This is a genomic window from Kriegella aquimaris, from assembly GCF_900103215.1.
GTDB classification, from domain to species: Bacteria; Bacteroidota; Bacteroidia; order Flavobacteriales; family Flavobacteriaceae; genus Kriegella; species Kriegella aquimaris.
The window spans coordinates 230,687-272,264 of record NZ_FNGV01000008.1 but is presented as its reverse complement, the minus strand read 5'-3'; the positions used below and the strand labels follow the sequence as shown (position 1 = coordinate 272,264).

Annotated in this window: 30 protein-coding genes and 1 tRNA gene (1 of these 31 only partly in view); 16 read left to right on the top strand and 15 right to left on the bottom strand. The window is 41.7% G+C overall.

Annotated elements, in window-relative coordinates; translation table 11 throughout:
- The 6 genes from BLS33_RS16355 to dnaE all read right to left on the bottom strand — a co-directional run.
- Positions 1 to 1,155: primase-helicase family protein (locus BLS33_RS16355; protein ID WP_089891848.1), on the bottom strand; the 1,155-nt coding region annotated here is incomplete at its 3' end.
- A 33-nt stretch (positions 1,156 to 1,188) separates the two neighbouring features.
- The gene (locus BLS33_RS16350) at positions 1,189 to 1,482 is read right to left on the bottom strand and encodes a helix-turn-helix transcriptional regulator (RefSeq protein ID WP_089891845.1); all 294 of its coding nucleotides are present in this window, start codon (positions 1,480 to 1,482) and stop codon (positions 1,189 to 1,191) included.
- Positions 1,483 to 1,830: 348 nt separating this feature from the next.
- Positions 1,831 to 1,907, bottom strand: a tRNA-Asp gene (locus tag BLS33_RS16345).
- A gap of 76 nt (positions 1,908 to 1,983) precedes the next feature.
- Entirely contained in the window at positions 1,984 to 2,913 is a 930-nt protein-coding gene (locus tag BLS33_RS16340; protein ID WP_089891841.1) for a DUF58 domain-containing protein, read from the bottom strand.
- Positions 2,914 to 3,086: 173 nt separating this feature from the next.
- On the bottom strand, positions 3,087 to 3,404 hold the full coding sequence (gene trxA / locus BLS33_RS16335; protein WP_089891839.1) for a thioredoxin: 318 nt from the start codon (positions 3,402 to 3,404) through the stop codon (positions 3,087 to 3,089).
- A gap of 182 nt (positions 3,405 to 3,586) precedes the next feature.
- On the bottom strand, positions 3,587 to 8,023 hold the full coding sequence (gene dnaE, locus BLS33_RS16330; RefSeq protein ID WP_089891836.1) for a DNA polymerase III subunit alpha: 4,437 nt from the start codon (positions 8,021 to 8,023) through the stop codon (positions 3,587 to 3,589).
- 149 nt (positions 8,024 to 8,172) lie between these two features.
- Here dnaE and BLS33_RS16325 point away from each other — a divergent pair, with 149 nt between their 5' ends.
- From BLS33_RS16325 to rimM, 3 genes are all read left to right on the top strand, one after another.
- Positions 8,173 to 9,594, top strand: a complete 1,422-nt coding sequence (locus BLS33_RS16325) for a sulfatase family protein (RefSeq protein ID WP_089891833.1) — start codon at positions 8,173 to 8,175, stop codon at positions 9,592 to 9,594.
- A gap of 186 nt (positions 9,595 to 9,780) precedes the next feature.
- The gene (locus BLS33_RS16320; protein WP_089891830.1) at positions 9,781 to 10,365 is read left to right on the top strand and encodes a 30S ribosomal protein S16; all 585 of its coding nucleotides are present in this window, start codon (positions 9,781 to 9,783) and stop codon (positions 10,363 to 10,365) included.
- Between the two features lie 15 nt (positions 10,366 to 10,380).
- On the top strand, positions 10,381 to 10,908 hold the full coding sequence (gene rimM / locus BLS33_RS16315; protein ID WP_089891826.1) for a ribosome maturation factor RimM: 528 nt from the start codon (positions 10,381 to 10,383) through the stop codon (positions 10,906 to 10,908).
- Between the two features lie 12 nt (positions 10,909 to 10,920).
- Here the strand turns inward: rimM and BLS33_RS16310 are convergent, their stop codons facing one another.
- Positions 10,921 to 11,961: a sugar phosphate isomerase/epimerase family protein gene (locus tag BLS33_RS16310; RefSeq protein WP_089891823.1), complete on the bottom strand. Its 1,041-nt coding sequence runs from the start codon at positions 11,959 to 11,961 to the stop codon at positions 10,921 to 10,923.
- Between the two features lie 191 nt (positions 11,962 to 12,152).
- On the opposite strand from BLS33_RS16310, the gene BLS33_RS16305 reads away from it, so the two are divergent.
- The 12 genes from BLS33_RS16305 to BLS33_RS16250 all read left to right on the top strand — a co-directional run bounded on the left by BLS33_RS16305 (position 12,153) and on the right by BLS33_RS16250 (position 23,959).
- Positions 12,153 to 13,586, top strand: a complete 1,434-nt coding sequence (locus BLS33_RS16305; RefSeq protein WP_089891819.1) for a sulfatase family protein — start codon at positions 12,153 to 12,155, stop codon at positions 13,584 to 13,586.
- 33 nt (positions 13,587 to 13,619) lie between these two features.
- Positions 13,620 to 14,333: a tRNA1(Val) (adenine(37)-N6)-methyltransferase gene (locus tag BLS33_RS16300; RefSeq protein WP_089891816.1), complete on the top strand. Its 714-nt coding sequence runs from the start codon at positions 13,620 to 13,622 to the stop codon at positions 14,331 to 14,333.
- A gap of 58 nt (positions 14,334 to 14,391) precedes the next feature.
- Positions 14,392 to 15,570 (top strand): acyl-CoA dehydrogenase family protein, encoded by a 1,179-nt coding sequence (locus BLS33_RS16295; protein WP_089891812.1) that lies wholly within the window; start codon positions 14,392 to 14,394, stop codon positions 15,568 to 15,570.
- Positions 15,571 to 15,690: 120 nt separating this feature from the next.
- Complete coding sequence (locus BLS33_RS16290; protein WP_089891809.1) at positions 15,691 to 16,068, top strand: hypothetical protein; 378 nt, start codon at positions 15,691 to 15,693, stop codon at positions 16,066 to 16,068.
- A 281-nt stretch (positions 16,069 to 16,349) separates the two neighbouring features.
- Positions 16,350 to 17,159 (top strand): MbnP family protein, encoded by an 810-nt coding sequence (locus BLS33_RS16285; protein WP_089891806.1) that lies wholly within the window; start codon positions 16,350 to 16,352, stop codon positions 17,157 to 17,159.
- 70 nt (positions 17,160 to 17,229) lie between these two features.
- Positions 17,230 to 18,276, top strand: a complete 1,047-nt coding sequence (locus BLS33_RS16280; RefSeq protein WP_089891803.1) for a cytochrome-c peroxidase — start codon at positions 17,230 to 17,232, stop codon at positions 18,274 to 18,276.
- Positions 18,254 to 19,252 (top strand): transporter family protein, encoded by a 999-nt coding sequence (locus tag BLS33_RS16275; RefSeq protein ID WP_089891800.1) that lies wholly within the window; start codon positions 18,254 to 18,256, stop codon positions 19,250 to 19,252. The genes BLS33_RS16280 and BLS33_RS16275 overlap by 23 nt, the downstream gene beginning before the upstream one ends.
- 296 nt (positions 19,253 to 19,548) lie before the next feature.
- Positions 19,549 to 20,106 carry a hypothetical protein gene (locus BLS33_RS16270; RefSeq protein ID WP_089891795.1) on the top strand — a complete coding sequence of 186 codons (558 nt, stop codon included), beginning with the start codon at positions 19,549 to 19,551 and terminating at the stop codon, positions 20,104 to 20,106.
- Between the two features lie 225 nt (positions 20,107 to 20,331).
- Positions 20,332 to 22,104: a tetratricopeptide repeat-containing sensor histidine kinase gene (locus BLS33_RS16265; protein ID WP_089891792.1), complete on the top strand. Its 1,773-nt coding sequence runs from the start codon at positions 20,332 to 20,334 to the stop codon at positions 22,102 to 22,104.
- Between the two features lie 23 nt (positions 22,105 to 22,127).
- Positions 22,128 to 22,898, top strand: a complete 771-nt coding sequence (locus BLS33_RS16260) for a LytR/AlgR family response regulator transcription factor (RefSeq protein WP_089891789.1) — start codon at positions 22,128 to 22,130, stop codon at positions 22,896 to 22,898.
- A gap of 228 nt (positions 22,899 to 23,126) precedes the next feature.
- Positions 23,127 to 23,363 (top strand): hypothetical protein, encoded by a 237-nt coding sequence (locus BLS33_RS16255; protein ID WP_089891786.1) that lies wholly within the window; start codon positions 23,127 to 23,129, stop codon positions 23,361 to 23,363.
- A 68-nt stretch (positions 23,364 to 23,431) separates the two neighbouring features.
- Entirely contained in the window at positions 23,432 to 23,959 is a 528-nt protein-coding gene (locus tag BLS33_RS16250) for a hypothetical protein (RefSeq protein WP_089891783.1), read from the top strand.
- A 327-nt stretch (positions 23,960 to 24,286) separates the two neighbouring features.
- Here the strand turns inward: BLS33_RS16250 and BLS33_RS16245 are convergent, their stop codons facing one another.
- Positions 24,287 to 26,488 (bottom strand): xanthine dehydrogenase family protein molybdopterin-binding subunit, encoded by a 2,202-nt coding sequence (locus BLS33_RS16245; protein WP_245731501.1) that lies wholly within the window; start codon positions 26,486 to 26,488, stop codon positions 24,287 to 24,289.
- Between the two features lie 7 nt (positions 26,489 to 26,495).
- Complete coding sequence (locus BLS33_RS16240; RefSeq protein ID WP_089891780.1) at positions 26,496 to 26,960, bottom strand: (2Fe-2S)-binding protein; 465 nt, start codon at positions 26,958 to 26,960, stop codon at positions 26,496 to 26,498.
- Positions 26,961 to 27,577: 617 nt separating this feature from the next.
- On the opposite strand from BLS33_RS16240, the gene BLS33_RS16235 reads away from it, so the two are divergent.
- Positions 27,578 to 29,944, top strand: a complete 2,367-nt coding sequence (locus BLS33_RS16235) for a S8 family peptidase (RefSeq protein WP_089891777.1) — start codon at positions 27,578 to 27,580, stop codon at positions 29,942 to 29,944.
- A gap of 377 nt (positions 29,945 to 30,321) precedes the next feature.
- Here the strand turns inward: BLS33_RS16235 and BLS33_RS16230 are convergent, their stop codons facing one another.
- The 6 genes from BLS33_RS16230 to BLS33_RS16205 all read right to left on the bottom strand — a co-directional run.
- Positions 30,322 to 31,419, bottom strand: coding sequence for a 6-bladed beta-propeller (locus BLS33_RS16230; protein ID WP_089891773.1), 1,098 nt, complete (start codon positions 31,417 to 31,419; stop codon positions 30,322 to 30,324).
- An 89-nt stretch (positions 31,420 to 31,508) separates the two neighbouring features.
- Positions 31,509 to 32,966 (bottom strand): DUF1501 domain-containing protein, encoded by a 1,458-nt coding sequence (locus tag BLS33_RS16225; RefSeq protein WP_089891771.1) that lies wholly within the window; start codon positions 32,964 to 32,966, stop codon positions 31,509 to 31,511.
- A 3-nt stretch (positions 32,967 to 32,969) separates the two neighbouring features.
- A complete protein-coding gene (locus BLS33_RS16220; RefSeq protein WP_089891768.1) occupies positions 32,970 to 35,735 on the bottom strand; it encodes a DUF1553 domain-containing protein in 2,766 nt (921 codons plus the stop codon).
- Positions 35,736 to 35,759: 24 nt separating this feature from the next.
- A complete protein-coding gene (locus tag BLS33_RS16215) occupies positions 35,760 to 37,238 on the bottom strand; it encodes a DUF1501 domain-containing protein (protein ID WP_089891914.1) in 1,479 nt (492 codons plus the stop codon).
- Positions 37,239 to 37,246: 8 nt separating this feature from the next.
- Positions 37,247 to 40,084, bottom strand: a complete 2,838-nt coding sequence (locus BLS33_RS16210) for a DUF1549 domain-containing protein (protein ID WP_089891765.1) — start codon at positions 40,082 to 40,084, stop codon at positions 37,247 to 37,249.
- Positions 40,085 to 40,218: 134 nt separating this feature from the next.
- Positions 40,219 to 41,578 carry the 3' portion of a RagB/SusD family nutrient uptake outer membrane protein gene (locus tag BLS33_RS16205; RefSeq protein WP_089891761.1) on the bottom strand. The gene runs 155 nt beyond the window's last position, so the window shows 1,360 of its 1,515 coding nt (coding positions 156-1,515); its start codon lies beyond the right edge, outside the window — the gene reads right to left on this strand; the stop codon is at positions 40,219 to 40,221.

Sequence of the window (41,578 nt, the reverse complement as noted above, 5' to 3'; positions counted from 1 at the left end):
CGTAAAATAGCGCCCCTTGGCATCCGTCCTGTGGATATCCCCATCGCTCCAGATCACGATTTTTTGATAGCTGTTCGAGTTGTCCCGGTTGGTCAGTTTCCACTCTTTTTTGAGCAATCTTCTCAACTGCGTCAGATCGGTCCGTACCCTGGTCTTGTTCAATATATGTAGCGCGTCGATGGGACAAAGGTTTACTTCTTCCAGATCGAACTTTTCCATGACACTTAAAAGAATGCTCGCCAGTTCTTTCTCCACCCGGTTGCGATTGTTCCGTACCAACTTTTTCAGAGCGAGGGTTTTTATCTGGCCAGGGGTGAACCACATTCGCGTACTGTGCTTTGTAGCTAGTTCGCGATTTTGTAAATAGAACAGGAAAGCGGGTATTTCCGCTATCAAGAGATTTAGAAAATTGGTCCGCTCTTTCTTTATGCCCGGGACTTTGTTTACCCAGAACCGGGTCTCGTTGCTATCGATTTTTATAAAGCTGTCCTCGTTATTGCTACAAAGGATGAATTTCCCGAAGAACTCCACCTCGCGTTTATCCTTTCCCTTGGCTTCTAATTTGTTGATATTGGTAGTGCTCAGGTATTTGATGCGTTCGGTCATTTCCTCTTTGTTGAAAAGCACCTCGTCGATACATATCAATAGTTTGTTCGCCCAGTCCGCATTGAACTGGCTACTGAAGCTGTCGTTGGTCAAATAGGTAAGGTTGTTGTCGAAGATTTCCTTGAGCCATTTCAGAAAGGTGCTCTTGCCGGTCGAACGTTCTTTGGACACCAAGCAAAGGATGGGGAGTACTTGAATGGGCCTAAGGTATAGCAATTGCAGATAGTCCAGCCCAAGCTCATAGTGTTTCCCGAAGATATGCCTGACGAAATTCAGGCTCTTCCCAAATTCTCCTTCGTGGGGTTTCTTGGCCAAAGGGGAATAGGTATTGTAAAACCCTTTGTATTCTTGCTTAAAATCGGTGTGGCTGGGGATACATGTAAAGCCGTCGTATTTGGGAACCTTGCTCAAATGGTCCTTGCCATGGTCTTGTTTAATGGTCTCCATGTTCCAATGGACCAGGACTTCGTTGAAATGTCCGGCTATCGTCGGCGCCTTCACCATTTTATAGTAGGCGGTGCCCACACGGATATAGGGAGTGTCTTTCATGATTCTATTTTTTGAATGAAGGGAGCCTCCAGTTTAGTGCTTTCTATTTTTCATCAGCTGCTCGTTGAACCGCTGTTCCAGGGTTTCGTCCGAGAGGTCGGGTTCCCCCAACAGCCAGGCATCGATGGTGTCCTTGTCGAAGAACTTTTGGCGGATATGGGGATTGTTCCCCATCGGGATGAGCTTTAAATGCGTCAGTTTGTAGATCTTGCTCTTTGAGAGTCCAGTATAGGCCACGAGGTCATCTACGTTCATTACTTTCTTGGTGTGGGACAACAGACCTTTGATGTCGGAAAGCAGCCCTACTACGTTTTCCTTTTCTTTCATGGTATTTCTTTTTAGGGTTTTGCCCAAATTAGAAGGGCGGGTACCGTCAAAAGAAATCCAAGGAAGTCTTTAACTAAAAAAAAGAATGTTTTTTGAGGGATTACCAAAGATTCTTTGAAATTGGTCCGAATTATGCAAAATGTGATTATGATTTGAATGTATTCGAACAAGAAGTCACAGAAGAATTTTTATGAATGAAGGACTGATTTTTTTAAAGGGCAGAAAATGCCTTAATGATAACGAACACAAAGGAATCGGAAAGAATTAACGGGGAAGTAATTTGTTGTACCTATGTTGTACCCACTAAAAAGAAAAAGCCTCTCAATCTCTTGAAAGGCTTGTCTTTGTTGGCGGTCCGGACGGGACTCGAACCCGCGACCCCCTGCGTGACAGGCAGGTATTCTAACCAACTGAACTACCGAACCGTGGCGTTTAGCGTGTGCAAATATACGTTGCTAATTGAATTCCACAAACATTTTTTTTTAAAATTTTAAAATAGCATCAAACAAATTTCTGACGCTCCACCATAAAGGTGTTCAATACCCTATGAAAATGGGCTTTAACATCAATATCGACATACTTAATCTTATATTGCGCACATTTTAATTTTAAAGCTTCAAGTTGATTTTCGATACTCCTTTCATATACATCTTTGACCGTATCTGAATAGAGATCGATATGTTCGCCTGTTTCTACGTCAAGAAAACGTTTAGGTGCATGGTCGAAATTAAAATGAAGCTCGGTATCCTTATCCAGTACGTGAAACAGCACAACTTCGTGCTTATTATACTTTAAATGGCGGAGTGCATCAAACAATTTTCCATCTTCGATGTTGGCCTGAAACATGTCAGTAAACAAAAAAATGAGACTACGACGCTTTATTTTCTCTGCTATTTGGTGCAAATAGGTATAGGTCTCGGTTTGTTGGGCCGGTCTAGTATCAAGGCTTATCTCACTTAATTTGGCCAGTAACATCTGTCGGTGCCTTTCACTGCCCTTTTCAGGTGAATAATAGTGATACCCATCGGAATAAACACTAAGCCCAACGGCATCGCGTTGCCTTTTGAGCACATTCATCAATGCTGCAATGGCCAAAACACTAAAGCCGACCTTATTTAGATTATCAATTGTCAAGTTCTTTATTTCGGGATAATACATCGAAGCGGAATTATCCAAAATCATATGACACCTTAAATTAGTCTCCTCCTCATATCTTTTGGTATAGAGCTTATCAGTCTTTGCGTATAGCTTCCAGTCGATATGTTTGGTACTTTCGCCAACATTATAGATTTTATGTTCGGCAAATTCAGCCGAGAATCCGTGAAATGGACTCTTATGTATACCACTTATAAAGCCTTCGACCACTTGATTGGCCAAAAGTTCCAAATTTTGAAAAAGAGGCGCTTTGTTTAATTCAGATTGGAGGTTCATATGAACAAAGATAGGAAAGTTCTCAGGGTAAAATAAGGAATTTAAATTACCCCTAAACTGTTCAATTAGAAAAATCCTTTATAAAATCCCTAAATAAAAAAATCCCGCAAATTGCGGGATTTTTTATACTACTTTTAGTTTACTCTTTTCCTTTTTATTGGAATCGGTCTTTACTACAAAGCTGCATCGATAGCGTCGGTATATACCTTTTTAGGTGATACACCAACCTGCCTGTTTACGATTTCACCATCTTTAAAGACCAAAACCGTAGGAATATTTCGAACTCCATATTTTGCGGCAAATTCTTGATTCGCATCAACATCTACTTTGCCAACTACAGCTTTACCTTCATATTCATTACTTACCTCGTCGATGATGGGACCCACCATTCTACAAGGCCCGCACCAAGCAGCCCAAAAATCAACTACAACGGGTTTATCACTTTGCAAAACTACTTTATCAAAAGTAGCATCTGTTATTTCTAATGCCATTTTAATTCCTTTTATTGATTACGCAAATTTAGTCAAATATTATGCTACTTCCTTACGAACGTAAAATTCGTTTTGTCTATTGTACTATCACCGTAATTTATACGTCACTGCAGGCCTGACTATCACGGGCCATTGAGACATTCAACGAAAACAGATTATTTTTCCATCATCATTAATACGGTTCAATTCAATTTATAATGTACATCATTCTCACTTAGTTGATGCAGCAATTCACTTGAAATCTGGACTTTTTGCTTTCTGCTCGACAAGTTCACCTTTATTTCCTCTTCCATCTCGTAAATCACAAAGTTCAAGGTATGGCTACCTTTGTGCGAAACCAATGTATCCTTTAATTCATAAATATTCTTCTCTGCCAACTCGTCGATATTAAGTTTGATCGTCAGCTTTTTAGCATAGGTTTCCATCACTTCCTGCAGTAGCATAAAGCTATTATATTGTAACCTAGGGTCGCCCTTTTTCTCAGTTTCACGGTTCATCCAGCCTTCGCGAATATATACCTTGACGTAAGCAAAAGAATTGATCATTAGAAAATGACGAAACTTCAGGTATTCCTCCCCGAAAATTCGAAATTCATAGGAATCGGTATAATCTTCCATAGTAAACAAAGCCCACCCTTTTCCATTCTTTGAGGTGCGATGCTGTACATCGGTAATCACCCCGGCGAATGAAAGCTCACGATTTACCACGCTTTCTAGATTATTCAAGATGGCAAGGGAAGCATTGCAAAATGCCTTTATTTCTGTTCTAAAATCATCAAGGGGATGTCCGGAAATATAGATACCTACAACTTCCTTTTCCCGACGTAACTTTTCCATCGTGCCCCATTCTTCACAAGGTGGAACCTCGGGTTCTGGAATTTGCACTTCACTTGCGTCACCAAAAAGGCTTACCTGCGCCGAATTCTCATTTTCTTGAAACTTTGCCCCGTATTTAATTACTTTTTCCAAGAAGGTTATGCCATCGCCTTCATCATGAAAATATTGTGCGCGATGTGCGGATCCGAAAGAATCGAAGCCACCGGCAACCGCCAAGTTTTCGAATGCTTTTTTATTGGATGCCCGTAAATCGATTCGCTTCGCCATATCGAAAACAGACTTAAACGGACCGTCTTTTTTTCTATTCTCCACAATGGTTTCTACCGCCCCGCGACCCACACCTTTGACGGCGCCCATTCCAAAACGAACGGCTCCGGCATCGTTCACCGCAAATTTGTAGTACGATTCGTTTACATCGGGCCCAAGAACATCAAGGCCCATGCGCTTGCATTCTTCCATAAAGAATGTAACCTGTTTAATGTCATTCATGTTATTCGAAAGCACGGCGGCCATATATTCTGCCGGATAATGTGCTTTACAATATGCTGTTTGGTAGGCGATCCACGCGTAGCAGGTAGAGTGCGATTTATTAAAGGCGTAAGCCGCAAATGCTTCCCAATCTTTCCATATTTTTTCGAGCTTATCTGCCGCATGTCCTTTTGCAGAAGCCTGTTCGATAAATTTGGGCTTCATTTTATCAAGAACGTACTTTTGCTTTTTACCCATGGCTTTACGTAAAACATCGGCCTCACCTTTGGTAAAGTCCGCCAGTTTTTGCGAGAGGAGCATTACCTGCTCTTGGTACACCGTAATTCCATAGGTTTCCGCTAGGTATTCTTCACAGGCGTCAAGATCATAGACAATCTCTTCGGTACCATGCTTACGGGCAACAAAACTCGGTATGTATTCCATTGGCCCAGGTCGGTACAGGGCATTCATAGCAATAAGGTCGGCAAAAACCGTTGGTTTTAACGACCGCATGTGTTTTTGCATACCGGGTGATTCATATTGAAATACCCCAACTGTTTCACCTCTTTGAAAAAGTTCGTATGTCTTTTCGTCGTCGAGCGGAAAATTCTCGGGATCTAACTCAATACCGTGTTTCGCCTTAACGATTTTAACGGTATCCTTGATCAAGGTCAAGGTTTTCAATCCCAAGAAATCCATTTTCAATAATCCGGCACTTTCCACCACAGAGTTGTCGAACTGGGTACAATACATGTCGGAATCCTTGGCAAGAGCCACCGGAACGAACTTGGTAATATCGTCTGGGGTAATAATCACTCCACAAGCATGAATACCCGTGTTGCGAACTGAACCTTCTAAAATATATGCTTGGTTGAGCGTTTCCGATTCGAGTCCTTCACCTTCCGATATATTCAGAAGTTCATTTATTTTTTCAAGCTCTTCGCTGTTGAACTTGCTTTTCAATATTTTTTCATCGACCCCAATTATCTTTTTTAGTTTGGACATATTGGGAATCAACTTCGCCATACGATCGGCATCGCCCAAAGGCAAGTCTAAAGCACGGGCCGTATCTCGAATAGATGATTTGGCGGCCATGGTACCATAGGTAATGATTTGGGCCACCTGGTTAGAGCCGTATTTGTTGATAACATAATCCATTACCCGACTTCGACCTTCATCATCAAAGTCGATATCAATATCGGGCATACTTACACGATCCGGATTCAGGAAACGCTCAAAAAGCAAGTCGTACTTAATCGGATCCAAATTGGTAATCCACAAACAATATGCCACTGCCGAACCTGCCGCCGAACCACGTCCGGGGCCGACAGACACGTCCATTTTTCGGGCAGCCCGAATAAAATCTTCAACAATTAAGAAATAGCCTGGATACCCCGTATTCTCGATTACCTTCAGCTCAAAATCTAACCGCTCATCGATTTCGGGTGTAATCTCCCCATATCTCTTTTTTGCCCCTTCATAGGTAATGTGACGTAAATATTTGTTCTCCCCGCGCTTACCACCATCTAATTTATCTTCTTCGAACTGAAACTCTTCTGGAATATCGAATGCGGGCAACAAGACATCCCGTGCCAAAGTAAAGGTATCTACCTTGTCGACGATTTCTTGAATATTGATGATGGCTTCGGGAATATCCTTAAAAAGCTCCTTCATTTCCTCCGAAGACTTAAAGTAATACTCCTGATTAGGCAATCCGTATCTATAACCGCGACCACGGCCTATCGGTGTTGCCTGTTTTTCTCCATCCTTAACACATAGAAGAATATCATGTGCATGCGCATTCTCCTTTTCGACGTAATAGGTATTATTTGTGGCGACTAGTTTTACATTGTGTTTTTTCGCAAACTGTATCAATACTTGGTTCACACGATCTTCATCTTCTTGACCGTGTCGCATAATCTCGATATATAAATCGTCACCAAACGTTTCTTTCCACCAAAGAAGGGCCTCTTCTGCTTGGTTTTCGCCAACGTTCAATACTTTACTAGGCACCTCGCCGTACAAATTACCGGTAAGTACGATAACATCTTCTTTGTACTGCTCAACGATTTTTTTATCGATACGCGGCACATAGTATTTACCATCAACAAAAGCAATGGATGACATTTTCGCCAAGTTCAAGTAGCCTTGTTTGCTCTTGGCGAGCATCACTACTTGGTAACCGTTATCCTTTTGTGATTTATTGGTATGGTCTTCACACACTTGAAACTCACAACCGATAATCGGGGTGATTTCCAATTCAGGCTCTGGCAGCTCGTTCAAAGGCTCTTCTCCTTCTTCTAGCGTTCCGTTTTGGGTAGCTTCATAACGTTTTAAGTTTTCCTCATTACGCGTCGTAACTCCTTTATTATGGTTAAGCACCCCACTTACAAAGTGGAAAGCCCCCATCATATTTGCATGGTCAGTCATGGCTACGGCCGGCATTTTTGCTTTTGCGGTGGCAGCAATCAGATCGGCCACACTTATAGTGGATTGGAGAATCGAAAATTGCGTATGATTATGCAAATGCGCAAAACTTACGGATTCTAGCGTAGCTAAGTTTTCTTTTATCTCGTCATGGGAAACGACGCCTGTATCTTTTTCCCAAAGTGCATCGGCAATTTTTTTCGATGCTTTTTTAAGATTGATATGTTTTAGACCGATTAGCTGAATCTCTTGCGGATTGACTTCCGAGAAATTTTTGAAATAATCGGGTCGAACATCCAATTGCTCCGTCGTATACTGTTGTTTACGGATCAATTCTAAAAAGCAACGGGTAGTTGCTTCCACATCGGCAGTAGCATTGTGGGCCTCCCCAAAAGGCTCTCCGAATAAATGCTGATGTAATTCGGTCAAGGTAGGAAGCTTAAACTTACCGCCCCGGCCTCCGGGAATTTGACATAACTGTGCCGTATGCTCGGTACAAGTATCTAAAACAGGAAGCTCCTGTAACGGGTTCTCAACACCCAAGCGATGAAACTCGGCCCCCATTATGTTCACATCAAAGCCAACATTCTGCCCGACGACAAACTTTGTTTTCGACATGGCAATATTGAACTTCTCTAAAACCTCTGATAGCGCAACCCCTTGCTGCTGCGCCAATTCAGTAGAGATACCGTGAATCTGTTCTGCATCATACGGTATATTAAAACCATCGGGGCGCACCAAATAATCTTGATGTTCGATACACCTGCCCATTTCGTCATGCAACTGCCAAGCAATTTGAATACAGCGCGGCCAGTTGTCGGTATCGGTAATAGGAGCATTCCAGTTTTTGGGCAGACCAGTAGTTTCGGTATCGAAGATTAGGTACATATAAGGTGTTTTTCCGGATAAAATTGTAGCCTATAAAAGTACTTAAATAGTCAACGTTTTTAAAAGGTAGTTTTTAGGAGTTATTAACGGTACATGTTTTTCTCCATTCTTAATATAATACTTAAATTGAGCATCGAAAAAAATTAAAAATGGCAAATAAAATACTTTTCCCTAGAATTTACATTCTAGCCTCCCTTCTTTTACTAGTAAGCTCCACCAACTCTTTTGGTCAAAAGAATTCACAAAACACACCGAATTTTGTAATCATTTTCGCTGACGACCTTGGCTATGGAGATCTTGGTGTCTACGGACACCCGACCATTCGAACACCCCATTTGGACCAAATGGCGCATGAAGGCCAAAAATGGACCAATTTTTACGTAGGCGCCAGTGTTTGCACTCCAAGCAGAGCTGCTTTATTAACGGGAAGACTACCTATTCGAAGCGGAATGAGCAGCGCTAAATCGCGCGTACTATTCCCCAACAGCAAAAACGGATTACCAGCAAATGAAATTACCTTGGCCGAACAATTGAAAAAAGCAGGCTATAGTACCGCCTGTATCGGAAAATGGCACTTGGGGCACAAAGAACAATATTTACCTACGAATAATGGCTTCGATTATTATTTCGGAATTCCATATTCCAATGACATGGACCACGTGGGTAAACGCAACTATAAAGAATTGGCTAAAGAAGGCCAAAAGGCCATAGTAAAGGAAGATTATAACGTTCCACTTCTCAGAAACACAAAAATTATAGAGCAGCCCGCCAATCAGAATACGATTACCAAGCGATATTCGGAAGAAGCCGTTTCTTTTATAAAAGAGAACAAAGACAAACCTTTTTTCGTCTATCTCGCCCATAACCTGCCCCATATTCCCCTTTTCGCTTCCAAAGATTTTCTAGGAAAGAGCAAACGTGGCCTGTACGGTGATGTGTTGGAAGAAATCGATAACGGCGTAGGTAAAATCATTCAGGCCCTAAAAGAAGAAGGCCTGGCCGAAAACACCATTGTCGTTTTCACTTCCGACAACGGACCCTGGCTTCCATTCAAGACACATGGCGGCAGTGCTGGGCTTCTGCGGGCTGGAAAAGGAAGTACATGGGAAGGTGGCATGCGTGAACCCGGTATCTTTTGGAGTCCTGGAAAAATAAAACCCGGAGTGATTTCCGATATAGGTTCGACCATGGATTTATTCACCACCTTCAGTAATATGGCAGGAGTACCCATACCTGATGATCGCGTAATAGATGGAATCGATCTTACCACAACCCTCCTCGAGCACGGACAAAGTCCACGAGAAAGTATGCTCTATTATCGAGAAAACGAATTGTACGCAGTACGATTAGGCGATTACAAAGCACATTTTATAACCAAGGGCGTATACGGGCAGTTCGGAGGTAAAGAAATACATAACCCTCCCATTTTATACAACCTAAGCGAAGACCCTTCCGAACAGTTCGATATTGCAGAAGACCATCCGGAAGTTTTAACAAAAATCAATGAACTGGTAGCGGCACATAAATCCAAATTAATAAAAGGGAAAGACATGTTGGCAGAACGGGAGTAATGGAAGAACACCCATAAAACAACCTTTTCGTTCTTGACTCAACACCCAAGAAAATACTTAATTACCTTTTATTCAACATTTCCAGCAAACCTATTGTTCATTTCAAGAAATACAGTATCTTTGCCGTCCTTAAAAAGGACAAAAGAATTAATAACAGGGGTCGGGCACCCCACAAATTAATGTGATATGCCAGTTAAAATTAGATTACAGAGACACGGGAAAAAAGGAAAACCATTCTATTGGGTAGTTGCAGCAGATTCGCGCTCGAAAAGAGATGGTAAGTTTTTAGAAAAATTGGGCATCTACAACCCAAACACCAACCCGGCAACTATAGAACTTAATATTGACCATTCTGTACAATGGTTACAGAACGGTGCACAGCCTACCGATACCGCTAGGGCTATTTTATCATATAAAGGCGTTTTGTTGAAGCACCACTTATTGGGAGGTGTTCGTAAAGGAGCTTTGACCGAAGAACAAGTGGAAGAGAAATTCAATGCTTGGTTAGAGGAAAAAGGGCAATCCATAGCCAATAAAATTGGCGGATTGGACAAAGAAAAATCCGATGCAAGAGCCGAGGCATTGAAAGCTGAAAAAGCTGTAAACGATAAACGTGCACAAGCTGCCGCTGAGGCCGAAGCTCCAGAAGAAGCGGAAGCTGAGCCTGTTGAAGAAACCGCAGAGGTCGAAGCAGCAGCTGCCCCAGAAGCAGAAGCTAAGGAAGAAGCTGTTGCCGAATCAGAAGATAAAGATTCTGCCAAAGAAGCATAAAATAAGTTTGAAACGATGCAGAAGTCAGATTGTTTCTACCTCGGAAAAGTCGTTTCAAAATACAGTTTTAAGGGCGAAGTACTAGTAAAGCTAGATGCTGACGAACCTGAAATATACGAAAACATGGAATCAGTTTTTGTTTCAATACGAAACAATCTGGTTCCATTTTTTATTGATAAATGTCGGTTACATAAATCGGCCTTATTACGCATTGATTTCGAAGAAGTCAAAGATGAAGCAGCGGCAGACCGAATTATGGGTGCCGAACTTTATTTGCCCCTGACTGCCCTTCCAAAACTGAAAGGCAATAAATTCTACTTTCATGAAATTATAGGCTTTACCGTAAATGATGATGTTCACGGTGATATTGGTTTGATTACCGGGGTTAACGATACAACCTCCCAAGCCCTTTTTGAGATAGAAAAAAACGGCAAGCAACTATTGATTCCCATCACCGATGAGATTCTGACCAAAGTAGATCGGGCGGCGAAAACAATTTTTGTAACTACACCCGACGGACTGGTCGACCTTTACTTGGGATAATACCGAAAAGCGCTATGACAACGCTTTACGACAATATTCCAAACATTTTTGTACTTCCGCTACAGCATTTGAACCTTCGGGAATGTCATATTCCAATTCAACGGTTCCAGGAAATTTATATTTGTTGGTACTTATCATTTGAAGCGCTTCCTTTATAGGCGTATCGCCCGTTCCCCATAACACGTTTCCTTTTCCATGTGCGGGTGTTTGACGATCTTTTAGGTGCATACTTTTAATGCGATCATGTTTTGCTTTGATGATGGCCAGAGGCTCCGAATTTCCGGCAGCCACAAAATGCCCTAGGTCCAAGTTCAACATATTGTATTTTGATTGCTCCAAGGCCGTGTCCCACAAAGTAGGCGTCTGCTGCTCGTGACCGTGATATCCGATACACATTTTATGCTTTGTGGCCATGGCGCCTAATCTTTTGGTCAAGGCATCATCACTTGGGTGCTCTACCGTAACATGGCTTGCACCCAATGCCTTCCCTGCCCTCATGCCCCAATCAATATCGGCATCTGAATTCTTTTTCCCAAATGTGTTCCCTGGCTTAAAAGCGTATATACTGACTCCGGCATCACTATACATTTTTCTGAGCTTTGTAAATTTATCCATTGAGACAGTCTTCCGCCATTGGGCAACCTGCTTATTGTAAGCAGCCATTTGGGCTTCTAGATCTGCAAATTCCCTACCCTCGTCTTCACTCAATTTTGCATTTCGTTTTTTCCGAGCAAGTTTTGAAAATGCACTTCGGTCAACTGGGTTTTCGGGTCTGCCCGCAAAAGTTTCGGCAGGAGTCCCCATCAATTCTATTGCACTAATGCCACTATCGAGCACATATTTTAAAGTCGCCTCGGCACTTTGATCGGGCATACTTCTGAAAGAATAGGTTATGACCCCAATTTGAACCCCATTAATCAAAGAGTTCGGTTTATTATAAGATTTCAATATAGACGGTGCTCCGAAAAGCGACGGCCCTACCAAAGCTGTACCCGCCAGCAAAGTGGCCGATGACCCCATGAACCTTCTTCTTGTAATTTTGTTGTCCTTCATATATAATGTTCTTAGTTTCTAATCAAATTCAAGATCTCAATTTAAGAATTTTAAAGGAGCCAAGTCTAAGTTTTTTAGTTTTATCATTGGAGGTTGCACCCGACTTTCGCTACTTTTGACCAAAGATGGAACTTCCCTTTTACAAGTAACATCATCATTTCTCATACTATCACCAAAAAAATAATTGATTAATGTACCGACCATTAGTTTACATATTGATATTTACCTGCTTCATTTCCTGTAAATCAAAAACGGAAAAAGAGAGCCCAAAAGCCGACCGGCCGCCCAATATTGTTCTTATTTTCACTGATGACCAAGGTTATGAAGATATTGGGGTTTTCAGATCTCCGAACATTCTGACGCCGAACGTGGATCAAATGGCGAAAGACGGTGTAAAATTGACAAGCTATTATTCCGCTCAACCCATATGCTCGGCTTCAAGGGCCGGTATTTTAACAGGATGCTACCCCAACCGAATAGGAATACATAACGCATTGGGGCCCGGGAGCCCCGTTGGCATCAATGCCACTGAGACTACCATTGCTGAAATGCTAAAAGCCAAGGGCTATAAAACTGCGATTTATGGAAAATGGCATTTAGGTGACGACCAGAAATTCTTGCCTACACGACACGGATTTGATGAATGGTTCGGCATCCCCTATTCCAATGACATGTGGCCACATCACCCATGGCAAGGCACAGTATTCAATTTTCCCCCACTACCCCTATACCAAAATGAAACGGTAATTGACACACTCGAAGACCAGTCGCAGCTCACTACCCAGCTCACCGAAAAAAGTGTAGACTTTATAAACCGTAATAAAGACAACCCTTTCTTTCTTTATGTACCACACCCGCAGCCGCACGTGCCTCTTTTTGTTTCAGACAAGTTTAAGGGAAAATCGGAACGCGGGCTCTATGGCGATGTGATTATGGAAATCGATTGGTCGGTCGGTCAAATTATCGAGGCTTTAAAGAAAAACGGATTGGAAGATAATACCATGATTATCTTCACTTCAGATAACGGACCATGGTTGGCCTATGGAAACCACGCGGGAAGCGCCCTACCCTTCCGTGAGGGCAAAGGAACCGCCTGGGAAGGTGCCCAACGCGAACCCTTTGTTATGAAATATCCGAGCAAACTCACCCCGAACCGTACTTTGGACACTCCGATAATGGCAATTGATCTATTGCCCACAATTGCAGAAGTCACAGGCGCACAACTCCCCGACCGAACTATCGATGGCGTGAGTGCATGGAACGTATTGACAGGGCAAAGCACCGAAAGCCCTCAGGAAGCCTATTTCTTTTACTATCGGGTGAATGAACTTATGGGGGTTCGCTACGGAAAATGGAAGTTATATTTCCCCCATCGGTACCGTACCATGAATGGCCAAGAGCCCGGCAAAGATGGTCTTCCGGGGGAATATCGAATGGTCGACATGGAAGATATTGAACTGTATGATGTGACCCAAGATATTTCGGAGACCAAAAATGTAGCTGCCGAAAACCCTGAAGTCGTTGAAAAAATTAAGAAACTTGCCGATGGAATGCGGGCTAGGCTAGGTGATGCCCTGACAGAAGTAGAAGGGTCTGAAAATAGGGAATCAGGAAAAGTAGATTAAATTCCTGTTTCTAGAATTATTTGATCGCAATTCATGAAAAACATTTTTCGTTTTAAACAGTTCAGTCTAAATCAAGATCGTTGTGCCATGAAAGTGGGTACCGATGGTGTTCTGTTGGGCGCATGGGCCTCTTTGGAAAAAAACCCTGAAAGTATTTTGGACATTGGGGCAGGCACGGGAGTTATTGCGCTTATGATGGCACAAAGAAGTCCCTCGCAAACCATTGACGCTATTGAACTTGATGATCACGCCTATGAGCAGTGTACCGAAAATTTTGAATCCTCGCCTTGGGGAGACCGAATGTTTTGTTATCACGCGGGTTTAGATGAGTTTGTCGATGAGTGGGAAGATACTTATGATTTGATTGTTTCCAATCCTCCCTTTTATTCCGAGGATGTTTCAAGTGGTGATAAATCGAGGGATCAGGCGCGCCAAAATCAGTCGTTACCTTTTGATGAACTATTGGAAGGCGTTTCACGCTTGCTTTCTCCAAAAGGAATTTTCTCCACCATTATTCCTTTCAAGGAAGAGGAAGCTTTTCTAAACCTTGCAGCGCAACTCAATCTCTTTCCGCGACGGATTACTCGGGTAAAGGGGAACCCAACTTCAGAAACCAAACGCAGTTTATTAGAGTTCGTTTTCAATGCAACGGAAACTAAAATCAAAGCACTTACCATTGAAATAAGGCGTCATGAATACACCCAGGAATATGTCGACCTGACCAAAGATTTTTATTTAAAAATGTAACAAGTGGGCATTGGTCTGTTATATTTCTTTAATTATCTTTGATTGAAAACATTCCAATATGAAGCCCGACCTGTTTGAAGCTCCCGACTATTACAATCTCGATGATCTTTTTTCCGAAGAGCACAAATTAGTACGTGACGCTGCCCGACAATGGGTCAAGCGCGATATTTCGCCAATTATAGAGTCGTATGCGCAAAAGGCTGAATTTCCCAAGCAAATTTTAGGAGGATTGGCAGAAATCGGAGCTTTCGGACCCTACATTCCCGAAACCTATGGGGGTGCTGGTTTGGATCAAATAAGCTACGGCCTCATCATGCAGGAAATCGAACGTGGGGATAGCGGCGTTCGCTCAACCGCTTCTGTACAGTCTTCTTTGGTCATGTACCCCATTTATACTTACGGCTCTGAGGAACAACGAAAAAAATACCTCCCCAAGCTGGCGACGGGAGAACTCATGGGTTGTTTTGGTTTGACAGAACCAAATCACGGATCTAACCCCAGCGGTATGGAAACCAAGTTTAAAGATGCAGGCGACCATTACCTTTTAAATGGCGCCAAATTGTGGATATCGAACTCGCCCTTTGCCGATATCGCAGTAGTTTGGGCCAAGAATGAAGACGGCCGTATACAAGGACTTATTGTTGAACGTGGAATGGATGGGTTTTCAACCCCGGAGACACATAATAAATGGTCTTTGCGGGCGTCGGCTACCGGAGAACTTATTTTTGACAACGTAAAAGTACCGAAGGCAAATCTATTACCTGGAAAAAGCGGATTGGGCGCGCCACTCGGCTGTCTTGATTCTGCCCGGTACGGTATCGCCTGGGGAGCTATCGGAGCCGCCATGGATTGCTACGACACTGCCCTCAGATATGCAAAAGAGCGCATGCAATTCGGAAAGCCCATTGCAGCCTTTCAATTGCAACAGAAGAAACTGGCCGAAATGATAACCGAAATCACGAAGGCCCAATTACTGGCTTTTCGATTGGGGCAGTTAAAAAATGAAGGCAAAGCAACCACCCAGCAGATTTCCATGGCCAAGCGAAACAACGTCGACATGGCACTAAAAATAGCTCGGGAAGCACGACAGGTTTTAGGAGCAATGGGTATTACTGGTGATTATTCCATCATGCGGCATATGATGAATCTTGAAAGTGTCATCACCTATGAAGGCACCCACGATATTCACCTTCTGATTACCGGAGCTGATATTACCGGCATACCCGCTTTTACATAAATAATGGTCGCATACAACGTATTGGAAGACACTAAAAATGTGATTACACTTTGACGATGATATTGTAACTTTCGCTTTTATTTTGTTTTAAAGCAAAATCATAAATCATATATTTGCCGCGTGAAACAGGTGGTTATTCTTTTCGTAGCGTTTGTAATGCTGGTCAAGCCTCTATGGCCCGTAGCGGAATACGTTATGAATTATGATTACATCAAAAATGTACTTTGTGAGAACAAAGACAAGCCGCAACTGAATTGTGATGGTAAGTGCTACCTCGCTAAACAACTTGCGGCAGCATCAGAGCAAAACGAAAAAAATCCGTTCGGCGAAAAACAGTCCAAAACCGAAATTCAACAAATAACTTTCTTTCAATCTTTACCTCAAATTGATTTGGGGTTCCACCTAGTAAAAATCAAACAGAACAATTATACTACTGCTCAAGACTTGATTTCAAACCTTTTCACTTACGATATTACACAACCTCCAGAATTGGCTTAATTCGACCTACTACGCCTATTTTCCGAAAAATCAAACGTTTTTCGATACTTCGCGTAGTCTTCTAAATACTATTCTGAAATGTAACTGTTCTCATGCGATACGTTCACGCATCGGCTATTGAATATCCATATGATATTCCCTAAAACCCTGCTTTCACGTATAGTGCTAATAGCAATCCTACATTCCGTAATAGACTGCAGTATAGATTCCTTTAAAAAATAATATCCCTATTTCAAAAATCGAATAGGGTTGCCATTGCATAAAAATTTAAAAAAACACCAATGAAATATTACAACTTGGCTATCGTAGCCGTATTCAGCTTTTTCTTAATTTCTTGTTCTAGTGACGAAGACGGCACGAATGATAGCATCGAATTAACCGGGTCAGGAGAAGTTTCTATCACCTTCGATAATGGCTTCGCCGATAACGATTTGGTTCTAGGAAGTGCAAACGCGGCCAATGCGAATGGGGAAACTCTAACAGTAACGCGATTTTCATATATCGTCAGTAATTTTCGGTTAGTGAATAAAGATGGTGAAAAATATGTATTCCCAAAAGATGAGAGTTATTTTATCATTAGCCAAGAGACCGAAGCCGATGATGTAGAACTTCCTGAAATTCCAGCCGGTGAATACACCACACTTGTTTTCGGAATAGGCGTCGACCAAGAGAAATACCTTCAAGGCGCCGAGGGGCAAGGCGACTTTGTGACCTTGGCGGAGGAAAACAATATGATGTGGTCTTGGCAAGCGGGCTACAAGTTTTTAAATTTTGAAGGGAACTTTACTTCTGAAACCGTAGCCGACCCCACAGATTTTAAAATTCACATGGGAAGTCACGGATCTAGCCTCGACAATTATAAGGAGGTAACCCTTCAATTGCCATCTAATATTCTTGTAAGCGATGGTATGGACCCAAACATCCATCTAAAAATCGATGCCGGAAAAATATTGGTCGGAGCAACTAATTCGATTGAGCTTTCTGAAAAATCGGTAATCATGGTAGACGCTGAGAAATCTCCTCAAATAGCGGTAAACGTAACAGAAATGTTCGTAGTAGACCATGTTCACAATGCGAATGGTCATGAATAACACGAACCATTAGTTAGAATTGGTGGTCGGTTATCTCAGGTAGTTGCCGACTGCCATTAACCATTATAATATGAAAAACAGTGATGTTTTATTGGGGTTTGTTCTTGCACTCTTCGCTTCGTGTTCTTCACCAGATGAAGCATACGTTCCATTAAATAGTTCGCTGGAGTTTACTATTCCTTCAAATTTTCCAGAAGTGAAATATGACCTTAGCGCCAACCCGCCGACCCAATTGGGTTTTGAACTGGGGAAAAAACTCTTTTATGACGGCCGTCTATCCGCAAATGGGTTTATCTCCTGCGGATTCTGTCATGAACAAAATTTTGCCTTTACCCACCACGGCCACCAATTTAGCCATGGTATAGATGACTTGGAAGGAATAAGAAATACACCGGCCATTCAAAATGCCGCTTTTATGCAAGAATTTACTTGGGACGGCGCCACCTCCCATTTAGACCTCTTTCCTATAATCCCAATAACCAACGAAGTAGAAATGGGGGAAACGGTGAGCAATGTTCTGGCCAAATTACAAGCAGATACCGAATATCCCGAACTCTTTGCCAATGCCTTTGATGAAGGTGAGATCAACAACGAATATTTTTTGAAAGCTCTTTCCCAGTTTATGGTAATGATGGTTTCGGCCAATTCAAAATATGATACATATATTAGGCAAGAACCCGGTGGAAACCTAAGTACTTTGGAAGCAGAAGGACTTGCTATCTTTCAGGAAAAATGTGCTACCTGCCATAGTAGTGACCTCTTTACAGATGGTACATTTAGAAATAATGGTTTGACACCGAATCCCCAAATAAATGATATCGGCCGAGCTGAAGTGAGCGGGGCGCAAACGGATAACTACAAATTCAAGGTGCCGAGCCTTCGCAACGTTGCACTTACCGCACCCTACATGCACGACGGCAGATTTGGTAGCTTAACAGCCGTGCTTGATTTTTATGATGAGGGCGTTTTCGACTCTCCTACACTTGACCCAGTTTTAAACAAAAATGGAAAATTGGGCATTGCCTTAGAAACCACTGAAAAGACCGCTTTGGTCTCTTTTTTAAACACGTTGACAGACGAAACCTATATTAACGATGAACGTTTTGCAGAATATTAAAACCTTATATTTTTTACTGATTTTTAACTCCATAGCCTTTTCCTATGCAAATAATCGTCCCTTTGATGTAGATCCACCACGCTATTGTTTGGAACATTTTCACTTTTTAGAAGACGATTTCTTTTGCGACACTTGTGGTTGCGGAAGTAGCGGAGGCAGTATGGGTTACGGTACAGCCCTTAATAAAAACTTTATGGGCCTACGGTATATCGGTCAAGAATATCGATCGAGGGATGGAATTTTCAACAATTCTCCATGGATTAACGAAAATTTCAATACCGTACAGGCGTGGGGAAATTTTCCAGTAACAAAAAGAGCAATAGTCAATATCATACTTCCCTACCAATTTCACAACAGGATATTCCCCGACAACACAGAACAAAAAATTAACGGTTTGGGCGACATCAGTGTACTAGCCTTCTACAGCCTAATCAAAGCCACGCCCGACAGCATAATATCTATTAAACCCGAGCATTACTTGCAGTTAGGCGGAGGATTAAAACTACCTACGGGTAAATACGACAAAGCCAATAACACCGGGAGTGTAAATCCGAGTTTTCAGCTAGGAAATGGCAGTTGGGATTACATTTTGGCCATGAACTATGGATTCAGCTATAGAAACTGGGGTATCAGCACCATGTTCAACTATACCATCAAAACGAAAAACCCAAAAGATTACCAATTTGGCAACCAATTCAATTACGGAATCAATGCGTTTAAAACGTACTACGTTTCCGATTTAGCCTTTACACCAATTATTGGGCTAGCGGGTGAGAATTATGCTTCCAATAGAGAATTTGACATGAAAGTAGCCAACACCAAAGGCACTATCTTTCTTGGCAAGTTAAGCCTTGAAACGGCCTACCAAAATTATTCGCTAGGCCTTGTCGGTATGGTGCCCATCGATCAAAACTTGAACAATGGCAAGGTAGCGTTGAAACATAGAGTTTCGGTATACTTAAATATCAACCTTTAAAAAATTCTAACCCTTTTTATAGAATCGTTCTTTTTTGCCCATTGAAGTAGAAGAAGCGGTCGTGTTCAGCTTTCCTAACGTATTTACATTTAAAAAAATTCACCAACAACCCCTTCTCATTTAGGTAATGAAATTTACTAAAATGAGAATATTTACTGAATAATGTAGGTAAAATTTTTAATTCTTTACTTATATTCATACGCCTTTTGAAGGATGAGAGCGCTTATTTCCAGAGATCCTAGGGCTCCTCCCTCGTATCATTTTCAATTTATAAACAATATAATAACCAAACCAAAATGCACATTGAAATTGAATTAAAAACTAATAAAGAAGATTCTTCAATTACCTGCTTTCCGATAATGCTTAAAGGTCTAGAAGAAGCCATGAACGATACGTACCTAGATTTAGGCACGCCGTACAGACCTATTGCCATTGATAATTTTGTAAATATTGAAAAAAATGAATTTCCGGAAATTACGGAGAAAACCACTATTTCCATAAGTTTGAAACCGGCTGATGACGGTCCTTCTTTTGGGTTAAGCAATCCTGAGCTTGTGTGCTGTAAAGCTAAAAATGTGGGCAAAGATTTTATAAACCAAGATGGCAAACTAGAGGACCATTGGAAAAAAATCTTTAACTATAAAAAGAAGTGGGTGCAAAATACACCGGATGGCACTTTGTATATTTCACCAAATAAAAAGCATAAATGTGTGATAAAGACTAAAGAAGCCCTCAAAAGAAATTATATTTCTTATAGCATTATGTTTTCGATGTTGTTCGAAAATAGTAAGGGGGAGAAACGCAAGTACTATTTTAATTTAGATCCCTTAGTCAAAATAAGTTCGCGTGGCTAAGAGAAACCACTGGCGCTTCACAAGTAAAGGAGATATTGCTACATGGGATCAAGTCTGAATAAAATTGAGCTATAAGTCAGTTTTAACTACACTTTTATTTTTTAGATAACCAGGAAAAACTCATCTCTTATTCTCGGGAAGCATCCTGTTTTGGGCGCTTTATACTTTAAACCAACATTTTATAATGGCTTATCTATCTTTAATATGTATTAAGCTTTGAAAAACATGAAATGGGTTCTAACACTTACATTTCTATTTCACTTTGTGAATTCTTTCTCCCAAAGTACCCAAATAGCGGATAGTCTTGGGAAAATTCTAAAGCAAGACAACCTTTCCAAGGAAGAAAGGTCCCGATTACTCGGTGAACGTGCATATCATGTTCAAGATATTGATTCAAGTCTGCTTTTGGCTAAAGAGGCTTTGCAAATCGCTACAGAAATAGATAAACCTTTATTACAGGCAATGGCTTGGGAAGAAATTAGCCATGTCGAACGAAGACGCGGAAACAACGATATTTCACTGCAAGCATCTTTAAAAGCATTGCGAATATTTGAAACCTTAGACCTACCGGAACGCCAGGCTGCTTCGTATGCCCAATTAGGGAGCAATTCAATAAGCGACAATGATTATACTTCGGCTATTGCCTATTTAAAAAAGGCCAAACATATTTATGAAAATTCCGATAATACCTTAAACCAAGTTCTAACGACGCTCAATCTAGGAGAGGCCTATCGCCTCGCTGGCCACATGGACAGTGCGGCCACCTCTTTTAAGGAAACCTTGAAGCGTAACGAACAGTTAAAGAACGATATCGTTCAGGGGTATTCTACCGGTAATCTGGGGATGGTGTATTCCGTTCAGAACGAACTTGCCGCTGCAAAAGAACTACTGACCGAAGCAATTTCTATATTACGGAATTTGGGTGATGACTATTCTACCTCAGTATACCTCGCGGCATTGGGGGAAATCTACAAGAAAGAAGGGAAGTGGAACTTGGCCGAACAAAAACTACAGGAAGCACTGGATATGGCAACAACGGCCGGATTAAAGGAACAAATCAGGGATTTCAGCGCTCAATTAGCATCATTATATGAAACCCAAGGAAGATTTGCCGATGCGCTGGGCTATCAAAAAAAATATCAGATCTATCAAGATAGCTTGGTAAACAAGGCTTCCATTCAAAAGATAGAACAATTAAAGTCGAGTTATGAGATAGACAAGCGGGAAACAGAAATAAGCGTGCTAAACACAATCAATTCTTATCAAAAAAATACGCTAATTTCCTTAGTGGCCGGCATCTGTCTATTCATTTTTTTGTCTTACCTACTATTTAAGGGCAATAAGACGATTAAAAAAGCCAATAGCGAGCTGTCTGACCAAAAACTGATTATCGCCAATAGAGAACGCGAAAAAGCCCTTTTGCTAAAAGAACTGAACCATCGCGTAAAAAACAATCTGCAAATGATAGCAAGTTTATTGAATCTTCAAAGTCGTGAACTCTCTGGCCATCCGGCCCAAGAGGCGATTATTGCAGGTAAAAATAGGGTGGAAGCCCTATCTTTGGTACACAGTAAATTATATCAGGAAGGAGTAGAGACCAGAATCTATCTGAAAGAGTATATCGAAGAATTGGTTTTAGGTCTTTTTCATGGTTATAATGTCAATTTCGAGCCCGATTTCGATATAGCCCACACCAGTGTATCGGTAGACAAAGCAGTACCAATTGCATTAATTATCAATGAGATTGTAATCAATGCATTGAAATATGCGTACGGCGGAGTTAAGAATCCAAATTTAAAAGTCAAGGTCAGTGAAGTAAATAAATATCTAAAAATAGAAATTAGTGACAATGGTATTGGCTTTTCCAATGAAGAAGGTCAAAAGAACAATTCGTTCGGTATTAAATTAATAACTTCCTTGATACAGCAATTGGATGGGAGTATCGAGCGATCCAATCTTGATGGAACCTTATGGACCATGAAATTGGAGTCGGCATAAAACTTAACTAAGAAAGGGTATCAATGACAAACCAAGCCTTAAAAGTAAAATTACTCATAGTAGAAGACGAGATTCTTTTGGCCAATGATATCGCCAATAGGCTTAGCGATAACAACTACACCATCGTTGGAATAGCCGATACGGCGACCAAGGCCTTGGATTTGTTGTCAAAAAACCAAGATATTGATATGTTATTGATCGATATCGTTTTAAAAGGCGATCGTGATGGCATTGAACTTGCTCGGATTATAAACGATACATATAATATTCCATTTCTTTTTCTTACATCCCATGCTGATAGCTACCTTATCGAAAGAGCCAAAAGTGTGAGGCCATATGCCTATTTACTCAAACCATTTAATGATCGTCAGGTTAGCATAGCCATAGAGTTGGCCCTTAAAAATTTTGCAATCAAAATTCCCGAAAGGCAAATATTGGGGAAAAAAACTTTTTCACCTACGGAAAACCAAGTATTACAAATTAAAGACAGCCTGTTCTTGAAAAAGAACCAACATTTTGAACGCGTACCCATTGAAGAAATACTTTTTTTAGAAGCCGATAGCAATTATTGCACCGTATACACTAGAACGGATCGCTTTATGTATTCCGTCGGACTTAATAAAATTGAAGCGCAATTACCCCAAGATCGCTTCTTAAGAATTCACAGAAGCTACGTTGTCAATATCAATTTGGTAGATGGTTTTGAGGGCAATATGCTTTTTATCGGTGACAACAAAATTCCTGTTAGCAAATCACACAAAGAGACCGTTTTTAGGCTTTTTCGTACGATTTAATTTTGTCGTTAGTGTTTTGTCCATATTAAAAAATGATTGCTTTCCACAAAATCTTCTTTTCACCTTCTTTGATTATACATCGACATGCTGTTGTATATACTTACACCCGTATTTTGACCATTCACTAAGATAATTCGGTCATTCACTCATCCATTTTCTGTTTCCCTTTATTCTTTCACAACTTAGAGGTATTCAAATAAAACACTACTAATCTCCAATCTGACAATTATGGAAAATCACAAGTTTAAACCGGTTATGGAAATCATTGAAGAGGATGCAGAATTGCAAAAATTATTCAATAAAATGGAAGACCACATGCTGATGCTTTTAAAAGCAACATTCAATAACACTTTTCGATCCTGTAATTCCACCACAAAAGCGCTACCTGTACTCGAACTTCAATTTCAAAGACATTTTGAAAAGACAAAATTACGATGCCAATTGGCGTATGCCGAATTTAATTGAATACGCAACTTATCACCATAAAGAATCAAAGAAGATTTGACTAAATAAAAACCATAAAAAAATTAATCATGAGAACAACAACAGTATGCCTTTTGGCAATCGGAACATTTTACTTTGGTAGTGCCCAAACTGAAGATTGTATGAGAACAATACACATCGAAGGAGTTGAGGTAATCGCCCAAAATGCAGAATATCTTAAAAATATTCAAGACCACAATACTCCACGTCCAGTCAAGGCATTGGAATATAGGGTCGCGAAATACAACATTGATAAGGACAGTAGATTTGCAGAAAATCTTGATTTATATGAAATCGTGTTTAAAGATGACACCAATGGAAACGGTTATATACGCGCTCAATTCGATAATGCTGGAAAAGTAGTTTCCGCGCATGAAAAGTTTGATGCAATAACACCTCCTTTCGAAGTAAGAAATACCATATTCAAAGAACACCCAGGCTGGGACCTTTATTCGAGCTCTTATGAGGTTTCTTATAGTTATGGAAAAGAACCAAAAAAGCACTACAAGGTAAAATTGCGAAAAGATCGGTCAAAAAAGAACCTTAAACTTGATGCACAAGGTAATTATTTGAATTAGCCACCGTATCGACGCGCAACAAAACCGTCAGGCACAACAGCCGGGCGGTTTTTTTTGAATAAAAACTTCTAAAAACATAAAAACTTTACATCCTGCCGAAACCCCATAATTCCACCCTCAAATCCAGTACATCACAAAATACTTCTTTCACAACAAAAAAAGCACTGTTCACAACATATAATTGTAGTTCAGTGCACATCACCGTAAGTTTACTCTGTATTTAAAACAAGAAGTAAAAATTTTCATTTTCATATAGTGTTCTCGTAAAAGAGCCTTTTCTTACTAGAAAAGGCTCTTTTTAGTTTTAAGCATTTCTTTTCATTTAAGTCAAGTTTTAGCTTGTTTGATCAATTCTTTATTAACCGGTAATTCTCTAATCCGTACACCTGTAGCATCAAAAATTGCATTGACGATGGCGGCCGTTGCAGGGCCTTGCGCTGCTTCTCCCGCGCCCATCGGTGGCTCATCAACCCTGTCGATTACTTCGACCTCCACTTCCGGGGTATCAGGAAATCTAAAAATGGGATATGAATTCCAATTGAGAGTAGTTATATGTTGTGCATCGAAACGAACTTCTTCTTTAAGCGCCCAACTGGCGGATTGAATCATACCCCCTTCCATTTGGTTTTTTAGCCCATCAGGGTTAATAGTTTCCCCTGCATCGACAACAGACCACATTTTCTTGACCTGTACACTTCCTGTTATTTTGTCTACACTTACATGAGCGGCCATAGCACAATAAGAGGCGTTATTTTTATAACGGGAAAATGCTAATCCCAATCCTTCGCCTCCCCGAATAGAAATCCCTACCAACTTTTCTTGAAGTTTTTTCATACAGGCAATTGACCTTTCATCGTTCGAATGTCGAATACGGAATTCAATGGGGTCGGTATTCGACATCCGCGCCAGCTCATCCATAAACGATTCAATGGCAAAAACGTTCGTATAGGTGCCGAGTCCCCGTAATGACGAAGCCCGTAATGGCCCCTGAAAAATATGTGTCTCGACCTTTAGATTGGGAATGTCATAATACGGAATCGCATTGCGCACTGCTCCCCCGCGGTAGCCAATTCCCGGATGCCCGTAACCCTCCTCCAAAAACTGGGCAGGAAGAAGCGTGTTTGGGTTACCGTTAGGTCGGTTGCTATGTCCATCGGACCAAATAGCACATTTCCAACCATCTATTTCGCCATTTTCATCAAGGCCTGCCTTCAATTCTACTATCATGGCCGTTCCGTAGGGCTCCCAACCATGTTCATCTTCACGAGTCCATTGCAAGCGAACATGTCTCCCCGGATATTCTATCGCCATAAGTGCCGCCTCGGTCGCAGCATCGTTCGCACCGTTTTGTCCGAAGCACCCCGAACCTGGAACCGCTTTTAAATGAACAGCATCTTCGGGCATTTTAACTAATTTGGCCAAGGTTCTCCGTAACGGATAAACACCCTGACTATGAGTCCATACATATAATTCCCCTTCTTTAAAAAGAGCTACGGCACATGACGGACCATTGGCCGCATGCATCAGGTAAGGTTTAAAGAAAGATGCACTAAGTTGCTTTTTCGATTGTTTCAAGGAAGTATCCGAATCGCCTTTTTCCTCATGTGTTTCGATATCAGCAGGAAGAGTTTTCAGATATTCCTTTACATTGATATTACCGGGAAGCCTTTCCGGTGCATTCCATTTTGCAAGTTGTTTGGCTTTTTCCATAAGCCGGATTGCCTGGTATTCATCTTCTGCCAATACCCCCAGAAAACTCCCCTTACGAACCAGCTTCAAAAGGTGGGGCGACCTTTCGAGTTCAGCTTCATTGATAGTAACCAATTTGGCGGTATAACTTGGTGGGCGCACCACCCGAGCATGCACCATACCTGGAAATCGAAGGTCTTGAACAAATACTTCCTGCCCCCTAACCATCGCTTCTATATCTTTTCTGGGGATAGGTCTCCCGACATACTTTCGAATTGTTTTTCCCTTGTATTCCGTTGCTTTTGCTATCGTTTTTTCAATTTGCTCGCCGTCTAAAAGCTCATACAACGACATTTCTCGTTCCGGACCGAGAACCTTGCCATTTTTAAGTTGTAGTTGTGAAATGGCCATTCCCCATTTTTTAGAAGCTATTTTCAAAATGATTTCGCGTGCCGAAGCAGCTGCATTTCGCACCGCCATAGCACTTGATACAATGGAACTACTTCCGGCCGTAAAGCCTTCATCTGGTGTCACCCCAGTTTCGGCTATATTCACTTCGATCAAATCTAAATCGGTATTTAGCTCCTCCGCAGCCATTTGAGCGACAGCAATTCGAATTCCCTGACCCAGTTCAATTTTTCCGGTCAAGACCTTGACCTTTCCATTCTCCAATATTTGCAACCAAGCATTGATCTGATCTTTATCCGGGGTTCCTAATAAAGAACCTGTTTTGTCGATAGGCATAAAACCGCCATTTGCAAGACCAACGGTTCCGACCATTGAAAACCCAATGCTCACATATCCTATTTGTTTGATGAAATTGCGTCGCGTAGCTTTCATATTCTAATTAATTAGATGCCGCTTTTTTAACCGCTTTGATTACCCTTGAATGAATACCGCAACGACAAATATTCAGGGCTAATTTTTTTCTTATTTCGTCATCACTGGGTTTATCATTTTTTTCAAGTAATGCAACTGCAGCCACTATCATTCCGTTAAGACAATACCCACATTGTGCTGCCTGTTCATCAATAAAAGCTTGCTGTACCTTATGTAAGCTTCCGTTTATATCAGCCAGCCCTTCCAAAGTGCGAATCTTTGATTTTGATACTGCACTGACGGGTAGCCTACAAGATGGCACAGACTCTCCGTCCTTTAAAACCATACAAGCACCGCATTGCTGCAACCCACATCCAAATTTAGGTCCGTTCAGTTGAAGTTGATTACGCAATACATATAGCAATGGGGTATTAAGAGCAACTTCGATTTCATGCTCGTGTCCATTGACATGCAGTTTTATGGAATTCGTCATGGGAAAGTTTTTCTAATAAATTGGTTTACTGCATGAAACTACAAAAAAAACGCTTCCATCACCTATTAAAATTGGAGTGCAAATGCCAGTAAATACAATCGACCCCTACAGAATTTCACCTAAGTTAAAAACCTACTTCTCAACAGGTCATCAAAAAAGTATTCTTTCACAACAGAATTGGAGCCACTCACATCATTTAGTTGCGGTCTAGGTCACCTCGCCGTAAGTTTGTCATGAAATTAATACGAAGTAAAATTTTTCATTTTCATATAGTGTTCTCGTAAAAGAGCCTTTTCTAGTAAGAAAAGGCTCTTTTTAGTTATAGACTATTTTCTCACTCCTCAAATTCCATGTTTTCGTTCGGACCGTACATTTTTTATGAACGGGCTCTCCGTTTCGCAAACCATACAAAAAATCCTGTCATCCATACAGATCAACCCCAGCCGGTACTAAGTTTCAATATATTTGAACCATATATTTCTTAGTAATACCCACACCCCCTTTTTTCTTCCCTCAAAAACAGTGCACCCAAACTTATGGTTTCCGATAAGCACTATTGAATCACCATTGAGAAAAGTTTGAAAAAATTGAATAACAAATACTTAAATCATTTAAAAATGAAAAATTTAGTACAAAATGAAAGTCTCTTGCATCGTTTCAAAGCAAATGATTCAACCGGAGGGAAAGAATTCAGTGGTTTTATTATCCTTAATTTATCCGATAAATATTCTTATTTCGAGGGAAAGGAACTCAAGGAGCTTGTTGAAAAATTCAAACTAACAAAACTAAGAGGTCTGTTGGATCGTTCCAAGCCTAGTTTTGTCAGAAGGCAGATTAAAAGTGCCTCCATAAAAGAGCTTAGTAAACTTGAAAAAACTGGGCGAAATAGTGGTTTTCCGATGTTGCGAAGCCTTTCTAACTACTGGCGGCTGGATTATAGAAATTATGAGGGCAACATTGATGAATTAATCAAAGAATTTAATAGCCTATACGAAATAAACTTTGCCTACAAAGAACATACGGTCACTGATCCTTTTGTCAATCCAAGCAATGATAATCTATCGGCTCAACAAGGTTACTTGGGTGCGGCACCAACGGGCATTGACGCAATTTGGGCTTGGGGCCAAGGATTTGAAGGTCAAGGAATCGGGTTTATAGATTTGGAACAAGGATGGATCCCTACTCATGAAGATTTGGCCGCAGCATCACCAACACTGATCTTTAACGATAATCGAAGTGGGGTAGGCACCTATATCGGAGACCATGGAACAGCTGTCTTAGGCGAAGTAGTCGGGGTAGATAATACCGCTGGAATAGTGGGCATAGCGCCTTCAATTGCTTACGTGCGTATGGCTTCGCACTATGAGGCTTCTTCAGATACAGCCTTACACGTGGCAGATGCCATTGTCGCAGCTATTCTTAACATGAATGTGGGTGATGTATTATTACTGGAGGTACAAAGAAACTTTCTCCCTTCTGAAATGGATATGGCCGATTTCGATGCCATACGGTTGGCGGTAGCAAATGGCATCATAGTCGTTGAGGCTGCTGGTAATGGCAATAGAAATTTGGATAGCTTTACCGATGTAGCCGGTAATTTCAGATTGAACAGGACCCACGCCGATTTTATGGATTCGGGAGCCATTATGGTCGGGGCCTCATTATCTGCCTTACCACATAACAGATGGGCTTCCTCCAATTTTGGTTCCAGAATAGATTGCTATGGCTGGGGCGAAAATATTGTCACCTCAGGTTATGCGAATAGACGTGCTGGCTCATTGGGCAACGACCTAACCGCTACCATGAACGATGATTACACAAGTACTTTTGGTGGAACTAGTGGAGCATCACCCATGATTACCGGTGCTGCCCTAATTTTGCAAGGTGCCTATAAAGATTCAACAGGCACCATTTTATCGCCTTTGCAAATGCGGTCTCTATTGTCGAATTCAGCAACAGGAACAGCCCAAGGAACAGGGGTTAGTGGCAATATTGGGGTTATGCCCAATCTTAGGGCCATTCTAGAAGACACTTTAGAGATTACCCCCGATATCTATTTGAGGGATAACGTAGGCGACACAGGCATCGTTCCCTCTTCGGGCAGCATCAGCGCTAGTCCAGATATTATCGCCCGCCCAAATCCAGTAGCTGATCCGACCACTTCTTTCGGAGAAGGCAGTGGTACTGAAAATTCGAGTACATTGGGTTACGAAGTAGAATCGGGACAAGACAATTATATTTATGTAAGAATGAAAAATAGGGGTTTTACCGCTGCAAATGGGGTAACCGCCCAAGTTTATTGGAGTGAAGTATCAACTCTGGTTACACCTAATTTATGGAACCTTATAGGCACATCTGGGGCTGTTAACGTTCCTGTAGGCGACACCATGGTTGTCACCGACCCTATTGTATGGGACAAAAACGACATACCTGCTACCGGTCATTACTGCTTTGTCGGACTAATCAACCATCCTCAAGATGGTGCGCCACCTTTACCACCGGCTACAAATTTCGATTGGGACGATTTTAGGGCGTTTGTCCGTAATAACAATAATGCGACATGGAGAAACTTTAATGTAATTAACGTTGAAGCAGACGACCCCATCTTTGAAATGCCAATCAATATTGTCGGATCGCCGGACAGAGAACGACCTTTTGATATTGAGATTGTTCGAAATCTACCCAAATCAGCAAACGTATCGCTACAGGTACCTTATCGTTTTTATAGACAAATCGGTTTAAAGGGACTAAAAGCCAAAATTGATAAAAAAAGCCAAACGGTAACTTTTCAACTTCCGAATTTAAAGACTTTTTACCTTTGCAACTTAAAGTTAGGAAAGCAAATATTTAAGTGTAAGTTTATCGTAAAAGGCAATAAGGAATTTAGAAGAGGAACCCACCATTTTTATATACGACAATTGTATAAAAAAGAAGAAGTAGGAAGGGTAACTTGGGCTTTTAAGAATAAAAAGGAAAACTCGTAAAACCCTAAAACCAAGAAACACCATAGGCAACCGAAAGTATCCTATGGTGTTTGTGTTTTAAGATTTTCGATTTACTTCACTAACTCCTAAAATATAAAATTCACTTCATTCACAACATAATTAGAGGCATTCACATCATTTAATTGTCGTTTTGGGAACCTCACCGTAAGTTTGTTATGAAATTAATACGAAGTAAATTTTTTCATTTTCATATAGTGTTCTCGTAAAAGAGCCTCGTCTAACTAGACAAGGCTCTTTTTAGTTTTATGCTTCTCTATTTCGGGGTCTCATTAATTTTTTATAATCCTGAATAGGATTGAAGAATAGACAAAAGCATTTCGACTGTAACCAATAAGGCATTAATTCAAAAACAGGCACTAAACCCTTTCCAGCTTTATGGGATAGGTTTTATCGGCATTCCATTGACAGACATAAATATTGGCATCGTCATCGATACATACATCATGACAATGATTAAAAACAGGTTCTGCCTGCAACATAGGCTGTAGTTCTCCATTTTCATACTTTGGGGCAGTACCTCCCGGATTGGAGACCACCTTATTATATTTATCTAAAATAGTAACAAACCCGGAGTTCGGATTATTTTTACTCGGATGACTCTCAGCCACGCCATTCTCAAATTTCACAGCAGAAGACCAGCAAATACCTGCATATAAATTTTCACCATGAATTACCGGACGGCAAGGAAAAGCACCTGGCAACGAAATAGTTTCAAGGTACTTGCCATCTAAAGTAAATCGTTTAAAACAATTGCCCGCCCGTGATGTCACTATTAAAGTTGGGTTTTCTTTATCTCGATCATCAATGCATACCCCATGGGCCGTCTGAAACTGGCCATCATCGGTTCCGCGTCCATCGCCGATTTTACGAACGAATTCACCATCTTTAGTAAACTGAAGTACATACTGTGAACCATATCCATCGGCAATGTAGATATCGCCATTCGGACCAATACTAGTTTCAGTAGGTTTAAAGGCCTCATCTTTTTCATAGGCACCATACTCCGATGGGTGTCCGATAAACATCAGTTCACGTCCGTCCATATTCGTTTTGATAATGGCGCCATCCGTATCACAAATGAACAGGTAATCCTCTTCTCCATCGTTCCATAATGAAAGTCCGTGCCCTCCTTTGTAACGAATGCCCCAAGAATCAAGTAATTTTCCCGATTTATCATAAATCAGAACATTGTTATGGGTGTCATCACCGACCATGACCAATCTCCCCTTGCTGTCCATTATCATTTCGTGACAATTGTTCACCGGTGTTTTTGCCGGGTCTAGATTGCCCCATTCTTTATGTACTTTATATTCAAAATCACTATGGCCTATGACCATTTCGCACATCTTAGGTTTTGAAGAATTTATATTGAAATGAGGCATAACAACAGCGCCAGCTGTCGCTTTGGTGGTCGTCTCCAAAAAGTCTATTCTATCGGTTTTACCGTCTTGCATTAAATCTATAGTTCAGTAACTGTTTATTTATCTGTATCGATTTCCCATAGGTAAATTGAGTACTCCCGAACTAGTGATACCAACCCTTTTTAAGTCAAAATATCTTTGATTACATTCCCATGTACGTCGGTCAATCGAAAGTCACGACCTTGAAAGCGATAGGTCAACCGTTCATGGTCCAATCCTAATTGATTTAAAATGGTAGCCTGTATATCATGCACATGTACTTTACCACTAATCGCGGAATAGCCAATTTCATCGGTTTCACCGTGGGTATGTCCTTTTTTGATTCCTCCTCCGGTCATCCACATGGTAAAAGCTTCGTTGTGGTGATCACGTCCGAGAAAATTTTTGCCTGTACGGGCTTCCATCATGGGCGTACGACCAAATTCACCGCCCCAAACCACTAAGGTATCTTCTAACATTCCCCTTTGCTTAAGGTCCATTAAAAGTGCCGATATAGGTTGATCTATTTGCTTACATTTTCGTCTTAAACCATCGCCAACACCTCCTCCAGGACCCGCTCCGTGCATATCCCAACCATCGTCATACAATTGCACAAATCGAACCCCATTTTCAACCAACCGACGCGCTAAAAGGCAATTATTGGCAAATGAGTTTTTGCCCGGGGTAACACCGTACATTTTCTGAATATAATCTGGCTCGCTATCAATGTTCATCACTTTAGGAACAGAAGTCTGCATCTTAAAGGCCATTTCATATTGTGAGATTCGGGTCAATATTTCCGGATCTTGCGCTTCTTGGTATTCCAGCTCATTAATTTTATTGATAATATCTACGGATTTTTTCCGCATCTTACTATCCACACCTTTCGGATTTCCAAGGTTCTGCACTGGCGTACCCGTTGATTGACATTGCACGCCTTGGTGTACGGTAGGCAAAAAACCACTTCCCCAGAGCCGTTTCCCTCCTGTCGGACCTCCGGCAGAAAGTAATACCACAAAACCTGGTAAATTTTCATTAGGCGACCCAAGCCCGTAGGTAACCCAACCCCCTAAACTGGGTCGCCCTGTTCGAGGTGATCCGGTCTGCATTAAAAACTGGGCAGGCGCATGATTGAACTCATCGGTGTGTACCGATTTGAGAAAAGTAACCTCATCGGCAACTTCAGCAAATCGCGGCAAATAATCGGATACCCAAGTACGCGATTCACCATACTGCTTAAAAGTACTTTGTGGCCCCAGCATTTGAGGTACCCCTCTAATAAATGCGAAGCGTTTACCCTCAAGCAACGAAGGCGGACAAGATTGCCCATTCATTTTTTGAAGTTCAGGTTTGTAATCAAAAAGTTCCAATTGTGAAGGTGCCCCAGCCATATGCAAATAAATCACATGTTTTGCCTTAGGCACAAAATGCGGCATTCCGGCACCTCCGCCCGGGGACAACAAATTTTTAGCAAAAAGATTTGCTCCCCCCATCATCGAACCGAGTGTAACGGCCCCCATCCCGGTCACACATTTCTTTAAAAAATGCCTTCGGGTGTTATATTCACTTTGCCTAAAATGTGCTTCGTTTACAATATCCATGAGTTACCCTTTTACAATAAATTCATCTAAATTCAACAGGGCATTGGCAACAATGACCAGTGCTGCTAGATTATTCTTTTCATCACCTATTCTTTCAATTGCGGCTTCCGGAAAATTCGAGTCCTTCTTTTCTTGCTTGAAATGTTCTTGGGCGTCGTGATAGAGTTCTTTCAGTAGCAAAAGTTTTTTGTCGCTTATCTTTCGTCCCATGACTTTAGCATACCCGAACATCAATTGTTCTTCGGGATCTGCATCGGCTTGTAACATTTGTACCGCCAAGGCATTCGACGCTTCGAAAAACGTTTCGTCGTTCAATAGGTTCAAGGCCTGCAACGGCGTATTCGTACGAATTCGGCGCGAAGTGCAAACCGATCTGTCAGGACTATCAAAGGTAAGCATTTCATTGGGGGGCGTCACCCGTTTCCATAAGGTGTAGAGCGAGCGCCGGTACTTGGCAGAATCTCCTTTAACCGCCCAATCTGGAACGCCCGTCCAACCGCCATCAACACTACTATTGGTTACACTTGGGCCGCCCACTAAAGGATTCAACAAACCACTCACAGTCAAAACCTGATCTCGTATTTGCTCGGCCGACAGGCGTGTTCGGAAACCTCGGGAAAGCCATTGGTTTCTGGAATCTTTTTCGATTTTTTCAACATCGGCATCCGATGATTGTCGATAGGTTGCCGAAAGCACCAATTCGCGAAGTAACGGTTTCACATGCCAATCATGGGTCGTCTCAAACCGAACTGCCATCCAATCCAATAGTTCCGGATGGGTCGGTTTTTCGCCTTGTGTGCCAAATTCTTCCATCGACTCGACCAATCCGAAGCCGAAAAGCTGTTCCCAAAAGCGATTTACCGCTACCCTTGCGACCAACGGGTTTTTCTCACTCATCATCCATTGGGCAAATGCCAATCGATCTTTTGGTTCTTCTGTTTCCGGATAGCCATATATGTTGGGAATACCACTTTCTACTTCGTTCCCCAAAGTCAACCAACTACCGCGTTCGAATAAATGCGTCTTGCGGGCTTCGACCGGTGGTAATTCTTGAATTATCGGTGTCGATGTGGCAGGAATCTCAGCAAGTTTCTTGAGCTTTTGATTGAAAGCAGTACTATATAATTTCATCCGAGGTTCTCTTTCATAAAACCTCATCTTATCCAAATAAAAGAGATGGCCGTCATAACGTTCTCCCTTAAAAAATCTTAAATAGACATCATGTTTGCCCTCTGTGGCATCTATGGCCGCCTTAAATTCGCGGGTATTATATCTATTATCGGCACCTTTTTTCGATTCGCCGGTCTTAGTAATTTTAACCGCTCCTATCTTTTTTCCTTTTAACGAATCAAGGTGGATTGAAATATCACCCGCATAGCCAATGGTCGCCGATGCAAAAAATCCGATTTGCTCGATATTTTCGAGATCAATTTGATCATACTTGACCCAAGAACTATCTTGTACCTGCCACAGCAAACTCAAACTTTCATCCAATTCAATGAAGGAGCTTGATTCATAAAATGACTCCGCCTCATGCATTCGGTAACCCAATCTGGTCAATACAGCTTCCTTTTCCGAATACAGGTACGGTTCCTTTGGCGCAGCGTCTTCGGGTAAAAGTTCAGCGTCGATATAGGCTAAAAGTGATTCAACTTCTTCTCTATTTTCTTCGGAATAGGTAAAAAATTTAGGCTCTTCAAAATAGGAGTCATTGTCTTTGGCATTATTAAAAAATGCCATAGACTGGTAAAACTCTTCATGGCGAAAAGGATCGTAAGGGTGACTGTGACATTGCACACACGCCATTGTGGTTCCCTGCCAAACTTCATAGGTCGTTGCAACTCTTTCGACCACAGCAGCTATTCGAAACTCCTCGTTATCGGTACCCCCTTCATCATTTGCCAACGTATTTCTATGGAAGGCCGTAGCAATCAATTGTTGTTCGGTGGGGTTCGGCAAAAGATCGCCGGCCAATTGTTCAATTGAAAACTTATCAAATGGCATATCTTCATTAAATGCATTGATTACATAGTCCCTGAATTTCCATATTTCCCGATTGGAATCTTTCTCATATCCTTTGGAATCGGCATATCGGGCCAAATCCATCCACATCGCTGCCCAACGTTCCCCAAAATGTGATGAAGCCAATAACTTGTCCACTTCCTTTTCATAGGCATCCTCAGCACTGTTTTCCATAAAGACCTTAACTTCTTCATGGGTGGGAGGTATACCAATAAGATCGAGATACAGTCTTCTTAGCAAGGTTGCTTTATCTGCCTCGGGCGAAGGGGACAATTCCTTTTCCTGCATTTTAGCATAAACAAATTGGTCTATCTTATTTTTTGCCCAAGACAGGCTATCTATAGTCGGAGGTTCGATGTCTCTTTTAGGAGGAACATACGCCCAATGTTTTTCCCATTTCGCTCCTTGATCGATCCATTGTACAAGCACGTCGATTTCCTTTTGTGTAAGCGCGGGCGCATCAAATGGCATTCGTAGTTCTGGATCTTCATGAACGATACGTTTGTATAATTCGCTCTTGGAATGATTGCCACGAACAATAGCAGTTGCACCTGATTGGGTCTGGCCAAATGCATCTTCTTCAAATAAGAGACTAAATTCACCACTGGCCTTGACACCCCCATGACATCTTAGGCATTTATCGTTTAAAATGGGCCTGACATCGCGGTTAAAACTTATTTCATCGTCCTTTGAATTTTGGCAAGACCAGAAAAAAGCAATTAGTAGTAGGCAAATATATTTACTCATTAAACATTTTAATTTCGAATAGCACTATGAGGTCAGCGCCTCTTTATCTTGATTTTTTGAGTTCTTCATGGGTTTTCCGAACAAATCCAATATGGGTTTTCCATGTCCGTCAGGCGTGGTATAAAATGGCCTCCCCTCAATCGTATAATGTGTTTCAGGGTGCATGCCCAATGCATGATAAATAGATTGGTGCACTTGATCGATTACAACTGGATTTTCTATAGAGGAACAGGGTCTTTCGTCTGCCGTTTTACCATATATCAAACCTTTTTCAACACCTCCACCCCACATAAGTATCGAGCTACCATCGGTAAAATGCCGATGCATTCCGTAAAATTTCTCATCCTCTATAACATCGGGTTGCGGCACCTGATCTTGGACCTGTTCGCCGGGTCGCCCTTCCATAATGGCATCACGGCTGAACTCACTTGCCAATATAATCAATGTTCGGTCTAAATGGCCGCTCTCGTCTAAATCTTTCACCAATTGGGCAATGGGTCGATCAATAAGTTCTTTCATCTTGACAAGTCGCGTATGTCCATTTTCGTGGGTATCCCATCCTAAAAACGGCTCATATTCGGTAGAAACACTGATAAACCTTCCACCGTTCATGGCCAATCTCTTGGCTAAAAGACATCCCAGACCAAAACGCCCCGTGTTATAGGTATCGTATACCTCTTTAGGCTCCTCTGACAAATCGAAGACTTTTGCCTCAGGTGAATTCAACAAGCGATACGACTGTTCCATCGAACGCATGAGCGATTCCCTTTGATAATCGCTGCCACTTTCCATGACCTTGCTCTTATTGGCCAATTCTTTATAAAGTTTGTATCGGGCCTCGAATCTTTTGATAGACATCCCCTGCGGTGGACGTACACTTTCAAGTCCGCCCGATGGGTCAGGAATCAAAAACGGTCCATATTCACTACCTAAAAACCCTGCCGAATGAAATGCTTTCAACTCTTCCGCCTCACCCACGGTAAATCGTTGTCCCATGGCAATAAAAGGCGGTATCACCGGATTGGCCGGTCCCAATTCTTTTGCAATCCAGGCGCCGATATGGGGTGCTTGAACCGATTGTGGAGGCTCGTAGCAAGTATGCCAATGATATTGATGTCTTGTATGCAATATGTGACCCAAATCAGCGGATTTGTACGAACGGATAATGGCACCTTTGTCCATTACACTTCCTATCGATTCCAATCCCTTCGAAAAATCGAGTCCGTCAACAGCAGTGGGCACTTTAGGAAACGTACTCAATACCCTTTTGCTTTCGACACCCTTCTCGTACGGAACATACGCTTTGGGGTCAAAGGTTTCGGTATGGGCCATGCCTCCGGCCATCCACAATAAAATAACGGTGTCGGCTGTCGAGGGAATTTTTGGAACCGTACCCGTACATGAACTTAGAAAACTGGCCAACGGAATAGTGGTCGCCGAAGCCGCCAAACTTGCCGCTGTCATTTTCTTTATAAAATCCCTACGTGTGTTTTGTTCATCCATCGCCATCTCTAGTTTATAAATTGGAATTCTGGTAAAATCAATGTGGACCAAAATATATCTTGTAATGCTTCCTGTTTTGGTTGATTGCCTAAAACGGCCAGCATTATTTCTTTCTCATCATCGGTAGGTTTTCGACCCAACGATTTTTGATAGAGTTCATCAACAATCTTTTCACTATTGTCGTCATATCTTTTCAACCACTGCCCTGCTCCTTCTTCCAAGACATTATTAAAAAATTCGCCATTGGTCAGTTCCAATGCCTGTAAAAGTGTTGCCTGATCATCCCTTGAGGTTGCTACGTTTTCCCTACTCGGACGACCCAAAGCTTTCATGAACGGGTGTTGCTGAACAAGACTGGCCCGGGCAAACTCCCCATTATGTTCTTCAAAAGAAAAATCGATAAGTTTCCCCCAATTTGAAGTTCCATAATTACGCACTTCTACCCAATTGCTGTCATCGAACGCCACACTTGTCCATCCCTGATCGGGTTCTTCAGCAGTGCTTTTCCAGCTTTTATCGGAGTTCAAAATCATTTCGCTGCCATCAGAATATATTATTTTCATAGAAAATAATATCCCGGCAGGATTAGCAATGGTTCCTTCATTGATTCCCTCTATCGCTATCGTGTTCTCTCCCTTCAACAAGAGAGGTGTAACATCGGACCTGTATACTTTTGTCCAATCAGAACCTTCCGATGCCTTTTTATCATTGATGTAAAGTGTATGTGAATGATCGACTGAGACCAACACTTTGGCACTTGTTATCGATTTATTTGGAAGTGTAATCGTTTTTCTAAAATATCTTTTCCCAGGTTCTGGCAATACATCACGATCAAACTTTATTTCGCGATGCCATATTCTTGAGGATGGTAATTCTCCACCTTTAGGATTGAAAGCAACGGCCGCATACATCGGTTTGATTACCTGACTTACTGCATCGGAGAATTGCTCGGCGCTCATTCGTCTTAGAACAGGACCTTTAAAAACATAATTAGACTTGATATCTTCAAGTTTTTCATAGTGCGCAGTGGGCAGCTGATAGGCCTTCGAGGTAATGATCTGCTTTATCAAATGCTTCAAATCATACCCCGAAGCTATAAAATCAGACGCTAACCAATCCAACAAATCAGAGTCCCATGGCTCATTGTCCATTTCATCGGCCGGTTCTACAATACCACGGCCCATCAATCGTTTCCAGAAACGGTTGGTAATGGTGCGATACAATCTGCCATTTTCGGGTTTGATTATTACTTCGGAAAGCTTTGACAACCGCTCTTTAACGCTCTCGGCCTCTACATCTCCCAATTCAGGATACAGAAAGTTCACCTTGGCCATTTTGCCCAATGGTTTGTCACAACGGTTCAGTTCCAATACCGAATCTGCAAAAATGGAAGCAAAACCATACGTTTCCGCCAACGTAAGATTACTCACAAAACTATTGTGGCAAGAGGCACATTTTACGTTGACCCCTAGCAGCGATTGGCCAATATTCTGCGCGGCCTGCATCTCGGTACGTTGACTTGCATTGACCACACCCCGCCACTGGATTCCTTTTATAAAACCTTCTGAAGCATCGGTGGGATTGACCAATTCTTTGACCATTTGATCGTAGGATTTGTTTTCCTGCAGCGATGAATACAACCAATCGGTAATCTGTTTTCTTCCGCCAGTTATGAATCCGGTGCCACTATAATCATTACGCAAAAGGTCGTTCCAAAAACTCAACCAATTCTGCGTGTAGTTATGGGTGTCACCTAAAAGCGTATCTATGAGTGCGCCTCTTTTGTCTGGAATTGAATCGTTAGCAAACTCGGCAATGGCCTCTGGTTCAGGAAGCAGACCGATTACATCCATATAGACCCTTCTAATAAAAGTTCTATCATCAACGCTTTCAGACCAATCGATACTATTTTTTTCAAAATAAGAACCAATCAATTTATCAACGGGATGGCTTTGACCCTCAACTTTTGGTAATTCGGGACTTTCAAGGGCCAGGGCCGCTTCAGGAAACACTTTAAGTGCTTGATCGGACCAATGAGCTCCGTTTTGGATCCATAATTTAATCAATGCTATTTCATTGTCCTTAAGCACCTTTCCTTTCTTTGGCATTACCTCATCATCATTTGGGGAAAGCGTAACCCTTCGATACAGCTCGCTCTCCGAAGGCTTTCCGGCGACGATAGCCGGACCGGATTCACCACCTTTGAAGACGCCCTCTTTATGTTCCAACACCAATTCTCCTTTTTGCTTGTTTTCGCTATGGCATTGATAGCAATTATGTGCAAAAATCGCCCTCACCTCCAAGTTCAGTTTGTCTTGCTGAATTTCTGATAACGAATCAGATTGTTTCAATTCAGCGAGCAAGGCCACAGATTTACTATTGTCGTAAGCATCTTTATTGCCGGGCAACACACTGGTCAAATAGTCTTCTCCATGCGTAAGGTTTGCCCCTAAATGACCCGCAACCGCCAGCAATATCACAGTAACCATAAGGCCAGAGCGATATACACGGTAATCACTCAATTTTCCATTGAGGGTATTTCGCAATAACAGCGCCGTGATCACACTGAATACAGCAGTGGCAATGCCTACATTTTGGTGGTTGGTCACTAAGTCACCGCTATAATCGTCATACGTACGAAGTAGCCAACCCAGCAATGCAGCGAGCACGCCAAATGCAGCGCCCACGTAGACCATCCAATGAATGCCTTCTCGCAATGCAGGTCGCTTTCCTCCAATGGTAAGCAGCTCAAAGAACAAAGCAACCACCAACAAGCCTATGGGAAAATGCACCAATAGGGGATGAAAACGACCCAAAAGTTGTAATATCCAATTAAATTCTTCCATATGTTTACTAATATTTTTCTATCATCATCAATCTTTCTTGCCCGAAACCCGGTAATTTGATATGACATATACCATTAAAAGGTTTAGAAACAATCATGCTCAGTAAAATACTAATTTATAAGTATAATCAAAGGCTAATAGCCGTCATTTTGCGTTAAATCCGGATTTACAACCCGCTCCCTATTTGGTATGGGAAATAATATTTCATGTGTATCAAATATATAGTCTCCCGCCGAAAATCCTACTGACCCCCTTGGAGTCGTTTGGTTGGCTTTTTCCGAGGCACCGTGAGAATTCAATAACGCAACAAGTTCCGTAGCACTCAAGGTTCTTCTCAAGTCAAACCAACGATGATTTTCAAAGGCCAATTCAATTCTTCTTTCATGAAGCAATGCCGTTCTGAACTCATCTTGGGAAAGTCCCGACAAAGGAAGTAGATCTGCCCTATCCCGAACTTGGTTAATATAGCCATAAGCTTCTGCGTTCGGCCCCGACTGCTCATTGATGGTCTCGGCAAGCATCAATAATACATCTGCATATCGGTATATTGGCCAATTATTATCAGGACGACCTTGAATAGCATGTTCGTAATGGTACTTTTCAATAAAAGGAATCGCAACAAACTCGCCCGTATTTTTATCGGTGTACCCTTCACTTATCGATATGGCCTTGCGCACATCACCATCTTCATAATCGCCAATGATATCCAAAGTAGGAATATTCCATCCGCCTCCACTTATTCCATCAAAACCAGTTACCTCTCCATTTGTGAACTTTGGATAAAAATTATAAATGAATCCATTATGTTCACCTAGGTCATTTCCGCCTTGAAATTGCACTTCAAAAATAGATTCATTATGGTTTTTATTAGTGGGGTCAAAAACATCGGCATAGTTACCCAATAAGCTGTACCCCATAGCTGCTACTTGATCAAGGGCCGTCTTGGCTTTTCCAAAATCTTTTCTTGTCAACCATAATTTACCCGAAAGGGTGAGTGCAGCTCCCTTGGTCAATCGTCCTACATCCGATGCACTAACATTACCGGGATGAGGCAGAGCAGCTATTGCAATATCGAGATCACTTTCAATTTGAGTATACACCGCTGAAATTGGAGAACGCTCTAACTCAAATGCTGCTGAAGGATCGGTTAATGGTTCGGTGATCATAACCACATCACCAAAATACTGCGTTAAAAGAAAGTAATAATACGCTCTAAAAAATCGCAATTCTCCCTCAAAACGGGCCTTTTCACCGGAATCTATGTCAGCTTCCCCTAGTTTGGACAAGGTTAGGTTAATATTGCCCATGGCATTGTAGATATCCCTATAAAGATCATACATTCGGCCTGTACCGGAATTATATTGCCAGTATTCAAAAGACTCAATATTGGGTGCATTTCCCCTATTCCCTTCATCAAAATGAACGGTGGTATTGTCGGTGAGCATTTCGCTGTAAAGCCACTGGTTACCTGTGATGCCCTGCATTTGCCCATAA

Excerpts from the sequence above, each read along its gene's own strand:
- BLS33_RS16350 (WP_089891845.1), bottom strand. The coding sequence starts at position 1,482 with ATGAAAGAAAAGGAAAACGTAGTAGGGCTGCTTTCCGACATCAAAGGT.
- BLS33_RS16340 (WP_089891841.1), bottom strand. The coding sequence starts at position 2,913 with ATGAACCTCCAATCTGAATTAAACAAAGCGCCTCTTTTTCAAAATTTG.
- trxA (WP_089891839.1), bottom strand. The coding sequence starts at position 3,404 with ATGGCATTAGAAATAACAGATGCTACTTTTGATAAAGTAGTTTTGCAA.
- dnaE (WP_089891836.1), bottom strand. The coding sequence starts at position 8,023 with ATGTACCTAATCTTCGATACCGAAACTACTGGTCTGCCCAAAAACTGG.
- BLS33_RS16325 (WP_089891833.1), top strand. The coding sequence starts at position 8,173 with ATGGCAAATAAAATACTTTTCCCTAGAATTTACATTCTAGCCTCCCTT.
- BLS33_RS16320 (WP_089891830.1), top strand. The coding sequence starts at position 9,781 with ATGCCAGTTAAAATTAGATTACAGAGACACGGGAAAAAAGGAAAACCA.
- rimM (WP_089891826.1), top strand. The coding sequence starts at position 10,381 with ATGCAGAAGTCAGATTGTTTCTACCTCGGAAAAGTCGTTTCAAAATAC.
- BLS33_RS16310 (WP_089891823.1), bottom strand. The coding sequence starts at position 11,961 with ATGAAGGACAACAAAATTACAAGAAGAAGGTTCATGGGGTCATCGGCC.
- BLS33_RS16305 (WP_089891819.1), top strand. The coding sequence starts at position 12,153 with ATGTACCGACCATTAGTTTACATATTGATATTTACCTGCTTCATTTCC.
- BLS33_RS16300 (WP_089891816.1), top strand. The coding sequence starts at position 13,620 with ATGAAAAACATTTTTCGTTTTAAACAGTTCAGTCTAAATCAAGATCGT.
- BLS33_RS16295 (WP_089891812.1), top strand. The coding sequence starts at position 14,392 with ATGAAGCCCGACCTGTTTGAAGCTCCCGACTATTACAATCTCGATGAT.
- BLS33_RS16285 (WP_089891806.1), top strand. The coding sequence starts at position 16,350 with ATGAAATATTACAACTTGGCTATCGTAGCCGTATTCAGCTTTTTCTTA.
- BLS33_RS16280 (WP_089891803.1), top strand. The coding sequence starts at position 17,230 with ATGAAAAACAGTGATGTTTTATTGGGGTTTGTTCTTGCACTCTTCGCT.
- BLS33_RS16275 (WP_089891800.1), top strand. The coding sequence starts at position 18,254 with ATGAACGTTTTGCAGAATATTAAAACCTTATATTTTTTACTGATTTTT.
- BLS33_RS16270 (WP_089891795.1), top strand. The coding sequence starts at position 19,549 with ATGCACATTGAAATTGAATTAAAAACTAATAAAGAAGATTCTTCAATT.
- BLS33_RS16265 (WP_089891792.1), top strand. The coding sequence starts at position 20,332 with ATGAAATGGGTTCTAACACTTACATTTCTATTTCACTTTGTGAATTCT.
- BLS33_RS16260 (WP_089891789.1), top strand. The coding sequence starts at position 22,128 with ATGACAAACCAAGCCTTAAAAGTAAAATTACTCATAGTAGAAGACGAG.
- BLS33_RS16255 (WP_089891786.1), top strand. The coding sequence starts at position 23,127 with ATGGAAAATCACAAGTTTAAACCGGTTATGGAAATCATTGAAGAGGAT.
- BLS33_RS16250 (WP_089891783.1), top strand. The coding sequence starts at position 23,432 with ATGAGAACAACAACAGTATGCCTTTTGGCAATCGGAACATTTTACTTT.
- BLS33_RS16245 (WP_245731501.1), bottom strand. The coding sequence starts at position 26,488 with ATGAAAGCTACGCGACGCAATTTCATCAAACAAATAGGATATGTGAGC.
- BLS33_RS16240 (WP_089891780.1), bottom strand. The coding sequence starts at position 26,960 with ATGACGAATTCCATAAAACTGCATGTCAATGGACACGAGCATGAAATC.
- BLS33_RS16235 (WP_089891777.1), top strand. The coding sequence starts at position 27,578 with ATGAAAAATTTAGTACAAAATGAAAGTCTCTTGCATCGTTTCAAAGCA.
- BLS33_RS16230 (WP_089891773.1), bottom strand. The coding sequence starts at position 31,419 with ATGCAAGACGGTAAAACCGATAGAATAGACTTTTTGGAGACGACCACC.
- BLS33_RS16225 (WP_089891771.1), bottom strand. The coding sequence starts at position 32,966 with ATGGATATTGTAAACGAAGCACATTTTAGGCAAAGTGAATATAACACC.
- BLS33_RS16220 (WP_089891768.1), bottom strand. The coding sequence starts at position 35,735 with ATGAGTAAATATATTTGCCTACTACTAATTGCTTTTTTCTGGTCTTGC.
- BLS33_RS16215 (WP_089891914.1), bottom strand. The coding sequence starts at position 37,238 with ATGGATGAACAAAACACACGTAGGGATTTTATAAAGAAAATGACAGCG.
- BLS33_RS16210 (WP_089891765.1), bottom strand. The coding sequence starts at position 40,084 with ATGGAAGAATTTAATTGGATATTACAACTTTTGGGTCGTTTTCATCCC.